We start from the raw sequence: 56,834 nt of genomic DNA, 5'->3' as shown, positions 1-56,834 counted from the left end.
GCGCCGTCTGGATGGACCCGCGTGGGCGCGCGTCGAGACCCGGGATTTTCCCGCCGTGGCGGTAACGACGCCGGACGGCGCCGGCCCGCCGCTGGAAGAGGTCGACGGCGCGCTGTCTCTGGCGCGCATTGCTTACGAGATGGCGCGGATCGGTGGCGAACCCTATTCCGTCCCGACGCGGCAGGGGCGGCCGGTGCTCTGTACGTATGTCAAGGGAGCCAACAAGCCTGTCGTGATTTCCGGCGGCCAGCACGCGAACGAGACTTCGGGCGTGGTGGGGGCGCTGCGCGCCGCGCAGGTGCTGCGCCAACAGCCGGACGCGCACTTCGTGCTGTTCGCGTCGGAGAATCCCGATGGCTACGCCCTGCATCGGGAGCTGTGCGAGCACAACCCGCGCCATATGTCCCATGCCGCGCGCTACTCGGCCCTGGGCGACGACCTCGCGTATCGCGAACGCGCGCCGTGGTATGAGCGGGATGCGCGCCGCAAGGCGTACGAAACGACCGGCGCCCAGTTGCATGTGAACCTGCACGGCTATCCCGCCCACGAATGGACCCGCCCCTTGTCGGGGTATCTGCCACGCGGCTTCGAACTATGGACGGTGCCCAAGGGCTATTTTCTGGTGCTGCGCCATCATCCCGGCTGGGAAGACCAGGCCAATGCCTTGCTGCGGCATGTATCCGCGCGCGTCGCGGCGCGGGTGCCGGGGCTGTTGGAGTACAACGCACGGCAGATGCGCATGTTCGAAACCCACGCCTTGCAGCGTGGGTTCGAGGTGATGAACGGCATCCCCGTGCTGCGAACGGAGGGCGTGGGCGAGGACGTGCCGCTGGCGCTTATCACGGAGTTCCCGGACGAGACCATCTACGGCGATCCCTTCCGCTTCGCGCATACCGTGCAGATGGAGACCGTGCTCGCGGCCGTCGAAGGCTATATGGGGTTGGGCGACTAGCTTGCCGCTAGCGTCCCGCCGGCATCGGGGCGCCGGCCACCGCCGCGGACACCTGGGCAGCCTGCCGGTCGCTGACCACGGGCACGAACAGCACGCCGTCGTTCATCGGGCCGCCTAGGGTGGGGGCGGCGGCCAGCTCGCCGTCGATGCTGAGCAAGAGGAACTTGCCGGGATAGCGCTGCGCGATCGCAGCCAGCCGCGGCGCGGCGGCTGGCGCGAACTGAAAACGCACATAGCTTGCCCCGGCGCGGCTTCTGACCGGCGTGACCGATACGATGTCGGTACGTGTCAGGACCGGCTGCTGCAACATCCACAATTGCCGCTCGCCCAGTTGCAGGGCGTGCAATCCCGGTGCGGCCTCTGTCTGTGCCAGGCGGAATTCGACCGTGGGTGGGCCGGCCTGCAGGGCCGTAGGCACGCCGGGCTTTGTTGCCGCGCCCACGGCGCCTTGCGGGTCGGGTGGCATGGCGGCCGGCTCGGCGCGTCCGGCGGACAGCGGCTGGCACGCGGCGACGGCCATTGCGGCCGTCGCTATCAGGCATACCGACAGCAACCTTTGCATGGCGGTGTCCAACAGGGCCGGTTTGGCCCGAGCCGCGATTCGGGCCGGGATGCGGCGTTGCCCGGCGCAGCGTGCCTTGGCGCGCATCATGTCGGCATTCCGGCGGCCAGCCGCGCATGGGTTCCATCGGCGTGCATGGCGTCGCCCGCCACGGTCGAGATCGCTTTTCTCATTGCCGCTTCACATGAAGGTTCGCGCCAATGGGTGCTGCGCACGGTCCGATCGCGGTCGAACAGGATCTTGTACTGGCATAGTTCGTCGCCGGAGGCCGTGCGGACGTGGAGCAGATAGTCCCATTCGCGCACCATCAGGAAACCTTCGTGGAAATGCGGGCGCCCGAGCAGATCGTAGATCTGGTCCTTGTCCATGCCGGGCCGCACCATGGCGAGATGATGCGGATCGGGATAAATCCCCTTGGATCGCGAGGCCCGCGAGATATCGGGCCAGACCAGCGCCGTCGCTTGCCCGTTCTGGTCTACCTTGCTCACGTTTCCGCAGCCGGCCAGGGCGAAGCTGAACATCAACCCGGCGCACGCCAGGATAGGGGCTTTGTATCTTTGCATGCGTCAAACTCCTGCATCGGCCCGCGCGTCGCGTCGGCCTGTCATTCGATGTGTTGGATCCGAAGCGCCTGGCCTACCATTGGTAGCCGACACCCACGGCGCCGCCGTAGTCGCCGCGCGACGAGGTGGCGCCTGACAGCTTCAATACCCACGAACCGTTATCCGAAACGGTGGAAAGCCCGAGCGCATAGCCGCTTTCCCCGTTCCACGTGGCACCGCCCAGACTGACCATGCTTTTGCTGGGCAAATAGGCCTGCGGCAAAGCGGCCATCGCCATCGCGGCGGCGATACCGCCGTTGGCGCGGCTTTGAACGCCATGGATGCGGTTGTTCAGCCGGGCATACTGGCCGTTGACGCGCTGCGTGACGGTATCGAGTTGATTGATGGTGGCGGCATCGCTGGGGGCGACGCCATCGGCCACCCCGGTGACGCGCCGGTTGCCCGCCGTGCCGGACATGTCCACCGTCGTGCCGCCGGTATTGCCGCCTACCGTGATAGGCGCCGTCGCGTCCTGCTGCTGGACCAGCCCGGCCGTTCCCTGCACCAGGTTGTTGACGATGTGCCGGGACTCGCCGATGGCGTCCGTCAGCGTCGCGTAGCTGTTGCCGTTGATGATGAAGCCGCCGGCCAGCGCGCCTGTGGCCACGTTATACGTGACGCCGCCGCCCAGATAAGTGGCCACGCTATTGCCCTGCGTCGATACGATCGCGTTCTGTGCCGCCAAGGCATCGCCGACGGTGTTGTATGTTTGTCCGCCGATAGGGTAGCCCGGCCCGGTGTACGCGCCCGTGGCCGCATCGTACGAGGCACCCCCGCCCAACGAGCCGGCCGTGTTCTGCGCGATCTGGTTCAGCTGGCTGACGTTGACTGCATCAGTGGGCGCGGCGCCGGCCGCGACATTGGTGATCTGCCGCTGCGCCCCTGGGTTGCCCACGGACACCTCGCCTGCCGAGGTTTGCGGCGCCGCCAGCGCGTAGGCGACGTATGCGGTGCGTGCGCCGACCGCAGTCCGGGCGCCCGGGCCTAGCGCGACACTACCGGACTGCGTGGCGGCGGCATCGTAGCCCAGGGCCAGGGCGTCGGGCGCGCTGGCCTGTGCGCCTACACCCACCGCCGTCGCCCTGTCCGCCGTGGCCGCGGCCGCGCCGCCAACAGCGGTGGACCAGAGGCCTGTCGCGGCGCTGGTCCAGCCCAGCGCCGTGCCGATCTGGCCTGTCGCCGTCGCGGCGTTGCCGATCGCGACGGCCTCGAATGTCGAGCCTCCCGGATCGATGGGATTGGGGGAACCATACACGCCGGTCGCATTGGCGTTCGACCCTATGGCGATGGGCGAACCATTGGCCGTGCCGGTGGAGCGTGCGGCGGCGCCACTGCCCAAAGCCACCGCGTAGCCTCCCTCGGCGATTGTCCGGCTGCCGATGGCAACCCCGCTGCCGGACGGCACCAGGGCAAGATAGCCGATTGCCGTGGACTCGATGCCGGCCGCCGTCGTCTGGGGGCCCACCGCGACCGTATTCGCCGGGCCGGCGTTGGACCAGGGACCCACCGCGACCGCGCTGCTGCCGCTGGCCCGCGCGGTGGTGCCCACGGCGATGGAATTGGTGCCGGTGGCGGTGGTATCGACGCCGATAGCGGTCGGGTTGTTGACATTCGTGCCCGCGACGCCGGCGACGGTACCCACGCCAATGGCGATCGCGCTGTCGCTGTGGGCTTGCGTGCTGCTGCCGATCGCGATGTCGTTGGCCCCGGTCGTGCTGGTACCGTTGCCCACGGCGATACCGCCATTGAGTCCGAGTCCCGGCAGGAAATCCGTTGGATCGGTGATGTTGGCGTTGGCGCCGCAGCCGACGGCGATCGCGCCCCAGGCATTCGAGCCCGTGGTGGTGCTGCAGGATGGATCATCGGCACCGATGCCGATGGTTACCGGCGACGATGTCGTGGCCCCGCCGAGGAACGTGGAGGCTTCGCCGGGTGCCGCCCATAGCGTCAGGGAGGTGATGCCGAGCAGCCGATGGGCACGGCGTAACGCCGGGAAGATGCGTCGGCGCTTCGCGTCCTGGCTTGCGGTGCCGGCTTGTTTCTTTGCGGGGGAACGTTGTTCTCTTGCCATCTCACTCTCCGTCTGGGGTATACGGCGGGGTCGGGGAAACACGGGCGCAAGCGCGCCCCTACGCGGCTAACACGTAATCGGTCCTGTGAAGACAACGAGACCGGCTCGCCCGGTGGATCTGGGGCGGCTCGGCGCTTTCAGTGGCTGGGAGAAGCGGCGCGGCCGGCTGCCGCGCCGCGGCCGGTCAAGACGCCTGCGCGAACATCCAGTGGCAGGGGTGGCCGGCTGATAATCGAGTTATGTGTGTCATTTGCAGCGGGTGTGAGCGGAATATCCCCGGTCTGTTGATTTATCGTTGAAAAGATTCCAGCGGCCGCGCCAATAATTCAAAAAAAGCTGCCGCCGTTGCGGCTCGTAGGGGCGAACGCGGCGATCTATCATTTGTCCAAGCAGGCACGCTTCCCGCGCCGTCAACCGTGTTCGATGCCGTGCGGGATGGGGTGTCCATGGCGGCATCCGTTGCGTTTGAGTCTTCAACAATTCTGGGAAAACACTATGCGGCAACCCTCGTCCATTTTTCTCGTACTGGATATGCAGAACGACCTGGTCCATGCGGACGGCCCGAACGGCAAGACGCCGATGGGCGAGCAGGTTCGCGAACGGAATCTTGTCGCTCGGACGGCCAAGGCGATCGCCAAGGCACGCGCGGCGGGTATTGCGGTGGGGTTCGTGCGGGTCGGCTTTTCCGAGGGCTATCCGGAATGCCCGCCCGGGTCGCCGATATTCGCGGCTGCCGCGCAGCATGGGCTGTTCAAGCTGGGCGGCTGGGGCACCGAGATCCATCCCGACCTTGAACAGAAGCCGGGCGATCTGCAGGTCGTCAAGCATCGCGTGAGCCCGTTCTACTCCACCACGCTGGAAGTCCAGCTGCGTACGCGGAATGTGCAGCGGATCTATTGTTCCGGGGTTTCCACGCAGGCGGTGGTGCAGGCGACCGTGCGGGACGGGCATGATCGCGATTACGAAATGATTGTGCTGGAGGACCTGTGCGCGGCCCATAGCGAGCAGGAACACGCGAATTCCATGCAGAGCATCGCGCGCTTCTGCAAGGTGGAGTCCAGCGAGAGTGTGGTGTTCGCCCAGCCTTGATGGCGGGAGGGATGGTCAATGGACGCGGCGACGTGGGTGGCTGTCCAGAGCCGGTTCTCGCGCGAACGGTTGCCGGGTCCTGGCCGGGCGGCCCGGTTTGGGCGGGCAGGGTGGCCAAGACTGGATACATAAAATTCTGCTAGAATCGCGGATTGCCGTTTGGCGGGCCCGTAGTTGCAATTGGCCCCAATCCGCGCGCCGGGGAGGCATTAAAGCCCCGGGGCAAGCATCGTCTGGCGATGGTTGCGTCGAGCGGTGGACAAGCGGCATGCAAGACAAACGGGCTGGCAAAGCCCGCAGCAGTACCGGATCAGGACAGGTGGCCGAGCGGTTGAAGGCGCACGCCTGGAAAGCGTGTATACGTCAAAAGCGTATCGGGGGTTCGAATCCCCCTCTGTCCGCCAATAAATTCCATAAAAATCTATAACTTAGCGAATTTTTGGCTACCTGGTGTCTTTCTATGCCGCAAGCCGAGAAACGTGCATATCGATATGGATATCCACGTAGAGGGGCATGACAGCGCGCCGGATTCCGAACGTTCGATCAGCCCGAGTTCATCCCCATAACGCGCTTGTGAATGGCCTCGCAGTGCTGGACGAGCCCCGGCTGAGATACGACGTACGCACGTAGCGGCGTGTCGATCGGATAGAACAGGATGTTGGCGACGAAGCCGTAGATGCTCGCGTCTACGCTTGTGGGCGTGGCACCGAAGAAGAAAGGGCTGGTATCCATCATTGCCGCGATGGCGCGCAGGTCGTCCAGGCCGCGGCGGTAGGCTTCTTCGGGTGCGTAGCGTCCTATGCCCTGGTAGCGGTAGCGTTCGAAGTTGTAGGCGCGCGCGGCGTCCATGTCTTCCGCGGTGACGTTCGCATGCGTACGCAGCACGGCATCTCGGAAGTCGGGCCAGTAGCGGTCGTCTTTCCAGCGTGAATAAGACATGGACCAATAGAGATCGTCCAGGATGCGGTTCACGCAGAATGCCTGGGTGTGTTGCGACGAACTTAGCGCGCTGTCGATGGAGAGGCCGTGCCGGTCTATCAAGTGTGCGACGATGGCGCTGCTGTCGCCGACGGTGGTGCCGTCGTCATCGATGTACGGCAGCTGGCCGTGCGGCGCCTGTCGGCTGTCGAAAATGTGTTGATGGTTGAAGGGCAGGCCGGCCAGGCGCAGAAAGGCATATACCTTCAGGCCGAATGGGTTGTTGTCGGCGACGCCGAACAGCTCGGGGTAGGAATAGAGTGTGAGCATGGTGGTCTCCATCCGGATTCGGACCTGCGCCTCGCGGCTATGCTAGCCCAGTAAACGATACACCTCTGGCGCCGCGGCTTCCCTGATCGCCTCGACGATGTGCGCCGTCAATGCCGGTACCAGGGGATGCGGTTCCTGCCCCTGCAGCGTGGCGATGCCGAGCCGGTATTCCATGGCGGGACGGAAGGGCCGGCGCTCGATGCCGGGGTTGTGGTCCAGGCTGGCGAGCAGGCCGTTGACAATGGATACGCCCAGCCCTTGCGCGACGAACCTGCACGCCATCTCCACCGAGTGCACCTCGGCGCGTACGCGTGGGCGCGCACGCGCCTGGCGGAAGACGTGATCGATGTCGTCGCGCAGGGGACGTTGGCGGCCTAGCAGGACCATATCCACGTCGTCCAGGTCGGCGGCCGTGATTTGGGGTAGCGCCAGCAGGCGGTGGCCGCGCGGCAGTATGCATACGGCTTCGGTCGACATCAAGGGCACGGTCGCCAGGCCGCTATGCTGCGCCGGCAGGCGCAGGAACGAGACATCGGCCTCGCGGCCCAGCACCGAGATTTCGCCCTGTTCGTAGGCGCCCGCAAAAACTTCCAGGACGGCATCCGGGTGGTCGGACATGAAGCGGCGGGCGACCTGCGGCATGATCAGGTGGGCGACGGTGGTCGGCAATTGAATGCGCAGCAGCGTGCGGCGCGTGCCGCCCAGTCTCAGCTGATTCACGTGGCGTTGAAATCCCGCCGCGCCGGCCATCATCTGTTCCACGTCCGGCAGCAGGTACTCGGCCTCGGCGGTCGGATGCAGGCGGCCCTTGCGGCGCACGAACAGCGCAATGCCAAGATCGGCCTCGAACTGGCTGAGCAGGCGGCTGACGGCGGATTGTGACAGGCCCATCCTGTCGGCGGCTTCGATGGTCGAACCGGCGGCCATGAAGGCGCGGAAGGCTTCCAGCTGCTTGTAGTTCATCGTCATGGCGTAAGAATGCAAAAGGTCCGGTGCTGTCGCGCGGTCAGGGTAAACACTTAAATTCCCGCAAAGCGCATAGGCGCATGCGGCCTAAGCATAGCGTTGCCGGTGGCGGGGGATGATCGCAAGATGCGCATGCCGCCGGCGGATGCCGCGCGTGAGCGCGCAAGGCGCGCGCCGTAGCGAAGCACAGGGAGATATCGACAAATGCCCAAATCGAGTCCGCTGTCGCGATCAGACGCCTGCGTCGGACCGCCTCGTCGCCCCATCATCCGCAACGCCAGGGGGCGTGCGGCGGTTGTCCTGGCCTTGGCCTTGGGATACTGCGCCGCGGGCCTCCCGGTTTCGGCGTCGGCGCGGCCGTTGACCATTGCCGAGGCGGCCGAACCGTCGTCCATGGATCCGCTGTTCTCCCGCACGGGCAACAACCAGGCGGCGGCGGAAAACATCTACGAACGGTTGGTCTCCACCGACGAGAACATGCAGCTCCGGCCGGGCCTGGCCGTCTCCTGGAAAGCCACGGCGCCGGACATCTGGGAAGTGAAACTGCGCCCGGGGGTGATGTTCCATGACGGCACGCCGCTGACACCGGAGGATGTCGTGTTCTCCATGCAGCGTGCCGGCGATATCCCGAACAGCCCCGCGCCGTTTACGGGCGCGGTGCGCAGCATCGGAAGCATGCACATCGTCGACGGCTCGACCATCCGTTTTCAAACCAAGGGTCCGGTGCCGGATTTCATGGAGCAGATAGGGCTGGTGTACATCGTGGCCAAGCACGCCGCGCAAGGCCACAAGAGCGAGGACTTCAACAACGGCACGGCCGCCATCGGCACGGGGCCGTACAAGTTCCGCTCCTGGCAGCGCGGCGATCGCCTGGAGCTGGAGCGCAACGACCATTACTGGGGCAGGAAGCCGGATTTCGAGCGCCTGACGATCCGCTTTATCAGCAACGGCGCCAGCAGGGTGGCCGCCTTGCTGGCGGGGACCGTCGACCTGATCGATAGCGTGCCTCCGAACGATGCGGCCAAGCTGGCGGCCAATCCGGCCCTGAAGGTGTTTTCTTCTCCGTCGGCCCGCCTGATCTATCTGGCGCTGGATTCGGCGCGCGACCGCAGCCCGTTCATCACCGACAGCGCCGGCAAGCCCATGGATGCCAATCCGCTGAAGGACGTACGCGTACGCCGGGCGATCTCCGCGTTGATCATGCGCGAGCCCATTACTGCCCGCCTGCTTAGCGGGGCGGGGGTGCCGGCCGGGCAGATGGTGCCGGAAGGGTTGGGCGGCTACAGCCCCAAGCTGCCCGCGCCGAAGTACGATCCGGCCGGCGCCAAGGCCTTGCTGGCCGCGGCCGGTTATCCGCAGGGGTTCGGCCTGACCATCCATACCTCGAACGACCGTTTCTTCGGCGATAGCGAGATCGGCCAGACCGTGGGACAGATGCTCGCGCACGGCGGGCTGCGGATCAACGGTGTGGTCACCCAGCCCTATAACGTCTACGCGGGGGCCGCCGCGAAGCAAAGCTACAGCGCTTTCATTTTTTCCTACGGCAACAGCACCAGCGATTCCGCCAACGGTTTGACCAATGTGCTGGCCACTTACGATGCCGCCAAGGGTACAGGGGCTTTCAACCGCTCGCGCTATTCCAACCCCGAGTTCGATCGCCTGCTGGACCAGGCCTCGTCGCAGTTCGATCCCGCGCAACGCAATGCCCTGTTGCGGCAGGCCGCCGAAACGGCCTTCAACGACGTTGCGATTGTCCCGCTCTATTTCCCGGTGGTGCAGTGGGCCGCGCGCAAGGGCATCGTCTTCCATGCCAACAAGCTGGAACGCACGTCGGCCCAATATATCGAAGAGGCAAAGCAATGAGAGCGGACACCGCAGAGCCACGGATACTGCGTGACGTCATGGTGCCGATGCGCGACGGCGTGCGGCTGGCAACCGATATCCATCTGCCTCCGGGATACGAGGTCGGCGTCGACGGGCCACTGCCTGTCATCCTTGAACGCACGCCGTACGGCAAGGCCGAGGTCTCGCGATCGGAACGCATCGGCGGCCGTCAGGGCGTGCCTCGTTCGGAAGTGGCGCGCTATTTCGCCGCGCATGGCTACGCCGTGATTTTCCAGGACTGCCGCGGCCGCTACGGTTCCGAAGGCCATTTCGTCAAATATCTGTCGGATGGCGAGGATGGCTACGACACGTTCAGCTGGATCGTGCGTCAGCCGTGGTGCGACGGCAAGGTGGGCACGATGGGCCTGTCGTATGCGGCCCATACGCAGATGGCCGCCGCGTGCCTGAATCCGCCTGGCCTGGCCTGCATGGTGCTGGACTCGGGGGGATTCTCCAACGGCTACCAATGCGGCATTCGCCAGTCCGGCGCCTTCGAGTTGAAGCAGGCGACCTGGGCATTCAAGCAGGCCAGGCTCAGCCCCGCGGCGCAGCGCGACCCGCTGATCGCCGCCGCGCTGGACCGCCAGGACATCCGGGAATGGTTCAAGCGCATGCCGTGGCGGCCCGGCCACTCGCCGATAAAGTTCGTGCCGGAGTATGAGGATTACCTTTTCGAGCAATGGCGCGCGGATACGTTCGATGAGTCGTGGCGCCGCGTCGGGATTTATGCCCAGGGCTACTACGACGCGATTCCCGATATCCCGATTGTGCTGATGTCCAGCTGGTACGACGCCTATGTGCGGACGACCATGGAGAACTACGAAGGCCTGACGCGTGGCCGGCGCGCGCCGGTTCGGCTGATCATGGGACCCTGGCTGCATGGCGACCGCAACACGCCTTATTCGGGGGACGCCGATTTTGGCGCTGCCGCCATGCTGGATGGCCACATCGCCGAACATTGGCTGGCGTTCCGGCTGGGGTGGTTCGACCGATGGCTGAAGGGTGCGCGGGGCGATGCCGGCACGGCGTCCGCGACCGACCCGGTGGCCCGCCTATTCCTGATGGGCGGCGGCAGCGGACGTCGCCTGGCATCGGGCCGCTTCGACCACGGCGGACGCTGGGTCGTCGCCTCGGGTTGGCCCGTGCCGGAAGCGACCGACACGAGCTTCTATCTGCATGCGGACGGTCGCCTGTCACCGGACGCACCGGCCACGCCCGGTGCGCATATCTCCTACGCCGCGGATCCGCGCCGCCCCGTGCCTACCATCGGCGGCTCGTTGACCTCTGGCGAGCCGGTGTTTTCCGGCGGAGGATTCGACCAGCGCGAGGACGAGCGGTTCTTTGGGTGCACACAACCCGGCATGCCGCTGGCCGCGCGCGATGACGTCGTGGTGTTCCAGACGCCGCCGCTGGAACGGGATTGCGCCGTGATAGGCCCGATCGTCGTACGGCTGGCTGTGTCCTCCGACGCGCCGGATACGGATTTCACCGCGAAGCTGATCGACGTGTATCCGCCCGGCGAGGACTATCCGGAAGGCTATGCGCTGAACATAACGGATGGGATCTTCCGCTGTCGCTTCCATGCTTCCTGGGAGAAGGCCGCACCGTTGCAGGCGGGCAAGGTGTATTCGATCACGATCGAACCCTTCGCGACCTGCAATCTATTCAAGCAAGGGCACCGTATCCGGCTGGATATCGCCAGCAGCAATTTCCCGAAGTACGACGTCAATCCGAATACCGGTGAAAGCGCCGCGGATGGGCGCGTGATGCGCGTGGCGGTGAACACCTTGCATCTGTCACCGGAGTATCCGTCTTCCATTGTGCTGCCGATGGCGGATCCGGAGCGGTTGCGGCCGCTGGCGTAATCTGGGTGGGACGACGGCGACTGTCATCGATCGGGACTTGGCATCGCGCTGTCGGTGGCGGGGCCTTCTACCCTTCCAGCTTGATGCCCCCCGCGGCAATGATGTCCCGCCACTTGGCGATATCCGACGCGATCAGCTCCGAAAACTTCGCCGGTCCGTTCGACACATTGTCCGAACCGAATGACTCGATCACCCGCCGCACATTGGGCCGGGCAGCGGCCTGGATGGTGGCATCGGTCAGGCGCGTGGCGGCCGCCTGAGGAATGCCCGCGGGCGCCAGCAGGCCGTACCAGCCGCGGGCCTCGAATCCCGGGACGGCGCGCTCGGACATTGTCGGGACGTCCGGTAGTTGCGCCGTGCGGCCCGGACTGGTGACGGCCAGAGCCTTCATTCGTCCGGCCTGGATATGAGGCAGCACCAGCGCCAGATTCTCGAACGCGTACAGCACTTCACCGCCGATCACGGCCACGACGGCCGGCGCGCCACCCTTGTAGGCGACGTGCGTCGCCTGCACGTGCGCTTTCTGCTTGAGCATCTCTCCGGCCAGATGCTGCGGTGTTCCGGTGCCCGCGGAGCCGTAAAAGGGCGGCTTCTCGCTGGCGCGCAGCTGAGCCATCAACTGGTCCACGGACGTGATACCCGATTTTGTGCCGGTCACAAGCACAAGCGGCGTCGCGGCGAGCAAGGTGATGGGTGTGAAGTCCTTGCGTGGATCGTAGGGCAGGTTCTTATACAGCGACACGTTGATCGCCAGCGGCCCGCTTGCGCCCAGCAGCAGTGTGTAGGGATCGCCGGCGGCACGCGCCACGTAGGCGGTACCGATGTTGCCGCCGGCGCCCGGCTTGTCTTCCACGATCACCGGCTGCCCGAAATCGCGCGTCAGCTCGGCCCCTATCAGTCGGGCCAGGATATCGACGATACCGCCGGGCGGGTAGGCGTTGATGATCTTGATAGGCTGTGTCGGCCAGCTTTGGCCGCTCGAGTCCACGGCGGCAAGTGCGGCCGGGCTGCTGCCAAAGATTCCCGCCGAAAGGATCCCCAGGCTGCTTCCTGCAAGGAAGTCACGTCGCTTCATGTCTGTCTCCCCGTTCTTGTCGAAACGTTGTTGTGTGTGTAGGCGCGGCGCTATGCAGGCTCCAGCTCGAACTTCAATGTCGTCCCCTTGACGATGATGCCCCCACGGGCACCGGGTGTCAGCGATCCGTACCGCGCCGCGAATGACGGTGGCAGTGTGCGCCCCTCCTCGGGCGCCAGCCACAGGCGAAGCAGGTGCCGCTTCCTTTCCGGTTCAGGCCAATCCTCGTAATCCGTGCGGGAGTGAAGGATCTGATGATTGTGCAGAAACTGCATGTCGCCCGGCAGAAACTCCATCTGCAGGCAGAATCGAGGGTCGTTGGCGAGCTCGTCGAGCAGGGCCAAGGCTTCCAGCTCCTTGTCCGTCAAACGGCGCGCTTCAGGGAAGAGGGCCTGCGCGCTGCGTATGTATTGGCCGACATAGATCGTGGTCAGCTTGCCGTCGCACCAGTTGAAGACCGGAACATCGAACCAGGGCTTGGCACCGTCGGGCACTTCGCCGCGGCGATCGGTCGGGAAGGGGTGGAACAGCTCGGCCGCGAGGTCGGGACGTTGTTCCATCATTGCGTTGTACAGCGACACCGAGCTGACGATGCGGCTCTCACCGCCGGACCGCGACGTCTTCAGGCATAGCAATCCGACGATGTCGCATGAATCCGTGTGGTATTCGAGTTGCCGGTTGGTTTGGTAGTAGCGGGTCTGCGGCTTGTTGATGTCCGCGCCGGTGTCGCGGACATGTCCCAACAGATGGCCGGCGGCGTTCTGGGAGCGAAAGCTGCCGAACCAGGCACCCATGCCCAGGTAGGCAATGGCGGCTTCCTCCGTCGAGTAGCGTTCGACGGGAAATCCGCGGATAAGGACGAAGCCTCGGCCGTCGATGACGTCCCGCAGCATGCGCTTCAGCCTTGGGCCCAGCGTAGGCAGCGAGAAACTCGCGACGTCGATGTCGCCGAATGCGCGCCCCGAAGCCTTGTGCCGGGCGATTGCCTGGTGCACCTCGGCCACTTCCGCTTCCGAAAGGTGTTCGATCCATTGGCCGTCGGAGGCCATTTGGGGACCGAGCCAGGCACTGGCGCCGTCGATACGGCGCGGGGGATCTCCCGCCGGCGTGGGGGTCGTTGCCTGCATTGCTGTCTCCTGTATCCAAGTCTTGTCAGGGCTGGTATTTGTCGATATAAGTCTAAGAACACAGAAGAATAGATGCCATCGAATAATATTTATCGACCTATCGTATCGTTGAATAAATGCATCTCGCCAATATCACGCTCAAGCAGCTGCGCGCCTTTGCAGCGGTAGCGCGCGAAGGCAGCTTCACACGCGCGTCAGAGAAGTTGCATGTGACGCAGTCCACGCTGACTACCTCGGTCAAGGCGTTGGAGAGCGAGATCGGCCTGAGGCTGTTCGACCGCTCCACCCGGGCCGTGCAGCTGACGATGCAAGGGGAGCAGTTCCTTCCCGCCGCAGAACGGATGTTGCGCGATCTGCAGGAGTCGCTCGAAGAGATGCGGATGGCCGCCACCCGGCAGCGGGGCTCCGCGGTCGTGGCCGCGGCGGCTTCCTTCATCAACTACGTCATGTCGCCGGCGGTAATAGAGATGGCCGGCACTTATCCCGGAATTACCGTAAGGATGCGCGAAGAGACGACGGAAGGCGTATGCCGATTGGTCCTTTCGGGCGAGGCCGACTTTGGCGTCACCACACTGTTCCGGCCGGAGCCCCTGCTGGATACGGCGAAGATCCTGACGGACCTGTATGGCGCGGTGTTCGAGCCACGGCACCCCTTGGCGCTCGAACACGGGTCGATACCCTGGTCGCGCCTGGCGGGCCACACGATGGTAGGGCTCCATCCTTCGAACGGCATTCGTGCGCTGATCGATCTCCATCCCAGGATCGCCAGGCGTTTCAAGGAGCCGGGCTACGAGGTGGGCTCGATGTCGTCGCTGTTCCCCTTGCTCAATCGGGGCATGGGCTACGCGGCATTGCCGGCGCTGGCCGCGCAACCATTGGTGTCGGCTGGCCTGTGCTTCAAGCCATTGATCCAGCCGGTCCTGAAGCGAAACCTCTACGTAGTGAAGAAGAAGGGGAGGACGCTATCGCCATCCGCAGCCGCGCTATTGGAATCGATGACCCACGCGGTTGAAAGGATGAAACCCCACGCCCAGGTAGAGATCGCCTTTGGGGTGGAGCAGATGAACGCTTTCTGCGCGCCGTAGCGGCGATCGATCAAGACGCCGACTTTCTTTGACCGTGTTCGCCCACTTGGCGACGCTTCATTGATTCGGCCTATCACGCGGTTTATCGAAGGCATGTCAAACGACGAGTCTTTGACGTGGGTCAAAGTGCTTGCGGGATTGCGATTGCAGCATGGAAGGGGCGTGCGGAATATGACGCATGCGTCGGATGCCTCGACGCGGCAATTCCGCGACGAGAGCCACACCGGCGCCAGCCCCTGGGGCGCTAACCGAGAGCGTCCGTTCTGATCGGAGGAGCCATGGGAAACCGGACAGGTGGTGAGCTCATCCAGGATTTTCTTGAGACCTATAGCATTCCGTTCGTGTTCGGCAATCCCGGCACAACGGAAACGTCCTTCCTCGCGGCCGTGGCGGCATCGAAGGCGACCTACGTCCTGGCCCTCCACGAATCCAGCGCCGTGGGTATTGCCGTCGGCTATGCCCTGATCACGGGTGCGCCGTCCGTTGTCAGCCTGCACACCTATCCGGGTCTCGCCAACGGTATGTTCAACATGCGCAACGCGCTCATGTCCGGCGTCCCGCTTCTGGTTATCAATGGCCAGCAGGATTCCCGTTTTCTCATCCATAATCCCGTACTCGGCGCGCCCAACACCACGCTCGCCGGGACCGCCACCAAGTATGCCTACGAGGTGACGCGCACGGACGACCTTGCCGTCGCCTTGCAGCGCTGCTATTTGCAGGCGCGGCTCCAGCCCGCCGGCCCCGTGTTTCTCTCCATTCCCATGAACTTCATGCTGGAGGAAACCGGCTGCACCACCTTCAAGAGGACCCGGATCATCGAGGATGCGGTGCCGTGCGGCATCGGCGAGCTTGCCGGCGTTCTCAAGGGCGTTCCCGCGGGCAAGCTCGTCATCGTCACCGACTATGCAGTGGGGGCGGCGCATGGCATCGACGCCGTCAGCCGCATCGCCAGTGCGCTCGGGGCGGACATCTACGCTGCTCCCTTCCATGTGCAAGGCACGGTCGATCCGCTGCATCCCAACTTCCGCGGCCAACTTCCTCCGACGACGCGCAGGATCAATGAAGCCTTGAGCCGCTATCACACGATGCTGCTGATCGGCGAGAAGGTCGACAGTTTTACCTATGATGGTCTTTCGGCGCTGCCGCCCGAGCTGCGGGTTATCCAGCTCGCGCCCGCGGCCGGCCAGCTGGGGTTCGACTTCCCGTGCGATATCGCCGTACTTGGCGATATCCATGCAACGCTGAATGCGCTCGCGGCAGCGCTGGGCGGCGAGGCAAAGGCGGCTGCCGTGCGGGCGATCGACGAGGCTGCCCTGGACGCCAAGTATCCCGCTTCCGGAGCGCACGCGAGCAATGCGCTTATTCTCTCGGTGTTGCGCCATCTCGACCGCATGACCCACGTCATCACGGAGGGGTCTTCCGAGGATGCGATCGTGCAGGAGATGGCAACGGCGCTGGGATTCCGCAATGTCCATTTCTCGCCTCGCGGCGGCGGGTTGGGTTGGGCGATGCCGCTCGGCGTTGGGATCGGACTCGCGACGGGAAAGCCCGCCGTATGCTTCGTCGGCGATGGTGGCAGCATGTACTCGATCCACGCCCTTTGGACCGCGGCGAAATACGCCATTCCTTGTGTCTTTGTCTGCTTCGTGAACCACGAATATCGCCTGCTGAAGGATCTGTGGTGCAACGAGATGAGGACGACCTTCGAGACCACGCATTTCGTCGGCCTGGATTTCAGTGACCCGAATGTGGACATGCAAAAAATCGCCGAGGGTTTCGGCGCGCGCACCGAGCGGATCTCGAGCCTTGATGTCGTGGGCGGCGTTCTTTCCCGTGCGCTCGCGCATGCCGGCCCGAGCTTCCTGATCATCGATCGCGAGCCCTGAGCTTGCGGCGGAGCCGCGTCTCCCGCGGCATTTCAATCCGGGCAACATACAGGAGACGGCCATGTCTGGCGATTTTGAGCGAGAGCTGACAAAGCGAGTCTGGACGGACGATCAATTCGCCTACCAGGTGGAGAACGATCCAATCGAGGCGCTCAAAGCCATGGGCGTAGCGGTACCGGCTGGCGTCAAGGTCAAGGTGGTGCTGCAGCGTCGAGACAGGGTCTACTTCACCATTCCGCCCGCTCGCGGGCTCCAATCGCCAGTGCCTTCGACACCGCTTAACCAGATGGATCTCTGGTCCAGCCAGGGCCTTTTCATCTGGCTCGTTCCCGTGGAGGCCAAGTTCAAGCTGCTCGCCCTGCGCAATGCTGCCCGAACGGTGGAGAGTCAGCCATGAGCAATACCGACTTCGTCGAAAAGAATTATGAACGTATCGCCACCGACCCAGACTATCGCGCGCGGTTGCTTGCTGACCCGGTCAGGCTCGTTTGCGAAGCGTTCGGCTACACGCCCGGCCCGGATCTTAAGATCGAGATCATCGAGCAGGTATTGGATACCATCGTCATCATGGTGCCTCCGAGGCCGCAGGCCGACGCGGACCTGGAGCAGGAGTTGAGCCAGGTTACGGAACGAGTCTTCGATCTGCTTTTTTCATCCGGAATCGGCGGCTTCTTCATCCCGGACGATAAACAGAAATGGCTGGTGCGCGAGATGCGGCTGGCGGCGCAGAAGAAGATGGGTCTCGACATCTCGCAAATGTAGGAACGCCCGCGCCACGACCAAGGCAAGGGGCGTGTCTCGGCTTCCGGGCGTTGGCGAACCGTCGCTTCCGGTATCGGCGAAGCGCGGATGAATCCGCCCGTGCATTTCTTCGCTAGCGCAGAGCAATAAATCGAAATATTGCGCGCCCCTGACGAAAACACCGCGTTTTCCGGTGTTTTTGCACAAATTAAAGATCGATGACGCACGGTACCTTCTGCCCTCCCCATGCAGCCTGGGCCCTTGTCCCGCGCGTTGCGCGCACGAGCATTGGCCTGCTGTCCACGCAAAACATGACGTCGCGGGGAGCGCGACGCGGAGTAAAAGGCCGTGAAGAAGAAGCACAAGCAGAAGCAGGGCAAGCAAGGCAATCACTCATTTCGACATGGCGCCATGCCGAAGGCCGGCATGGCCTTGCGGCAGACGGGACCTTTGCAGATTCTGACCGGCTCGCTGCTGGCGGCAAGCCTGCTTCCCGGCATCGCAGCGGCCGTTCCCTGCACCACGGCGGGGACGGGCACCATCGTGAATTCGTCGACGGGATGCTATGAGTGGACTGGCGGCGATTTTTCCGTCATGGCAACGGGAACCATTTCGGGCGCGTCCTTCGCCATCCAGGCTAACAACACCCTATCCGGCCGGGAGCTGTCCAACTTCGGTACCATCGTGGGCGTGGATCTGGGTATCCAGAACCTGGGCAAGATCGACTCGCTGAAGAACAATGGCGCCGTGGTGGGGACTGGGAGTGCCTGGACAACGATGGGCGTCCAGAACACTTCCACCGGTTCGATCCGCTCCATGATCAACTCGGCCAACGGATACATCACGGGTACCGGTGTGGGCGTAAGCAACGCCGGTACTATCGTGCGGTTGAACAATCTGGGGTTTATTGCGGGTACCAGCTCGGCTGGCAGCGGGATCGCGGGGGTGGACAACAATGGCGGCACGATAAGCACCCTGGCCAACAGCGGGACCATCCTGGGTTCCCAGACCAATGTTTCCAACGTCGGATTCGCAGTCGTCTCCCAGAACGGCGGCGGTATAGGAAGCGTCGACAACAGCGGTCTGGTGAACGGCATGTTTGGCGTCCTCGCGCTCAATACGAGTACCGTGGGCAGCCTGACGAATACCGGCACGATCTCGGGCAGCCTCTCCGGCGTGGCCGCGGTGGCCGGTACCATCCAGGCGATCGACAACTCCGGCCTGATCTCTGGCGGCGCGGGCGGCACGATCATCGGCAACCCCTCCGGTCCCTATGCCGGCATCCTGGCCCAGGTGGGCGGTAGCGTCGGTTCCGTCACGAACAGCGGCACCATCACCGGCCTGTACAACGCCATCGAGGTCGATAACATCAGCACGATCGGGCCGATCGCCAACAGCGGTCTTATCGCCGGCGACATCACGTCCGCCAGCACGCAGGACCTGACGATCGCGGGCGGCAGCGGCACGGCCATCGGTACGCTGACCGGCCTGAGCGGCGGCCTGGCCGAAACCGACAAAGGCTTCATCAAGCTCACGGGGGCCAACCTGGTTTTCACCAGCGGCAATCTGCTGTTGAACGACGACATCGGGGTGAATGCCGGCTATGCCGTGATCAACAACGGCGCGACCCTGCAGATCAACAATCCCATCACCGTGCACGGCGACTACACCCAGACCGGCGGCGGCCTGGCGATCAACGCGGCCAACGCCACGACGTACGGGTATCTGGACGTCAGTGGCAGCGCGTCGGTCAGCAACTCGGCCATCAGCCTGAGCGGAAGCAGCCTGGCCGCGGGACAGACCTACTCCGTCGTGCGCGCGGCGGGCAGCGCCGCCTATAGCGGCAACACGGCATTCGTCTCGGTGAACAACGGCCTGCTCGCGCAGCTGAGCACGGTCGGCGGCAACCTGGTCGCCACGCTGGCGCCCGATGCCCAGCATCATTACTGGGACGGCGCCAACACCGCCGCGGACGGCACCATCGCCGGCGGCTCCGGCACCTGGACGGCGACCGGCACGAACTGGACCAGTACCGATGGCACCAGCAATGGCAAGCTCGATACCGCCGATGTGCGCCCGGTATTCGGCGGCACCGCCGGCACCGTCACGGTGGACAACAGCCTGGGCGCGATCAAGGTCAGCGGCATGCAGTTTTCCACCGACGGCTACCGGGTCACGGGCAGTCCGATCAACCTGACCGCCGCCGCCTCGGCCATCGAAGTGGACGACAACGTCAACGCCACCATCGATTCGGTGCTCCAGGGCAACGGCGGGCTGGCCAAGACGGGCAACGGCCTGCTGATCCTGAACGGCGCGAATACCTACTCCGGCGGCACGACGGTCGATGCCGGTACGCTGGAGATCGGCGATGCCGACCACGCCGGCGCCAGCATCCTGGGCGACGTTGCCGTGGGATCGGCCGGGACCCTGCGCGGACACGGCACGATCGGCGGCAGCGTCACCAACAACGGTGTGGTGCGGCCGGGCGGATCCATCGGCACGCTGACCATCGCGGGCAACTATACGCAGTCGCCCTCGGGCACCTTGTTCGTCGATGTCAGCCCCACCGCGGCCTCGCAGCTGAAGGTCGGCGGAACGGCGACGCTGGGCGGGACCTTGAACGTGCTGTACGGGCCGGGCACCTATAGCGCCGCGTCCTACCGCATCATCGATGCGTCCAGCGTGAGCGGCCAGTTCTCCAGCGTGACCAGCAACGCGCCGGCCGAACTCGCGCAAAGCGTGCAGAGGCTGGCCGATGGCAGCACGCTGACGCTGTCGCCGGCGGGCACCGATAACGGCGGTACGGATAACGGTGGCGGCACGGGCGGCGGCACGGTGGTCGTCAAGCCCACCAACGCCACCATCTTCGGGGCCATGGGCTCGGCCGCCATCCGCGAAGGCCAGCGAGTGAACGAAACGCTGCTCTCGCGCCTGGGACAAGCCTGCGCGGACGCCGCGTCGGCGGCCGACTGCGCACGCCCCGGCCGCCAGGCCTGGGCGCAGATCGTCTCGGATACGGCGCATGTGCGCGGCAACGACGACGCGCCCAGCTACAAGGACAGCCACTACGGTTTCCTGACCGGGCTGGATCACCAGGTGGGCGACTGGACGCTGGGTATCGCCGGCGGCTATAGCCACACCGATGTCTCCGAGGACGATGCCAGCGGCAAGATCGACACGGTGCGCGTGGCCGGCTATGGCAGCCGCCGGCTGGGGCCGGTCGACGTGGCTGCCACGGTGGGCGCGGCCTACGACTTCCTGCAATCGCGGCGCTCCTTCGCGGGACTGGGCAGCGCCAAGGGCGATACGGACGGCCAGGAGATCACCGCCGGGCTGCAGGCCAGCCTGCCGCTGGCGACGGGCCGCTTCACGATCACGCCGCGCGTGGGCCTGCGCTACCAGTACTTCCATGCCGACAGCTTCGGCGAAAACGGTTCGACCAGCCAGAACCTGCACGTCGGCTCGCAGGACATCAACAGCCTGCAGCCGTACGCGCAGCTGGCCGTGGGCCTGCCCTTCACCACGGGGGCGGCGCGGCCCGCACTGGTCGAGGCGCGGGTGGGCTATGCCTATGAAACCCTGGACGCCAGCCGCACCGTCGCGGCCGCGGCCAGCGACGGCACGCGCTTCACGCTGCCCGGCGTGGCACCGTCGCGCGGCATGCTGACGGCGGGCGTGGGCCTGACGCTGCCACTGGGCAAGGCGGTCGATATCACGGCGAGTTACGATCGCCTTTTCGATACCGGCAATGTCTCGGCGCAGGCTTTCCAGCTGCAGGGGCGCTACCGGTTCTGACCGCGCCCACCGCCATACCCGAGATGACCCGCAAACGCCCCGCGCCGCCACCCGCCGCCGAACCGCAACCGGACCTGACGCAAGTACTGCAACAGGCCTATGCACACTGGAATGCGGGCCAGGCGGCGCAGGCGGAGATGCTGGCCCGACGGGTGCTGGAGGCATGGCCGGGGCAGGCGGACGCGCTGCATTTGCTGGGGCTGATCGCGCACGCCTACGGCAAACTCGAGCTGGCCGTTGAGTACCTGCGCGGGGCTTGCCAGGCGCCGCGCGCCCCGGCGGTGTACTTCAGCAATCTGGCGGAAATGTGCCGCCAGCAGGGCCTGCTGGCCGAGGCGGAGGCCGCGGGCCGCCAGGCCACCCGGCTCGCGCCCGAGCTTCCCACCGCCTGGAACAATTTGGGCATTGTCTTGCAGGAATGCGGACGCTACGACGAAAGCGCGACGTGCCTGGAGCGCGTCGTTGCGATCCTGCCCGATAGTCCCGAGGCCCACAACAATCTGGGCAATACCTACAAACGCGCCGGCCGGCTGGCCGATGCGCGGGCCGAATACGGCAAGGCCCTGGCGCTGCACCCCGCTTACGCGGAAGCGCACAGCAACCTTGCCTTCCTGCTGAGCGATCTGGGCGAATACGCAGAAGCCGCCGAGGCCGCACAGCTGGCCATCGACTACAACCCCCGCCTGGCCGACGCGTACATCAACATGGCTGGCATCGAAGCCGCGCGGCAACGCCCGGACCAGGCCCTGCATTGGATCGAGGCCTTGCTCGCCTTCGCTCCCTTGCATGCAGGCGGGCTGCTTGCCAAGGCCAGGCTGCTGCTGCAATGCGGCCAGCTCCAGGCGGCGCTGGAGGCAGCCGGCCAGGCCGTGGCTGCCGCGCCGCAGAACGCCGACGCCTACAACATGCTCGGCGAGGCGCAGCAGGCGCAGGATCGCTTCGAAGAAGCATTGGATTCGTTCGATCGGGCGATGTCGCTCCCCGGTATCGCGCGAGAAGCGGCGTGGCTGAATCGGGCGCGGCTGCTGATGATCCTGGGCCGTGCCGGCGAGGCCCGCGCCGTGCTGGATGGGCTGCTCGCGTGCTACCCCGACAATGCGCAGGCGTGGAGCGCGCGCGCCGATATGACGCGCTTCGAGCGCGGCGACCCGGCGATCGACGCCATGGAAACCCTGTTGCGCGAAGACCGCGTGGGGGACGTCCCACGCCGGACCGCCCTGCGCTTCGCACTGGGCAAGGCCTACATGGACTGCGGCGCCACCAAAGAGGCCTGGGCGCATTTGGTGGAGGCCAATCGCGAAAAGCGCGCCAGCTTCGATTTCGACATCGGCGTGGCGACCGGCGGGATGACGCGCATCGCGGATGCCTTCACCGCATTGCCGGCTTCCGCGCAAGCCGGCAATGCCAGTGACCTGCCCGTCTTCATCGTGGGCATGCCGCGATCCGGCACGACGCTGGTGGAGCAGATATTGGCCTCGCACTCACGGGTGCATGGCGCGGGAGAGTTGCCGCTGATGCGCGATCTGGTCTCGCGCATTGCCGGCTTTCCCGAAGGCATGGCGCAAGCAGACCCGTCGGCGCTGGACGCGCTTGGCGATGCCTGCGTGAAAAGGCTTGCCGCCCTGTCCATGGGAAAGGACCGCGTCATCGACAGGACACCGTCGAACTTCCTCTATGCCGGGCTGATCGCGCGCATTCTTCCCCGTGCCCGCATCATCCATTGCCGGCGCGATCCGGTGGATACCTGCCTTTCCTGCTTCAGCAAGCCCTTCGGCGCGGAGCACGCCTACAGCTGCGATCTGGTGGAGTTGGGGCGCTACTACCGGGCCTACGATGCCTTGATGGCATGCTGGCGGCGGATACTGCCGGCGGACCGCTACATCGAAGTCGATTACGAAGCGCTGGTCGATGATCCGGAAGGGCAAAGCCGGCGGCTCGTCGAGTTCCTGGGCCTGCATTGGGAGCCCGCCTGCCTGGCGTATCACCGATCGCCGCGGCCCGTGCGCGGCGCCAGCATGAACGAGGTGCGGCAGCCCATTTATCGGCACGCCAAGGGCCGCTGGCGCGCCTACGCCCATTATCTTGGTCCCCTGTTGTCCGAACTGGGTGTCGAGGCGACGTGATGCGGAATGCCGAGGAGCTGGCGCGCCAGGCCGGCAAGCTGCTGGACGACAGGCAGTATGCGGAGGCCGAAGGCCTGTTGCGGGCCGGAATCGATCCCGCGGGCGCGCCGAGCGAACTGTGGCGCCTGCTGGCGCAGGCCGTCAAGCACCTGGGCCGTGTCGCCGAGGCGGCGGCAATCCAGGAGATGCTGGTCCGCGCCGTGCCCGGCGATCTGTCTGCGCGCTTCGATCTGGCCGAAACGCTGTTGCTGCAAGGCGATTTCGCGCGCGGATGGCGCGAGTATCGCTGGCGCTACAGCCTGGCGCATACCGCCGCGATCGAACGCAAGGTGCCGCTGCCCCGGTGGGACGGCCGCCGTATCGCCGGGCAGACGCTTTTGATCCACGACGAGCAGGGTTATGGCGACACGCTGCAATTCATCCGCATGGTCGCCTGGGCCAAGGCGCGCAGCGCCGCGCGCATCGTCCTGGAAATCCATCCCGACCTGCTCGGCATTGCGCGGCGCGCCGCGGGCCACGACGCGATCTCCACGCGTGGAGATCTTCCGCCACCGTTCGACCAGCATTGCGAGCTGATGTCCCTGCCGATGGCGATGGGGCTGCGTTTGCAGGATCTTCCTGGCGAAACGCCTTATCTGTCGCCGGATCCGGCTCGCGTGTCCAAGTGGCGCGCCCGGCTGGCGGCCCTGCCGCGACCGTGGGTGGCGCTGGTGTGGGCGGGCCGGCCCTCGCATCCGAACGACGCCAACCGCTCGCTGGCCCTGTCCGACCTGGCGCCGCTGGCCTTGCCGGGCATCACATATCTGGCCATCCAGAAGGGGCCGGCCGCCGGGCAGGCCAGGACGCCGCCATCGGGCATGAGTATCGTGCCGTTGGACGACGAGATCCACGACTTCGAGGACACCGCCGCCATCCTGGCGCTGGCCGATCTGCTGATCTCCATCGATTCGTCGCCAGTGCACCTGGCGGGCGGCTTGAATCGTCCCGCATGGGTCATGCTGCCTTTCTTGCCGGACTGGCGCTGGTTGATGGACCGTACCGATACGCCGTGGTATCCGTCGCTGCGCCTGTTCCGGCAGCCGGCGCCCGGCGATTGGACGGCGGTGCTGCGCGATGTCGCCCAGGCGCTCGCGCGGACATTTCCCGGCGGCCGGCCAGCCCGATAGGGGCGTCCAGTCGCGCCGAACTGCTGGACGAAAGGCCGCTCAGGCGGCCGTGAGGAGCCCGTCGCGCAGGACGTTCAAACCCGCGGAGCATTCGGACCAGGTCATCGCGCCACCCAGGCAGACCCGCGCCGCCGACGGCGGATCGCCGTCCGTCGCGAAGGCCGCGCTCGCGACGACCCATACGCCCTTGTCCCTCATGCTTTTGGCGAACCCCACCGACGACAGGTGGGACGGGAGTTCCAGCCAGAGATGAAAGCCGTCCGGGTCGGCGGTGTAGGACATGCCGTCAAGCACGTTGCGCGCGAGGTCCTGGCGGTCCGCGGATTCGGCGCGCACGGCTTCCAGCATGGCTTCGGCCGTGCCGTCGTTCACCCACCGGGTCGCCAGCGCGTTCGTGATGGGCGAAGACATCACCGTAAAGGCACGCATCGTCGCCGCCAGCCGTTCGCGACGCAGGGTGTCTGGCGCTTTGACGTAGGCGGTTCGCATGCCCGCACCCAGGCACTTCGAGAAACCTGTGATGTAGTAGGACAGCTCCGGTGCGAGCAAGGTCAAGGGCTCGGGCATCTGCGCCGGCAGCATGGCGTAGGGATCGTCTTCGATGATGGCCACGTTATAGCGTTGCGCCACGTCGGCCAGTGCTTCGCGGCGCCGCGCCGGAATCGTGATCGCAGTGGGATTCTGCACCGTCGGATTGCAGTAGAGCGCTTTGGGGCGCAGGGATTTACAGACTTCCTCGAAGGCGTCGGCGCGTATGCCGTCGCTGTCCATCGGCAGCGGCAATAGTTTCACGCCGAGTTGTGTCGCGATGGCCTTGATGCCGGGATAGCTCAGCGATTCCACGCAGAGGTATTCGCCGTGCGGCACCAATTGCGAGATCAATGCCAGCAGCACGCTGTGTATGCCGGGACACACCAGGACCAGATCGCCTTTCACGCCGGGCAGCTGACGGCGCAGCCATCGCGCGCCCGCATCGCGATCCGCTGCCATGCCGCCGAATTCCTGATAGCGCAGCAAACCATAGAAATCGTCGGCGTCGAAGATGGAGGAGGCGCTTTTGCGCACCCGCGCCAGCAAGGCGGCCGATCGCGGCTCCGGAGGCAGATTCATGCTCATTTCCGCGCTGATTCCACCGCGCGAAACCAGCGAGGGATTACCCCCTTTGACGTAGGTGCCCGCGCCCGGATGCGATTCGACCAGGCCGCGTTTGCGTGCTTCGGCGTAGCCGCGTGCCACCGTCGTGTAGTCCAGGCTGAGTGCTTCCGCCAGTTCCCGCAAAGGGGGGAGGCGGTCGCCCGATGTCAGGCGGCCTTGCTCCATGTCCTGTTCGATCAGTTCCGGCAGCAGGAGGTAAACGGGGCGTTCGCTGCGAGCGAGTTTCCCTATCCAATGGCGCGTGGAATAGCTCATCTCTTGTTGCTCCGGATCGATGTGAACGGCGGATGGCGCAATGGTGGCACAAGGAAGATGACATGAGTAGCACCCCGGGCGCGAGCCTCGCCGGGCTGTTTTGCACCGTACCGGCGCGCCACGCACCGGCACGGTTCGCGTTAGGCCGCCAGTCGCACATCGTCGGTGCATGCGGGCGCTCCGGCGGCGCGGACGTGGGCCGCGCGGACGGCATCCGACCGGCACCGATGGCGTGCGCAAGCCAAATCCACTCCGCTTGATTGGATGTTGATCGCATTTCATACCACCGTCGATGGCATGGGCGTTGCAAGACTTGCCGTACGCAGCCCCGCGTATTTCGTTCATCTCTCTGGAGAACATCCCATGCCCGCCGTCACCAAACCCGCTCACGAAAAAGGCGACTTCCTGGTCGACTATGAAGAAAAAGTATTCGAGGACGTCAAGGCCGAGCCTGGAGAAAAAGCGCTGGTTACGTTCCATACCGTCGCCTTCGAAGGCTCCATCGGTTTCGTGAACCTGCTCCAGGCCACGCGCCTGCAGCGCAAGGGCTTCGAAACCTCGGTATTGCTCTACGGGCCTGGCGTGACGCTGGGCGTCAAGCGCGGCTTCCCCACATTGGGCGACGAGGCATTCCCCGGGCACCAGAACTTCAATAAACAGATCGAGAAATTCATGCAGGAAGGCGGCAAGGTCTACGCCTGCCGCTTCGCATTGCAGGCGCTGTACGGTCATGGAGAGCCCTCGCTGATCGAAGGCATCCGGCCCATCAATCCGCTGGACGTGCTGGACCTGGTCCTGCTGCACCGGCGCGACAACGCCTTCATCCTCGACACCTGGACGCTATAAGCCACGGGAAACAGCCATGTACGACAAACGTGTCATACGGGTCGCCGCGGTACAGATGTCTCCGGACCTGGAGACGCCGGGCGGTACGCTGCGCAAGGTATGCGAGGCCATCGACGATGCCGCGCGCCAGGGCGCGGGCCTGATCGTGTTTCCCGAAACCTTCGTGCCGTACTACCCGTACTTCTCGTTTGTGAAGCCGCCGGTGCTATCGGGCGCGGAGCATATGCGGCTGTACGAAGGCGCCGTGGTCGTGCCTGGCCCCGACACCCAGGCAGTGTCGGAGCGGGCGCGCGCGAATGGCATCGTCGTGGTGCTGGGCGTGAACGAACGCGATCATGGATCGCTCTACAACACCCAGCTGGTGTTCGATGCCGACGGGCGGCTGTTGCAGCGGCGCCGCAAGATCACGCCGACATTTCACGAGCGCATGATCTGGGGGCAGGGCGACGGCAGCGGGTTGGAGGTCGTGCAGACGGCCGTCGGCCGCGTCGGCGCGCTGGCCTGCTGGGAGCACTACAACCCGCTGGCGCGCTACGCCCTGATGACGCAGCACGAGCAGATCCACTGCAGCCAGTTTCCCGGCTCCATGGTGGGGCCGGTCTTCGCCGAACAGATCGAGGTCACGATCCGGCATCATGCGCTGGAATCGGGCTGCTTCGTGGTCAACGCCACGGGGTGGCTGACGGATCGCCAGATTGCCTCCATCACGCCCGACCCCGCGCTGCAAAAGGCGCTGCGAGGCGGCTGCAATACCGCCATCGTGGGGCCGGAAGGCAACCATCTGGTCGAGCCCCTGCGTGAAGGCGAAGGGCTGCTCGTGGCCGATCTCGATCTTTCTTTGATCATCAAGCGCAAGCGCATGATGGACAGCGTGGGGCATTACGCGCGCCCGGAACTGCTTAGCCTGGCCATCGATCGGCGCGCGGCGCCGCACGCATTTCCCAAGAATCCCGGCGAACGTCCCGCCGACACCGCTACGCCGTTCTCCGAAGAGGCCGATCATGGAAACACCGCTTTCGCCGGTCAGTGCGAACCGCCAGCTGATGACGGAGCTGCAATCGTCAGGGCTCAGGCTGCTTGACCCCAGTGCCGGCGCGGCCAGCCGCCGGGGCGGCGCGGGTCCGTCGGATCATAAGGCGGTCCTTGTGGAGGACCGCGCCTTCATGGTGCCGGTCCATACCTCGACCGCCTGGAACTCGCCGTTCGTGGCGATGCCGCCGGATGCCAATGGCCGCAGCACGCTCATGCGGGACGCCATACCCATCGCCACGATTTCGTTTCCCAAGGCGCCGCGTTTTTATGCGATGCAAACGCTGGACGGCATTCCGTACTCGCATATCGCGACCCTGCATGGTTCCGATGTGCTCGCCACCACGGTGCTGCAAACGTGCATCCGTTATGAAAGCCGCCGCAAGGCCTGCCAGTTCTGCGCGATAGGGCAATCGCTGGCCGCGCGCCGCACCATCGCGCGCAAGACGCCGGAGCAGCTCGCCGAAGTCGCGCGCGCCGCGGTGCTGCTGGACGGCGTCAAGCATATGGTCCTGACCACCGGGACGCCCAACGCCACGGACCGGGGCGCTGCCATCCTGTGCGAAAGCGCCTTCGCCATCAAGGCCGCCGTCGATTTGCCGATACAGGGGCAATGCGAACCTCCGGACGACGACAAATGGTTCGTTCGCATGCGCCAATCCGGCGTCGATGCGCTGGGCATGCACCTGGAGGCCGTTACGCCGGAGGTGCGGGCGCGCATCATGCCCGGCAAGGCCACGGTGCCCGTGGAGCGCTATCTGTCGGCATTCGAGGCGGCGGTGGGCGTCTTCGGGCGGGGGCAGGTCAGTACCTACATCCTGGCGGGGCTGGGCGATACGCCGCAGGCCATCCTGCAGATGTGCGAAAAGCTGGTCGGGCTGGGCGTGTATCCCTTCGTGGTCCCCTTCGTGCCGATAAGCGGCACGCCGCTGGAAGACCATCCCGCTCCCGCGCCTGCCTTCATGCGCGAGATCCTGGAGCCTTTAGGCCGGCTGGTGGGCCAGGCATCGCTGCACTCGCGCGACATCAAGGCGGGCTGCGGCAAGTGCGGCGCCTGTTCCTCGCTCGCGTTGTACGAGGCCTGAGATGAAACATCCCCAAGCGCACGCACCCTTGTCCGCGCCGATGGCATTCGCGAGCACGGTCAGCGACCTGCCCTGCGATTTCCGGCCGGTGGAGTTCCGGATCAAGCACGCAACCCAGGCCTGGGAGCGCGCCGGCGCCTTCCAGTTGCGCCGCGATGTGTTCTGCGAGGAGCAAGGCATCTTCGACGGCGATGACCGCGACGCCATAGATGGCCACGCGCATCTGTTGGTGGCCCTGGCCTGCGTGGGGGGCATGCCCGAGGAAGTGGCCGGCACGGTACGCATCCACCTCGACGATAGGGGGCGGTGGTGGGGATCGCGCCTTGCAGTGCGCGGCGACTTCCGCCGTCATGGCAGCCTGGGCGCCGCGCTGATCCGCCTGGCGGTGTGCAGCGCCAGCGCGATCGGCTGTCACACGTTCCTGGCGCATGTGCAGCGCCAGAACGTGCCCTTGTTCCGGCGCTTGCACTGGCGCGCGCTGGAGGACGTAGCGTTGCGAGGGCGCCCGCATACGCTGATGCGCGCCGACCTGGATGCTTATCCGCCGTTCCACGACATGAGCGTGGGCTTTGTCGTCCGAGGGAGGCACTGATGTCCGAAACGCTCGCGGACCTGGCCGCGCAGTTGCGCGGCAGCCGGGGATTCGCCCACAAGCGAGACATCGCGGCGGTGTCCCGCGCCTTGTCGCGGCACCTGCCCGAAGGGTGGGCGGCTGCCGGCCAGGCCACCGCCCTGGGCGACGATTGCGCGGCCTTGCCGGATGGCGATGGCCATCTGCTGTTCGCGATCGAGGGCTTCGTCGAAGACTTCATCGAAGCCATGCCCTGGTTCGCGGGTTACTGCGGCGTGATGGTCAATGTCAGCGACATCTATGCCATGGGCGGCAGGCCGATCGCGGTCGTCGACGCGCTGTGGAGTGCCGGCGCCACCCCGGGCGACGCGGTGCTGGAAGGCATGGCGGCGGCATCGCGTGCCTACGGCGTACCCATCGTGGGCGGTCACAGCAACTATCGCAGCGCGCGCGGCCAGTTGGCCGTGGCCATCCTGGGCCGCGCGCGCCACCTGATCAGCAGTTTCGCGGCACGGCCCGGCGATGTGCTGGTGGTCGCGACGGACCTGCGCGGCGCGTACCAGGAGCCCTTTCCGTATTGGAATGCGTCGACGGACGCGCCGGGCGAACGCTTGCGCGCGGACCTGGAGCTGCTTCCCCTATTGGCCGAAGACGGCCTGTGCGACGCGGGCAAGGACATCAGCATGGCGGGCCCGGTGGGCACCGCGCTGATGCTGCTGGAATGCTCGGGTTGCGGCGCCCGTATCGACCTCGACTCGCTTCCCCGGCCGCCGGACACGCCACTGTCGCGCTGGCTGGTGTCCTTTCCCAGTTATGGCTTCGTCCTGAGCGTACGGCCCGGCAATGCGCAGGCGGTCCTCGCGCGCTTCGCCAGCCGCGGCATCGAGGCGCGGACGTGCGGGCAGGTGACGAAGGACCGGTCGGTGGTATTGACGATGGGTCGCGAAAGCATGCCGTTCTGGGATCTGGACCGCGAGGGATTCATCCTGGATGGCGATATGCCCGCGCCCGTGGCGGCCGCCGAGGGGCAATCATGAAGATCGGCTTGCTGACCCATTCGGTCAATCCGCGAGGCGGCGTGGTCCATACCCTGGAACTGGCCGACGGCCTGACGGACCTGGGGCATGACGTTACGGTTTTCGCGCCCGCAACGCCCGGGCAGGCGTTCTTTCGTCGGCCTCGGTGCCGGACGTCGTTGGCGGCGTTGGCGCCGCACGGTCCGGGCATGCGCGCCATGGTCCGGGCACGCATCGATGCCTACGTGGCCCACCTGCGTCATCACTTGCCGGGGCAGGGCTATGACATCCTGCATGCCCAGGACAGCATCAGCGGCAATGCGCTGGCGGATCTGGCGGACCTCGGCATCGTCCCGGGCTACGCACGCACGGTGCATCACCTGGACGAGTTCGACGATCCTTGCCTGACGGCCTGGCAGGCTCGTGCTTTCGAGCGCGCCGCGCATGTTTACTGTGTCAGCGATACCTGGGTGGAGTACCTTGCCAGGCACCATGGGATCGAGGCGCGGCGCGTCGCCAACGGCGTGGATCCGCGGCGTTTCCATGCGCGCAGCGACGCCGGCGACGCGTCGGTGGCCGAGCGCCATGGCATCCGGGCGGATGGCCCGGTATTCCTGGCCGTGGGAGGGGTGGAGGCGCGCAAGAATACGCTGGCCATCCTGCATGCCTTCATGGAGGTCCGCCGCACGCATGCCGACGCGCAGCTGGTGGTGGCGGGCGGCGCCAGCCTTCTCGACCACGACCGCTATGCGGACGAGTTCCGCCGCGTGCTGTCCGGCGTGGCGGGGCACGGCGTGACGGCACCGGTCGTGCTGACGGGTGCCGTGCCCGACACCCACATGCCGGCGCTCTACCGGCTGGCCGATGTGCTGGTCATGCCGTCATTGCGCGAAGGCTTCGGCCTGGCCGTGCTGGAGGCGCTTGCGTGCGGTACGCCGGCGGTGGTGTCTAACCGCCGGCCGTTCACGGAATACCTGACGCCCGCCGATTGCCGTTTCGCCGATCCCGAATCCGTCGATTCCATCGCGCGCGCCATGCAGGACGCTTTGGACGACACCCCCGATGCGGCGGCCCTGCTGGCGCGCCATTCATGGCAGGCCAGCGCGTCGCGGCATGCCGAACTCTACGAAGCGGCGCATTGCGTCGCGACGTGAACCGGAGACGCACCATGCCCGCCATGCATTTCCTCGTCCGTTGGCCCGACGGCAGCGAAACCGAGTGCTATTCGCCTTCCCTGGTCATCAAGGACTACTTCGTTCCCGGTACCGCATACGAGGTCGACGACTTCATGTCGCGCGTCCGCATCGCGCTGGAGATCGCCAGCGAACGTGTCCGGCTGAAGTTCGGCTTCGCCTGTTCGCGCGCGGCGGACCAGCTGGAGATCCTGGAAGCGCGCGGCGCGCTTCATACGAACGAACCCGGCCGCGTGACCGTGGTGTCCTTCTCGGACGCCCCCTGACCATCCTTCCCACAGGCAGCCATCATGTCGAATTCCAGCAGCTCCGATCCGCTCGACGCCCACTATCCCGTCGCCATCGTCGGCGGCGGGCAGGCGGGGCTTTCCCTCAGCTATTACCTGACGCGCCAGGGGATCCCGCACGTCGTCCTCGAGAAGCACCGCCTGACGCATACCTGGCGCACGCAGCGCTGGGACGCGTTCAGCCTGGTCACGCCGAACTGGCAGTGCGCGCTGCCCGGGCACCCTTACGATGGCGACGACCCCCACGGTTTCATGACGCGTGACGCGATCAACGACTATCTGGCCGGCTTCGTCGCCAAGGTGGCCGCGCCCGCCCTGGAGGGCGTGGAAGTCACGCTGGCGCGGCCGTCGGGCGAAAGCGGCTTCGAGCTGCGTACCAGCGCGGGCGAGTGCACGGCCGGGCAGGTCGTGGTGGCTTCCGGCGGTTACCACACGCCTATCGTGCCGCGCGCCGCGGAAAGGATCGATAAGGCCATCGTGCAGATCCATTCGAATGCGTATCGCAACCCGGGGCAATTGCCCCCGGGAGGGGTCCTGGTTGTCGGGTCCGGCCAGTCGGGCGCCCAGATCGCCGAGGACCTGCATCTGGCGGGACGCCAAGTGCATTTGGCCACCGGCGACGCGCCCCGCTGCGCGCGCTTCTATCGCGGACGCGACGTGGTCGATTGGCTGGCGGACATGCGGTACTACGACATGCCGGTGGAGAAGCACCCCCTGCGGGAAGGCGTGCGGGACAACACCAATCACTACGTGACCGGCCGCGATGGCGGACGCGACATCGATCTGCGCAGGTTCGCGCTGGAAGGCATGCAGCTCTATGGCCCGCTCACGGACGCGGATGCCGGTGTCGTTCGATTCGCGCCGACCCTGGCGGACAACCTCGACCGGGCCGACCAGGTCTACAACGGCATCAATGCCTCCATCGATAAGCACATCGCGGCGCGCGGCGTTCCCGGGGTGCCACCGCCATCCGTTTATGAACCGGTGTGGCGGCCGGCGGGCGAACGCACCGAACTGGACCTGCATGCGGCGGGGATCGGATCCATCATCTGGTGCATCGGCTTCCGCCCTGACTTTGCCTGGGTCGATGCGCCCGTCTTCAACGGCCGCGGCCAGCCGGTGCATGCGCGCGGCGTGACGGGACAGAAAGGCTTGTATTTCCTGGGACTGCCGTGGTTGCACACCTGGGGATCCGGGCGCTTTTCCGGCATCGCCCGCGATGCGGAATACCTGGCCGGGCATCTGTCCCGGCTGCACGCCCAGGCCGACGGCCGGCAATCTCCCGGGGCGATGGCCGCATAGGCGCTTCGCGAGCATGACGATGGATACCTCGCTTTCACGCTGCTATACCGCCGGCATGCCGCAACTGGCATATTCCGGCCTGTCCGAGAATTGGTTGCTGAAGGAGTGCGGTGACGTGCATTGGGAACGTCTGGCGCAAGCCCATGGGCTGCCGTTGCCGGACTTCCGCGACGCTTCCGGCAAGCGCGCCTATGCCGCCTTTACCCGCGTGCGCGTATCGGAAGGCGCCCTGGATCGCATCGCGGTCAATGATGCGTTTCACATCGATAGCGGCCTGGCGCCGGCGGGTCATGCCCAGTTCTTCAGCCGCCATCTCGCTCGCGGCCCGAGCGGCCGGCTGGCGCGCGTGGAGATGCTGTCGGCGTTCGTCTATCGGCAGGCGCGGGGCGATAACCGGTCGGTGGCGCGCGCGGCGCTGACGGCGGTCGAATCGTGGCGGCCGCGGGCTCACAGTCCCGGCCCGGACGAGGCGCAAGACTATGCGGAGGCGGCTCGCGTGCGCCGGCGCATCGCGCGGGACGATCGCGACGCCCGCACCGCGGCGGCCGGCCCCGCCGGCATCCCCCTGGAATGGCGGTGTTCGCCCTGTCCTGACACCGATTTCAATGGTGCCAGCTTTCTGTACTTCGCCACGTTCGCGGCCCTGGTCGACCGGGCGGAATGGCAGTTTTTCCGGCCCTTCCCCTTGCTGGCGGTCACATCGCGCGACGTGCATTACTACGGCAATGTGAACCTGGGCGAAGACGTGGCGGTGCGCTGCCTGGAGTGGACGCGCGAACCGGACGGTGCGCTGGCGCACCGCTGCGGCGTCTTTCGAGCGACCGACGGTGCATGGATAGCCGAGGTCTTCACGCGCAAGCGGCCCGCGGCGCCCCTGGACAGCGACTAGGCGGCCCGCGCGAACTTTCCCGATTCCGAAGAACCATTCCATGCCCAATCCCTATCCAGGCACCACGGCAATGCCGCCTCGCAAAGACCTGTACACGCCGCGGGACCTGCGGGATATCGATCATCTGGATACGCGGCCTGGCGCCTATCCTTTCGTGCGTGGGCCCTATGAAACCATGTACACGGAGCGTCCCTGGACGATACGCCAGTACGCCGGCTTCGCCGGGGCGCGGGAATCGAATGCCTTCTTCCACGCGCTACTGAGCGGCGGCGCGCAGGCGCTGTCCGTTGCCTTCGACCTGCCCACCCACCGGGGATACGATTCCGACCACCCGATGGCGGCCGCGGACGTGGGCGTGGCCGGCGTCGCGATCGACAGCGTAGAGGACATGGAACGCCTCTTCGACGGTATCGCGCTGGACCGCGTATCGGTATCGATGACGATGAGCGGCGCGGTTCTGCCCGTGCTGGGCAGTTTCATCCTGGCCGCGCGCGAGCGCGGCATTCCGCAAGAGCGGCTTGCGGGCACCATCCAGAACGACATTCTGAAAGAGTTCATGGTGCGCAACACCTATATCCACGCGCCCGGGCCATCGATGCGCATCGCCGGCGATGTCGTCGAGTATGTGGCGCGCCATATGCCGCGCTTCAATGCGATGTCGATTTCCGGCTACCACTTCCAGGAAGCCGGCGCCGACGGTCCTTTGGAGTTGGCGTTGACCCTGGCCAACGCCCGTGCCTATCTGCGCATGCTGGCGGAACGGGGCATGAAGGTGGACGATTTTTGCAGGAACCTGAGCTTTTTCTTCGGCGTCGGCATGGATTTCTTCGGGGAAATCGCCAAGCTGCGCGCGGCCCGCATCCTCTGGTCGGATATCGTGCGGGCCCACGGCGGCAGTACCCCCCGGTCGCAAGCCATGCGGATGCACTGCCAGACGTCGGGCTGGTCCTTGACCGCCGCCGATCCGTTGAACAATGCGGCGCGTACCACCCTGGAGGCCATGGCCGCCGTGTTCGGCGGTACCCAGTCCCTGCATACCAATGCCTGCGACGAAGCATGGGCGTTGCCCTCCGACGCCGCGGCGCGGCTGGCACGCAACACGCAGTTGATCCTGCAACACGAGGCGGGCCTGTGCGGGGTGGTCGATCCTTGGGCGGGATCCTACATGATGGAGCGGCTGACTGCCGACACCGTGCAGACGGTCCGGGTGCTGATGGAGGAGATCGATGCCGCGGGCGGCGTCCTCGCCGCATTGGAATCCGGGTGGCTTACCCGGCGCATCCACATCGCCGCCAGTCGGACGCAGGCGGCGATCGATTCCGGCGAACGCAGGATCGTCGGCGTCAATGCGTTCCAGGACGACGCCGCGCAAGCGTTATCGGGGCTGCGCGGCGATGCGCAGCCGGTGGAGATGCGGCGCATCGACGGCCGGCAGATCCGGGCCGAGCAGGCCGCGCGCCTGGCGGCGCTGCGTGCGCGGCGCGACGGCGGCAAGGTGGAGGCGGCGCTGGATCGCCTGGCCGGTCTCGCGGAACGGGGAAACGGTAACCTGCTGGAAGCCACGATCTCGGCATTGGAAGTCCGCGCCACGGTCGGCGAATGCACGGCGGCCCTGGAGCGTGTCTGGCCGCGTTACCGGGCGCGCCCGGAGTTTTCCGCGGGCGCGTATTCCGGCGCCCGACCGCCCGATGACCCGGCATGGTCCGCCGCGTGCAAGACGGTCGACGCCATGCGCCGTCGCGACGGGCGCGGACCTTCCGTGCTGATCGTCAAGCTGGGACAGGACGGTCACGATCGCGGCGCGAAGGCGGTTGCTGCGGCATTGGCCGACGCGGGCTTTCGGGTTCATTTGGGCGGTCTCTTCGACACGCCGGAATCGGCCGCGGACGAGGCCGCGCGTCTGGGCGTGGAGGCGGTAGGCGTGTCCAGCCTGGCCGGCGCGCATCTGGAGCTTGTGCCCCGTCTGGCGCGGTGCCTGCGCGAGCGCGCGATGGATCATGTGCCGTTGGTCCTGGGCGGTGTGGTGCCGGATGCGGATCGCGCGGCCCTGGTCGAGGCCGGGGTGGCGGCGATCTTTACTCCCGGCACGCCGATGGACGCCGTGGTCCGCGGCCTGGCCCGCGTTATCGAGGCGGCCCGTGCGCGTGGGGAGCACGCGGGCACCCGGCACGGCGTCGACACGGCCATTCCGTTGGCGGATGCGGCCGGCCCGGCGTGGGAGCAGCAATGGCGCGGGCGTTGATGGAAGCCAGGATGCCGCCCGTCGGCGCCGATACGCGCGTCGCGGTGGTGTTGGCCGGCGGCATCGGCAGCCGGCTATGGCCGCTTTCGAACGGCGAGGAACCCAAGCAGTTGGCGCGCGCGCTGGCCAGCCCGTCCCTGTTGCAACGTACCGTCGCGCGGCTTCGGCGCTGTGCCTCGCTGCCGGGACACGACACGCCGATGCTCGTGGTATGCGGTGCGGCGCATGCGCAGCTTACTTCGGAGCAGTTGGACGAGGCGGCACCCGGGCAGTGGGAACTGCTGCTCGAACCGGTACGCCGCAATACGGCGCCGGCACTCACGGCCGCGGCCCTGTGGGCCGCTCGACGGTACGGCGATCCCATTATGATCGTCTCGCCCGCCGATCATCACATCGACGATGAACCGGCGCTCCAGGCCAGCATCGCCCAGTCATGCCGGCTGGCATCGGCGGGCAAGGCAGTGTCCCTGGGGGTCGATCCGCGTCACCCGGAGACCGGGTACGGCTATATCGAGATAGGCGAATCCGCGGACGAACACGGCGCCCGCGTCATGCGCGCATTCCGCGAGAAGCCGGACCGGGCGACGGCGGCGGGCTATGTCGAAGATGGTCGCCACTTTTGGAACACCGGTATCCTGATCCTGCGGGCTTCGCTGTGGCTGTCATTGGTGGGGCAGTATGAGCCCGCCATCCTGGCCGCCTGCGAGGCGGCGTTGCCGTCTTTGCCGAAGGAGTCGGTCCGCCACGCGCTCGACGCACGGGCCTTCGGCGCCAGTCCAACCCGTTCCATCGACCACGGCGTGATGGAACGCCTGCCGGCACGGATGCCGCACCTTCCCGTCGTCGTTCCCTTGCGATCGGCATGGTCGGACCTGGGTTCCTGGGACGCCTTGTGGCGTGTTGCCGGGCACGATGGGCGCGGCAATGCAAGCCGGGGCGAGGTGGCGTTGCGGGACGTCGAGGACAGCCTCGTATACGCTCATACCCGTCAGGTTGTTTGCCTGGGGCTCAAGGATATCGTCGTGGTCGAGACCGCTCAGGCGGTCCTGGTGGCCGAGCGCGGCCGGGCCCAGGAACTGGGCCAGTTCGCGCAGGGCGAGGCGGTGGCGGAGCGCGCCGGGGACACACAGGGCGGCGCCGTGCGTCCCTGGGGCCGTTACGAGGTGCTCTCGGAGAGTACCGGTTACCGGGTCAAGCGTCTGTTTGTGGAGCCGGGGCACAGCCTTTCGCTGCAGCGCCACCGGCATCGCAGCGAACACTGGATGGTGCTGCGCGGACAGGCGCAGGTGACACTGGACGGCCGTATTTTCACGCTGGCGCCTGGGGGATCGGTCTCCATCCCGGAGGGTGCCTTGCACCGGCTGGCGAACGCAGGCAGCGCTTGCCTGGAAGTCCTGGAAACGCAGCTCGGCGACCACTGCGACGAGCGCGACATCGAACGCGTCGCCGACAGGTACGGCCGCGCCTGAGGCGGATGCTCCGAATTTCCGCCTTATCACGCGAATGTCGGCGCTTTATGGTTTTCGCTCCAGGAGTACCGATCCATCCATTCCATCTTCCGTTCACTTCCTGCTCGACCAGATGGACATGGAGCAGGTCGTCCGGAAATCGCATCGCGGGGGCGTGTCGGGATAGGTGCTCAGTGCCGCCCGGCACGCAACACACAGCCGACAGCCAGCGCGGCCAGCGCGCCCATGGCGAACGTCGCCACGGGCATGCCGCGCGCCATGTCGCGGGCGATCTGCGGCGCGCGCGGCCCGGCCAGCCGCAGGCGACGCCGCGTCATCTCGCCGCCGAGTTCCTGCAGGCGCGTTTCGGAAAACAGGCGCTCGGCCGCGGGCAGCAACACGGTCTCCTCATCCGCCACATGGTGGATGACGTCGCGCATCAGCGCCATCACGGTTTCGTCGTAGCGCGGGTCGGTCGGCGCCATGGCGCGCAGCTCGTCGATGAGGCGGCGCATTTCCATGTGCTCGGGGACGCTTTTGCGCAGCACCTCGTCATCCGTAACGGCGCGCAGCGCGGGATAGAAGATTTCTTCCTCCAGCGTGGCGTGGATTTCCAGCGCCGTACAGATCACGCCGACCAGGCCGGCCTTGCGCGAAGGCGGGATGCCGGCACGGTAGCGGTGGAAGGTGGTCAGGACATGCGTGTGATCCAGGCGGATCATGCTGGTGGCGCGGGGGATCAGGCGCTGATACAGGGGCTGGCCGCCGCCTTGGGGGAAGCCGGCGGAGTCGGAGGGGAAGTCGGTCGCGTTCATCGGGATGGCTCCAGGGGCAGGGCGGCCGCAATCCGGCCGGGACCGCCCGTGGCGCAAGCCGCATTCCCATGTCGATGGGTCTTCGCGAATGAAATCAAGCCACGTCGCGAGGCGGCTTTCGTCCGTTAAAGGGTAGCGGATCGCATGCCGGCGGTACCGCCCTGCCTGCCGGGGCGCAGGGACTCCGGGCCCGGAACCTGCTGGTGCGGCACGCGCCCGACCGCCGGCGACACCGGCAACGATTGCATCGCCAGCACCCGCTGGCAGGGCGCCAACGCCAATATCATCACCCGCACGGGAACGACATGGACGGCATCGTTTCGAGACGCAGCGCGGTCACGCGCTATTCGGGTTCCTATTCCTGGGCCGGCTACACGCTGGGATTCGCGATGAGCGGCTTCTTCGACGGGATCCTGCTGCACCAGATCCTGCAGTGGCACCATCTGCTGTCCGGCCTGCAGGATGCGCGCTTTCGCGACTTGCGCATACAGATCCTGGCAGACGGCCTGTTCCATGCCGCGATGTACGTGATCGCGTTGGCCGGGTTCTACATGCTCTACCGCGCCCGCGCGGACCTGTCGCTGCCGCGCGCGGGCCGGCGGCTGATGGCCAATTTCTGGATCGGTTTCGGCGTGTGGCATGTGCTGGATGCCGTGTTGTCGCATTGGATCACGCGCATCCACCGGATACGCATGGACAGCGCCTATCCGCTGGCCTGGGATCTGGCCTGGCTGGCGCTGTTCGGCCTGGTCCCGCTGGCCGTGGGGTGGTGGATGCGGCGGCGTCCCGGCGGCGCGCCGCCGCGGGCGGGCGTGGCGCTGGGGCTGGCCGGCGCCTGCCTTGTCGCCGGTACGATGAACCTGTTGCCGTTGCGCGGCGGCGGGGACACGCTGACGGTGGTCCTGCGCCCCGGGGCTTCGGGGGCCGCGATGTGGCGGGCGCTGGAGGACACGCGCGCGCGCGTTGCCTGGACAGATCCATCCGGCGCCGTATGGGTGCTGCGCGGCGACGACGGGCTGGACGCCTGGCGGTTTTACCGTCATGGCGCGATGTACGTCGGCGGGCAGGGGGCGCTGGCGGGATGCGCGGCGTGGTTGTCGGCCGCCGACGGCCGGGGCGCCGCCCGGACGGCCGGCCTGTTTCGCTAGCGGACGGCGGTTCCCCGCATCCGGTCCACCATCGCGGGCGCGGCCCCCAGGTAATTGGCCGGATCGCACAGCCTGTCGATGGCGGCGCGGTCCAGGTGGGCGGTAACCCGCGCCTCGCGCGCCAGTACCTCCGCTAGGGGCTGCTGCCCGGCCAGCGCCACCCGGCACGCGTCGTAGACCACGTCGTGCGCCGTCTGGCGGCCCAGATGGGGCGCGAGTCCCATCATCACCGCTTCGGCGACGATCAGGCCGCCGGTCAGGTCCAGGTTGCGGCGCATGCGCTGCGTATCCACTTCCAGGCCGCCCAGCATGAATTTGGCCTGGCGCAGTGCGCCAGCGGTCAGCACGAAGGATTCTGGGATGGCGGACCATTCGATGTGCCACGGCCCGGTGGCGCGTTCGAAGTCCTGCACCATGGCATCCAGCGCCAGGCCGGCGTGTTGCCGCACCACCTTGGATGCGCTAAGCATCAGCTCGCAGGAAATCGGATTGCGCTTTTGCGGCATGGTGCTGGACGCCCCGCGGCTTTTGACGAAGGGCTCGAAGGCCTCGGCAAGCTCGTTGGTCATCATCAGCATGACGTCCAGGGCGATCTTGCCCAGCGAGCCCGTCACCAATCCCAGGAACTGGATGGTTTCCGCCAGGCCGTCGCGTGCCACGTGCCAGGTTACCGGCGCGGCATGCAGGCCGAGCTCTTGCATCAGCGCCTCGTGCACCGCGATGCCCTGGTCCCCCAGCGAAGCCAGGGTGCCGGCCGCGCCGCCGAACTGGCCGACCAGCGCGCGCGGACGCAGCTGCGACAGCCGTTCGCGGTGGCGCCGTATCATCAGCAGCCAGACCGCCGCCTTGTAGCCGAAGGTGATGGGCAGAGCGTGCTGCAAATGGGTGCGCCCGGCCATCGGCGTGTCGCGATAGCGTTGGGCCAGCGCATCGAGGATGCCGTCCAGCTCGGCCAGGTCGGTGTCGATCAGGTCCAGTGCCTCGCGCACCTGCAGTACGGTGGCGGTGTCCATGATGTCCTGCGTGGTCGCGCCCCAATGCAGGTACTCGCCTTCCGGGCCGCACATGCGCGCCAGCTGGTGGACCAGCGGCAGGATGGGATAACCGACGATCTCGGTCTCGTGCTTGAGGACCTCCATGTCCAGCCGCGACGCGTCGGCACGGGCCGCGATGGCGTCGGCCGCGGCCCGCGGGATGATGCCCAGGCCGGCCTGTACACGCGCCAGTGCGACTTCCGTTTCGACGTAGCGGCGCAGCGTGGCGGCGTCGTCGAACACCGCGCGCATCGCGGCGGTGCCGAACATGTCTTTGAACACGGTGGATTCGATTACGGAGATAGGCATATGAGGGTGTGTCGCTGGTGATGAAAAGAAAGCCCGGCGGTGGACGCTCGCCGGGCGGCGAGGCTACTGGAGCTTGATGTCGGCGTCCTTGATGACCTTGGCCCAGCGCGCCGTTTCCTGCTGGATGTAGTCCATGAAACCGGATGGCGTGGACGGCGACGGGATATAACCCAGTGCTTCCACGGTCTTGACGAACTTCGGATCGTTCACCGCCTGGGTGACGGCCTTGTTCAGCACCCCGACGACGCTGTCGGGCGTGCCGGCGGGCGCCAGCAAACCATACCAGCCCTGCACCTCGTAACCCTTCAAGCCGGCTTCCTGCACGGTCGGTACGTCCGGCATCAGGCTGATCCGCTGCGGGCTGGTAACCGCGACCTTGTTCAGCCGGCCGGCCTTCGCCAGGTGCAGCGAGTCCGGGCCAGCGAAGACGGCGTCGACCTCACCGCCCATCGCCGCCGTGACCGACGGGCCGCCGCCCTTGTAGGGAACGTGGAGCAGCTTGACGCCCGCCGTGGTCGCGAGCAGTTCGGTGGCAAGGTGGCTGGTATTGCCGTTGCCTGCCGACGCCACCGACAGGCGGCCCGGGTGCTCCTTGGCGTATTGCAGGAACTGCGGCATGGTCTTGGCCGGGAACTTGGGGCTGGTATAGAGCACCAGCGGCAGCTTGGCGACCATGCCGATGGACGCGAAGTCCTTCACCGAGTCGTAGGGCAGGTTCGGATAGAGGCTGGGATTGATGGCGTGGGAGGCCAATACCATCACCAGGGTATAGCCGTCGGGCTTGGCCCGCGCGACGTACTGCGTGGCGATGACACCGCCGGCGCCGGGCTTATACGACACCACGATCGGCACACCCAGCTTTTCCTGCAGCGCGGCGGAGAGCGGTCGCGCCACCGCGTCGGCGGTGCCGCCGGGCGGATACGGAATGATCATCTCCACGGGGCGGTCGGGGAAGGGCGCGGCCTGCGCCGCGGTGGCCAGGGCCAGCGCCGCTGCGCCGACCAGATGTTTGACTGCGTGTTTCATTGCTTGTCTCCGGTTGTCGTGTCCTGGCCGCGCCGTCGCCTTGTTGCTGTCGTGTGCGTTCGTCGTGGCGGTGGTGCTGCGGTAGGTTGTGGTGTCGTTAAAGGAAAACCAGGTCTTCGGCATAGTCCAGCGGCGCATCGGTCGCCGCTTCCAGCGCCGCGCGCGTCAGGCCTTCGGCCATGGCGCGCACGACGAATCCGCGCGCCGGATCGACGTCGATCACGGCCATGTCGGTATAGACGACGTCGACGACGCCCTTGCCGGTCAGCGGGAAAGTGCAGGTGCGCAAAAGCTTGGGGCGGCCATCGCGCGTGGTGTGTTCCATGACGACGATGACTTTGCGGGCGCCCGCGACCAGATCCATGGCGCCGCCGATGCCGGGTACGGCATCGGTATCGTCGGTCGCCCAGCTGGCGATGTCGCCGTCGCAGGAAACCTGGAACGCGCCCAGGATGGTGGCGTCCAGATGGCCGCCGCGCATCATGGCGAAGGACAGCGATTGGTCGCAGATCGATGCGCCGGCGATCAGTTGCAGCCGCGCCTTGCTGGCATTGATCAGGTCTTCGTCTCCCGGGTCGCCGGGCGTGACGTCTTCGATACCGAGGATGCCGTTCTCGCTGTGCAGGATGATTTCCTTGGCGGGGTCCAGGTACTTCGCGACCAGCGTGGGCATGCCCAACCCGATGTTGACGTAGCTGCCGGCGGGGATCTCCGCGGCCACTTGCTGCGCAACGCGGTCGCGGCTGAGCTTTTTCAGGGTGTTCATCATTTGCTGTCCTTGCGCACGACGCGTCCGACGAAGATGCCGGGCGTGACGATGGTTTCGGGATGGATCAGCCCCAGGGGCAGGATGTCGTCGACCTGCACGATCGCCGTACCGGCCGCCATGCACATCACCGGCCCGAAGCCGCGACCGGCAAGCCGGTAGGTCAGGTTGCCCCAGCGGTCGGCCTGGTAGGCCTTGACCAGGGCGAAGTCCGCGGGCAGCGGTTCTTCCAGCACGTAGCCCTTGCCCTGGTAGACGCACTGCGGCTTGCCCTCGGCGATGGGCGTGCCGTAGCCGGTCGGCGTGTAGAAGGGGCCCAGCCCGGCGCCGGCGGCGCGCATGCGCTCCAGCAGCGTGCCCTGCGGGACGAGCTCGAGCTCGATCTTCTTTTCCCGGTACAGCGCCGCGAACACATCCGCGCCGGACGATTTCGGGTATGTGCAGATCATCTTGCGCACGCGTCCAGCGGCCAGCAGCGCCGCCAGTCCGGTGCTTCCGGTGCCGGCGTTGTTGCTGATGATGGTCAGGTCGGTGGCGCCGTGATCGATCAACGCGTGCAGCAGCTCGCGCGGCAGGCCGGAGTCGCCGAAGCCGGTCACCATGACCGATGCCCCGTCGCCGATGCAGGAGACCGCGTCGCGCAGGCTGGGGGATATTTTGTTAATCATGGGTTCCCTCACAGAAATGAAACACGCGCCGGGGTGCCGTTTGTCCGCGTGGCCGCGCGCCACGGTCCATGCGCCACAGGCGCCGGCAACCCGTCTTCACAATGCCGCGGCGCTGCCGAGGATGGCCGTGGACTGGCTCGACAGCGTCGCGCCGTTGCCGTGGACCAGGGCTACATCGCAGCGCTGTTGCCGCTCGCCGGCTTGACCCCGCAGCTGCCGCACAGCCTCGATCACCAGGAACACGCCGTACATGCCCGGATGGCCGAACGACAGGCCGCCGCCGTTGGTGTTGACCGGCAGCCTGCCGCCGGGCGCGATGGCGCCGTCGGCGACGAAGCGTCCGCCTTCGCCCTTGGGGCAAAACCCCAGGTCCTCCAGGAAGAGAATGGTGTTGATGGTGAAGGCGTCGTACAGGCACAGCAGGTCCACATCGGCGGTGGACAGGCCGGCCATGCGCAAGGCGCGCGGCCCGGATTCCGCGGCGGCGGTCACCGTCAGGTCTTCCATGCTGGAGATCTGCCGGTGCCAGACGGCGGTGGCGTTGCCCAGGACGTAGGCCGGCGGATGCGGCAGATCGCGGGCGCGTTCTGCGCGTACCAGCACGAAGGCGCCGGCGCCGTCGGTAAGCAGACAGCAATCGCGCACGGTCAACGGGTCGCACACCATGCGGGCATCTAGTACGTCGCGTACCGAAAGCGGATCGCGCGAGTAGGCTTCGGGATTGAGCCGCGCCCAGGCCCGCGCCGCCACCGCGACTTCGGCGAGTTGTTCGCGCGTGGTGCCGTATTGCGCCATGTGGCGAGCCGCGGCCAGTGCGTAGGCACTGATCGGCTGCATCGGTTCGTAGGGCGTCTCGTAGGGTTGGGGGTCCAGGACCTGGCGCATCTTGCCGACGGCGGCGCGGTTGACCGTTCCCGTGCGCTGCGTGCTGCCATAGCAGACCAGCACGGCGTTGCATACGCCGGCCGCCAGCGCCTGAATGGCGGGGAGCAGATGCGCGACGAAGCTGGATCCGCCCAGCATGGTGCTGTCGATGAAGGCCGGGCGTATGCCCAGGTATTCGGCGACCGGCATGGCCCACATCGTCGCGGAGGCGCTGCAGGTGCAAAGCCCGTCGATATCGGACATCCGCAATCCGGCATCCGCGACGGCGCGGGCGGCGGCCTGCGCCAGGATTTCCATTTCGGTATAGCCGGCGGCGGAACCCATGCCCGCCTGTCCCACGCCCACCACCGCGGCGGCGCCGCGCAATGCGTTCGCGTTCATCGTGCCTGCTCCGTCAGCGTGAAGACCACCAGGTTCTGTTCGCCCTCGCGGCGCACCTGCGCGCGCACCCTGTCGCCGATGCGCGGGACCGACGGGTCGACGTCCTCGACGCGGCTCATCATGCGCACGCCCTCGTCGAGATCGACCAGGCACAGGTTGCGGTCGCCGCCGGCCTGCGGCGGGCGGCGCATGACCGTGGTGGAGTACACCGTGCCCAGGCCCGAGGGCGGGCGCCAGTCGAATTCCTGTCCGTCGCAGGCCGGGCAGGCGACGCGAGGGTAGAACACGGCCTTGCCGCAGCCCCGGCAGTGCGGGATACGCCAGTCGCCATCGCCCAGATAGCGGAAATAGGTCTGTTCGGGGCCGAGCGGGCCCGGGGACGCGTCGCCGCGTCCGCTGGATGCATTCGACATACGGGGTACCTCGCGAAAGTCAGATGGGATCCCAGCTCACCACGTCGGGCGACCGTTCCAGCGCATGGAAGCTGGAACGCATCGCCGGTATGGCGATCCGCGCGATGGCCTGCGGCGTCCAGCCTTCGCTCATATGGACGGAACGCACCGGACGCGGCTGGCTGAACAGCAGGATTTCATTGGCGCGCACGCCGAATATCTGGCCGGTGACGTCGCCGGCGGCGTCGCTGGCCAGGAACACCGCCATGGGCGCGATCTTGCCGGCTTCCATCTTCTTGAGTTTTTCGACGCGCGCCGCTTCTTCCGGCGTGTCGGCCGGAATCGAGTCCGTCATGCGGCTCCAGGCGAAGGGTGCGATGCAGTTGGAGCGGACGCCGTACTTTTGCATGTCCAGCGCGATGGATTTCGATAGCGCGACGATCCCCAGTTTGGCCGCGGAATAATTCGCCTGGCCGAAGTTCCCTATCAGCCCCGATGTGGAGGTCATGTGCACGTAGGCACCGCCGCGCTGGGCGCGGAAGTGCGGCGCGGCCGCGCGGCTGACGAAGAAGGTGCCATGCAGGTGCACGTCGATGACCGAGCGCCACTCGTCTTCGTCCATGTTGTGGAAAAAGCGGTCGCGCAGATTGCCGGCGTTGTTGATGACCGCGTCGACGCGGCCATAGGTATCGAGCGCGCAGGCGACGATGCGCTGGGCGCTGTCCCAATCCGCGACGCTTTCGGCGCAGGCGACCGCGGTGCCGCCGCCGGCCCGCAGTTCCTCGGCCAGCGACTGCGCCACGCCGCTATCGCCGCCCTGGCCGGACAGCGATACGCCGACGTCGTTGACCACAACGCGCGCACCGGCCCGGGCCAATGCGTGCGCGATGCCGCGTCCGATGCCGCCGCCGGCACCGGTGAGTATGACTACCTTGTCTTCCATGTCGCCCGTCCACCGCTCAGGGGATGCGCGGCGCGTCGGGATTGTGTCCGGGCCGCTCATCTCTAATATGTATGTACATAATATTAAGTACAGTACATATTCCCTGTCAACTGGCGGGTGCCCCCCGCGCGGGGCGGAGGGGCGGCCGGTGCGTGGCCGATGTATGCCTTATCGGGCGTCGACCCGTCTAGCTCCAGGCTTTCGGCGCCGGGACAGCACAGGGCCCGCTGACCGGGATGCTGGTGAAGTCCGCCGGGCCCACGATCTCCAGGTATTCCATGTCCCTGGAATAGTCGAACAGATAGTGGCGGATTCCGGGGCGCTGGTGCACGCAATCGCCTGCGCTGACCAGCGTTTCGCGCTCTTCGTACATGAAGCGCGCCCAGCCCTTTAGCATATAGACGATGTGGAACTGCGCCTCGTGGATATGCCAGCCGGTCCCGGCTTCCGGCGCCTCGTTGGCCCTGACGAGCTGGGCGATCACCTTGCCACGCGTGGCCTTGGCGATGCCCAGGTCCCGGTATACGAAGAAATCCCGCAAGCCTCCGGACCGGAATTCCGTATCGCCCGGACGGACATGTGAGAATAAAGTTTCCGAATCCGCGTCCGCTTTGTCGTTGTCCATGGCCCTGTCTCCAAGAAGAAAGATGCGAGCGTCAAGCTCGAATCGACTGTAGGAGTCCGCCAGGCCAGCGGCAATACCGTAAAACTACTTTGGCGGGCGCGGATGATGTCCCTTCCCGGTCCGGAGATCGAACGATGAGCCCGCCCGACATAGACTACAAGGAAGTCCTGATGCGCGCGCCGGTGGGGATGTGCGTGTCCCGCAACCGTGTCATTCAGTTCGCCAATCCGGCGCTCGAAAAAATGTTCGGTTATGGCGAGGGCGCATTGAACGGCATTTCCTTCGAGTTCCTGTACCCCAGCGTCGCGGAATTCACGCGCACGGGCCGGCGCCTGCTGCGCCTGCTGGGCCAGTCGGATGCCTACTCCGATGAACGCATCATGAAGCGCCTGGGAGGCGAGCTTTTCTGGTGCCATACGAACGGGCGCTCGCTGGTGTCGCGCAACCCGCACGCGTCCGTCATCTGGGTATTCGAAGACCTGAGCGCCAAGCGGCCGGTGGCGTCGGGGCTGACCGCGCGCGAGCGCGAAATCGCGGCCCTGATCGCCGAAGGCAAGACCAGCAAGGTCATCGCGCGGCAGCTGGACCTGAGTCCGCGTACCGTCGAAATGTACCGTGCCAGGCTCATGACGAAATTCGCGGCCAAGACCTCGGCCGGCCTGATCCACAAGCTGATGAGTTTTTCCGCGGCATAGGCGCCGGCCCCGAAACCGCGCGCGCGGGTGTCCGGCATCAGGTCACGGAAGGCGAGCCGACCTGCGTGGCCGCCAGCGAGGCGTTCAGCGTGTAGATCGCGGTCAGGGATGCTTCTTGCAGCACCTGCCCCCGTATCGCGTCCAGTACGTCGCCGGCCCGGAATACCGGCGGCAGCGCGAGCGTCGGGACGGCCAGCGCATACACCGTAAAGCGGTAGCGATGCGGCCGGGCGTCGTTCCATGGGGGCGCGGGCCCGCCATAACCCTGGCCAGCCGCGCGGCCCAGCCCAGGCATATCGGCATAGTCGTTCAGGCCCTGGCGGCAGGGCGGCGTGGCGCGGACGGCCGCCGCGCCATGTTCCCGGATCGGGACAAATGCCCCCTCGTCGATTTCACGCAGGGACGCGGGAAGATCCACGACGACCCAATGGTAAAAGGCGCGGCGGGGCGCGTCGGCGTCCAGCGTCGCGCCTGCGTCGTTCAGCCGCGAGCGATCGACGGGCGCGTCGAGGTCGGCGCACAGCAAGGCGAACGAGGCCGTGCCGGCCGGCACGTCGTCCCAGGCCAGATGCGGATTCAGGTTCTCCGAAGGTTCCAGCGTGGTAGGGCTGGTGTTGCGGGACAGGGCATACCGGTCCGGAATGGCCTCGCCATCGAGGAACGAAAGACTGTTGAGTTTCACTATCGCGCCGCCTTGTCATACCGTGGACGGATGTCCACCCGGTTGCGCGACGCGCGATCGCGCGCCACGTCGGGGCGTCGCGTGCAAGCCCCGTTCCTAGCGCGGTTGGCGCGGTATGCCTTCAACAGGAGGCCAATCGCGCCAAGCGCGCCGAAGTAACCGGCCTATGCGCCGCCACTGCCCCTGGTCTGGCGCGGCTTCGCGGCGACAGGAACAGCCGTTACGCCGGCGTCCACGCGAAGGTTTCTTCCCGGGACGGCCGGATGGAATAGTATGTCGGACCGCTATCCAGCAGTTTTTCCGGCTCGCGCGCGGCGGCGTCGAGCAGCGTCACCATGTCGAGCACCTTCTTGTTCGCCGGTGTCGTGCCCGTATCGCGGGCGTCGCGATGGACGGATGACCGGGCCTGCGACCGCGGTACGTGCGCCGAAGCAAACGTGGAGTCTGTGTAAAGAAGAGAGTTCGGGGGCGAAGATGTGATGTTGGGCATGGTGCCTCGATAGGATGCAAGGGCTGAAAAAAGTGCCCAGCCGCAAGGGCTGGCCACCGGGCCTGCTCCGTGGCCGTCCGGCGCCGTGCATTCCTTCCTCGATGCCTTCCCAGGCCGGTCCGCGCCCAAATGCCGGCAAAGTCCGAGGCGGCGGCGAACGTGGTACAAGCATAGGCGCCGGCGCCCATGCGCCGGCAAGCCGCCATTTCCGGACCCCCGATGAAGAAAACCGATCTCGAAAAAAACAAAGCTCTGAAACTGATGGGCAAGCTCAATGCGGCTGTCCCGCCGGGCCGCTATGCGGGCACCGAATCCGTGCCGGACCGCCGCGAACAGCGGCGGCTGGACCAGGCGGCGGGCCTGGTTCCCTTTCCGGTCAAGCTGCGGCAGCCGCTGGCCGACGCCCTGCGCGCCAGGGCGCAGGCGGAAGGAATCAGCACGAACGATCTGATCAATGCGCTGCTGGCCGAAGCGCTGAAAGACTGACGCGTATGCATATCTGGGTCGATGCCGATGCCTGTCCCGCGGTCATCAAGGACATCCTGTACCGTGCGGCGCAACGCGCGCAGCGGCATCTGACGCTGGTGGCCAACCAAATGCTGCGCACGCCGCCGTCGCCATGGCTGCACGCCGTCCAGGTGCCGCGCGGCTTCGACGTGGCGGACGACTATATCGTGCTGCACGCCAACGCGGGTGACCTGGTCGTCACCGGCGATATCCCCCTGGCGGCGCAAGTGCTGGAAAAAGGCGCGCTGGTGCTCAATCCGCGCGGCGAACGCTATAGCGTGGATACGATACGCGAGCGCCTGTCGATGCGCGACATGATGGAGGAACTGCGCAGCGCCGGTGTGGACACGGGCGGCCCGTCGGCGTTCAGCCAGGCCGACCGGCGCGCGTTCGGCAATGCGCTGGACAGCCTCATCGCGGCCCGGCTGCGCGCCGACCGCCTGGCCGGGCCGTAATGCATCGTTGACGAAGTCCCCTGGCGTGGCGATAGCCCGGCCGGTCAAGCGTCCGGTTCGGGGCTTCCTCCCAATTGGAAACGCTCGAAAGGGCCCAGGGCTTCTTCGATCGCCGCCTTGTCGCCCGCGCGTCGTTTCTTCAGCCAGGTCCACTGCTTGACGATCAGCTTGCCCGCCTGCCGGTCCGCCTTCAGGTCGATGGCGGCGACGACCTCGTCGCCCATGAGCACGGGCAGCGCGAAATAGCCCAGCACGCGCCTGGCGGGCGGCACATAGGCTTCGAAACGGTGCTCGTAGCCGAAGAAGTGTTGCAGCCGCTTGCGTTGGATCACCAGGGGGTCGAAGGGCGACAGGATGTGGACGAGCGGCGCGCCTTCGCGCGCCGGCGGCGTCTCCAGCGCCGCAGGCTCGGCCCAGTGCTGAAGGCCGTCATGGCCGTCGATATGGACGGGCACCAGCTGCTTGCGACGGATCCGGGCGGCGATCAGTTCGGCCACTGGGGCCTTCATCGCCGCATTGCCGTAGCAGATCGAGTCCAGGCTGGCCATGCCCTGCGCGCGGATCGCGCGGTCCAGCAGATACTGTGCGAACTGCGCCTGCGTGGCCGCCCGGGGGCGCGGAGGCCAGCCGAAATGGCGGGGCGCCAGCTCGTAGGTCTTGACCATGCCGGCGCGCCGGCTGATGGCCAGGTCGCCGATCAAAAAGCCCAGGCGCAGGGCCCGCTTGGACGGCTTGCGGCTGTCCCAGGGATGGGTCTTTTCGACGAGCGCTTCATCGATATCGCGGATGGAGAGCGCGCCTTCCTTGCGTATCCGCTTCAGCAGGGCGGCATAGTCGGCGTCGGCGACGGTCGTGAACGCGGTGCGCGGACCGGCGCGATGCTGCGCCATGGCCGGCATGAAATAGCGATAGTCCGCCGTCGGCACATACGACAGCGCATGCGTCCAGTATTCGAAGACCGATTTATCGACGGACTGCGCCCGTTCCAGGTCGGCACGCGCGTAATCCGGTATACGGGTGTGGAGGATGTGATGATGGCTGCGCTCGATCACATGGATGGTATCGATCTGCACATAGCCCAGGTGCTCGACCGCCTTGCGGGTAGCGTCCGGGCCGGCGCCGAAGGGCGCCACCCGGTCCAGGCACTGGGCGCGCAGCCATATCGCCCGTGCATGGGCGGGCGCGACAGCGAAGGACGGTTTGCTCAAGGGGACTCCGGTCATGCTGTTGACGGCGTGGGCCATGCGCGTCCCCGGGTGCCGCGATTGCGCGTTTCATCCCGCGCAACCGCGTCCCGGCCGATGCCGCCGCCTATTTCGCCGGCGCGGAAGTCGCGACCAATTGCGCGAAATCCTTGTCCAGGCGGCCCAGCGCATCATCGATATGCGCACGGTGTTCCTTGATCCAGTCGGCCTGGGCGGACAGCCGTTCATGCGCTTCCTTAAGCATGCGCTCCATTTCCGCCGGTTGCGGTCCGCCCGACGTCGCGCGATTCCTGACGATGGCGACGGGATCCAGCGATGAACGGAACTCCGCCTCGCTCATGGGAAGCTCCTGCGGATACTTGCTGCCCTTCACGACGTCGGCGTAGATACGCTTGGCGTCCGCGTACGGAAAGTCCAGCGGCTTGATATCTTTCTGCCGGGCATACTCCACCACTTCGGATGCGAAATGGTGGCCTTCGCGGAAAGGCAGCTTGTACTTGCGCATCAACAGATCGGCCAGCTCCTGCGAAGCCGTCCAGTCGCTGTTCAGCTCTTCCAGCGCGCGGTCCGGGTTGATGACCAGCGCTTTCATCACGCGATCCCATTTCTTCAGGACCTTGATGGCACTGTCCACCATGGCGGAGTTCTGCGCCACGTCCTTGGGGTCCGGCATGCCCGGCGTGATGTTGTGGGTCTGGATGATGGGGCCCATGGCCAGCGTGATGGCCGTCGATGCGTCGCTGCGCGTCGAGTTCAGCAGGCCGGGATTGCGCTTTTGCGGCATGGCGCTGGACACGTAGGTATTGCCGCCGCCTTCCTGCAGCAGGATCCACGGCCGCGATTGCGCGTACTGCGTCATGATGTCTTCGATGAAGTTGCCCGTGTGCAGCGCGATGCTGGTCACGATGGAGGACACTTCCACCGGCTCGTCCATGGAGGAAATCTGCGAAGCGTCATAGGCGTTATCCACCAGTTTGGCGAAGCCCAGGTAGTCCGCCATGCGCTTGCGGTCCAGCGGCCAGCTGGTGCCGTTCAATACCGTGGTGCCCATCGGCGAGCGGTCCACGCGGGCGTAGGTTTCGCGGATGCGTTGCGCATCGCGATCCAGGGCAGCGGCGTAGCCCAGCAGGTAGTGGCCATAGCTGTTGGGCTGTGCGGCCACGCCGTTCGTATAGTTGGGAACGATGGTATCGACGTGCCTGGAGGCCAGGTTCACCAGCGTGGTCGATGTCGCGTTCAGCTGTTCGGCGAGTTCCAGCAGTTTGTCGCGCAGGATGGCCGCGCGATAGGTGGCGTGCATGTCCTGGCTGGAGCGTCCCGCGTGCAACAGCGTCACATCCAGGCCGCCGGCCTTGATCAGCAAGGGTTCGAACGTAATGACGGTGGAAGGACGCTTGCCGCCGGGCTGGTTGCCGTCCTGGATGACCTTGGCGACGGCGGCCGCCAGGCGCGGTGCCATGGATTTGTCCAGCAGGCCTTCGTCGGTGTTGATGACGGCGGTCGCCTTGTTGATTTCGCCCAGCCAGAAGAACTCGTCGCGCCCGGGGGCCTTGGTCAGTTTCCCGCTGGCGGCCGGCTGTGCCGGCGCGCTGCCTTGGGCGGTGGTGGCCGGTTGCGCCGGCGCGCCGGCTTGGGGCGACGCGGAAGCGCCAGGCTGAGGGGAAGGCGCCGCGCCGGCCGGCGCGGTGGCGGTGGCCGGTGTGCCCTGGGCGGCGGCTATCGCGCTGCAGCAGGCAAGCGCGATGGCAAGACAGGTCGGGGCATAGCGTTGCCTCATGGGGAGTCTCCTTTTTGATCGGGCTTCATTCTAGCGAAGTCCCTTCTTATTGCTACACCCCGATGCGCGGGGATTGCCGCCCCGGTGTCCGGCAGTACCGGGGCCTACAGTATCCCTTCCTCGGCATACGGCTGGTTGGCCTCGATGCGTTCGTATCCCAGGCGGGAGAGATCGATGGCCAGGAAGCGCCCGTGGACGACCAGTTCCGCGATACCGCGGCCGGCAGCCGGCGCGTGCATCATGCCGTGCCCGGAGAAGCCGGCGACGGTCAGCAGGTTGGGCATGCGGCTCCAGCGTCCGATGACCGGATTGCCGTCGAATTCGTTCTGTTCGTAAAGACCCGACCACGTGCGATGGCACCTGGCGGCTTCGAAGGGCGGGAAGCGGTGGGCGACCGCGGGCCAGACGACGGATTCGAAATAATCGTGATCGACGTCGAAGTTGTAGCCGCGCGCCGCGTCGCCGGCCACGAGTCCCCCGGAGAATCCCTTGCCTTCCGAACGGAATGCCAGCCGGGCGACATCCTTGACATAGGGTAGCGGTTCGACGGGACTGCCCGCGGTGAAATAGTGTTCGAAGCGCCGCAAGGGCGAAATCGGAAGGTCCATGCCGAAGAAGCGGGCGACGTCCCCGCTCCAGGCTCCGGCGGCATTGACGAAGGTGTCCGCCCGCAGGACCGCGCCGCTTTGCAGGCGTAGGGATGTGGCCTTGACGCGGTCGGCATCGGCGCCGATGACGCGGTCCTGAATGTACTGGACACCCAGCTCCGCCGCCTTGCGGCGGAATCCCCACAGCAGGCCATGGGGATCGCACCAGCCATCCAGGGGGGTGAGCGCGCCGACGCCGAGATCGTCGACGTTCATGGAGGGATAGCGCCGCTTCAGTTCGGTTGGTGTCAGCAGGTCCACCGTGCAACCGTGCGCCTGCTGGCGCCTGACATTGCGTTCCAGCGCGGCGGCATGCCCGGGCGGGACGATGAACAGGTACCCACCCTGGACCCAATCGACGTTCGCCGGCTGCGTGGCGGTGGCCATGGTGCGTTCGAACGACTTGATGAAGTCGATGCTGAAAAGCGACATGGCGATGTTTTCCGGGCAGGTGAACTGCACGCGGCAGCCCCCGGAGGCCCTGAGTGCCGACGCGAACTCGTAGGTCGGGTCGGGCTCGATCACGCAGACGGAGAGGCCGGGAGCGGCCTGCTTGAGGAAATAGGCGGTACTGGAACCGACGATGCCACCACCGATGATGGCAACGTCATAGCGGGAGTGTTCGGCGGGCGTCATCTTTTCATCCTGTGACGGAGACCCGCCTATCATGCCACCGCCGCCGGGATCCTGGCAGCCGGAGCTTGCCCTGCGCCAGCCGGCGACCGCGGTGTCAGGGCATGGCGTGCGCCCGCGAAGCGCTACGCGCCGGTACCGAAAGAATCGCCTCGATGGTCAACCCGATGGCGAGCAACTGGCGGTCGGCATGCGGAGGGCCGTCGATTTCGATCCCGACCGCCTGGCCCTGCGCCGTATATCCCGCCGGCATGGCCAGGCCCGGCAGACCGGCATTGCTGGCGGGCAGCGTATTGCGCAGGTAGGCGTAGTTGGCGGATACCGGCTGGTCGTTCAACGCGACAATGCCATGGGCCGACGCCAACCGGCCCGCCACCGTGATGGTGGTGGGCAGCAGGATGCCGTCCAGCTTGTGCTGGCAGAACTGCTCCAGGAACATGCGGCGCAGCGCGGGCCTGTGCGTGCGGATGGCGGCTTCGTACAGGCCGGCGGACACCCGGTGCGGCGATCGCGGGCCGATGAAGTCGTCAATCAGGGCGCGGACATCGTCGCCGGCGGCAGCGCGCGTCAGTTGGGGCATGGTCACGCCCGTTTCGTGGATGCGCAGGTAGCGCTCCATGGCCGGCCAGAACTCCGCGAAGCCGATGGCCGTGCCGGTGGCCTCGCTGAGCGCACCCAGCCCCGGCATGCGCAGTTCGATCAGCTGCACGCCGCTTTCGTCCAGTCGCCGCAGCGCGGCATGCACCAACTGCCGGACTTCCGTGTCGAGTCCTTCGAAGTAGAAGCCCGGGACCACCCCCAGGCGTATGCGTTCCGGCCTGGCCGCCACGACGGGACGCTGGGAACCGGTGATGACCTGATCCAGCAAGGCCACGTCCGCCACGGTGCGCGCCATCGGGCCCGCCGTGTCGCGCGTGGGACTGACGGGCGTCACGCCCTCACCGGGATATCGCCCGACGGTGGGGCGCAGTCCCACGATGCCGTTCAAGGCCGCGGGAATGCGGATCGATCCCGCCGTATCGGTGCCGATGGCCGCGTAGGCCAGCCCCAGCGCCACCGCGACCGCGCTGCCGCCGCTGGAACCACCGGCCAGCCGCGACGGATCGCGCGCATTGCGTACATCGCCGAAGTGCGCGTTGTGCGAGGTGACGCCCAAGGAGAGTTCATGCATATTCGTTTTGCCGACGAACAGCGCGCCTGCCTGGCGCAAACGATGAATCACCGCCGCATCGCGCGTGGGCCGGAAGTGTTTCAGCCCCGGCGTGCCCGCGGTATTGGCGAAGCCCGCCACATGGACATTGTCCTTCACCGCGATGGGCAGGCCCTGCAACGATACGGGCGCCAGCGTGCCGGCCGCCGCGCCGGCGCCCGCCTGTTCCAGCACGTCGTCGTACGCGGAGGCAATGAACGCGCCGAAGCCCTGGCATTGCGCGTGGCGCCGGCGTGCCGCATCGATCAGGTCGTGGGTGCGTATGGTGCGGCGGCGCAGGGCGGCGACCGCCTGGGTAAGCGTGAAGTCGGCGACATCCGCGGGCAGCGATGCGGAACGGAACGGCAATAGCACGATGTTTTTCCTTCAAGCAAGGCGTTTGCGAAGCGCGAGATAAAGCGCGAAATTGGCCACGCCGAAACCCAGCATGACGTAGCCGAACGCGGCGGGCCGATGCCCGGTCAGCGGACCGATCGCCTGGGCGGCCAGCGCCGCGCAGGAAAGCTGCAGGAAGCCCGCCAGGCCGGACGCGCTGGCCGCATGCCCCGGCACGGCCCCGACGGCGGCGGCCGTGCCCAGCGGCAGCAGGAAACCATTGGCGAAGGTCAGTGCGGATATGCCGGCCAGCAACAGGGCGGTGGACGCCGGCAGCAAGGCCAGCCCCGCGCCCAGCGCCAGCCCTGCTCCCAGGAACAGGCAGCAGCCGTAACGGTAGAGCGCCGCGCTGCCGACACGCGAGGCGTATGCCCGCGCGACGGTATTGCCGACGACATACGCGATGGACAGGCTGATGTAGGCGTAGCCCAGCCCGCTTGCCGGCACGCCCTGCGCCAGCAACAGGAAGGCCGACTCCGACAAGTACGCGAAATAGGCAGCCTGCGATACCGCGATGATGGCGGTATTCAAGCGAAAGGCCGGAGCCCGCAGCAGGCCGAGATAGCCTTCGAGCGTGCGCCGTGCCCAGCCGCCGGATGCCGCCGGCCGCGGCGGGCTTTCGGGTAGCGTCGCGTGCGCCAGGAGCGCCAGTCCCGCCCCGAATGCCGCGGTGAACAGAAAGCATGACTGCCAGCCCAGCGACGCATACAGCAGCTGGCCCAGCACGGGCGCCAGCGCGGGCGACATGCCCACCGCGATGGAAACGCCCAGGAAGAAATTGCGCAGGCTGTCGCCTTGGAGGAAATCCGCCGCGATGGCGCGGCCGACCACGATGGCGCCGCAGGCGCCGGCGGCCTGCAGGGCCCGCCAGGCCAGCACGGTGTCGAAGTCGTCGGTATAGGGAATCGCCAGCGACGCGATGGCATACGCGGCCAGCGACGCCAGCAGCGGGACGCGCCGGCCGATCGCGTCCGACAGCGGGCCGTGGACCAGTTGGCCGGCGGCCATGGCGTACAGGAACACGCTGAACATTGCCTGGATGTCCGTGGCGCTGCGTTCGTAGACCCGCGACAGGGCGGGAACGGCGGGCAGGAAGATGTCCGTGGCGACGAAGCCGCACACGGACGTCAGTGCGACCAGCAGAGACAGATGGCGTGGGGGCGCCACGGCGGTCCCGCTACGCCATGGCATGAACCTTCCTCTGCATCGAACGCTGAATCGCCGCCTCGATCAAGGCGGCCACTGCCGCTGCGGTCGGTGTCTGGTACACGGTGTAGTGATCCGCCGCGACGTCCTGAACGTGCAGCCACTTCAACAGCGAGGGCCACCCTTGCAGGCTGTCGCGGGTATTTCCCGTACATCGGATGAACAGCGACGGGCCTTCGAAGATTTCCGTGGGCTCGTGCGTTTCGGCCGCCTGGTTATTGGCGATCCACATCGCCAGTCCCTGCTCGACATCGCGCAGCGTGGCGCCCGCCGGCAAATGGCCGCCGTGGATGCCCATGTCCAGCAGCAGCAGATTGCGCCTGCCCACGGGCATGGCGCCGAGCTCGCCGCGGGAAGGCGCCTGCGGGCCGCCGTTGACGAGCTTGCGCGCATAGCTGGCGATGA

General features: G+C 66.5%; 51 protein-coding genes and 1 tRNA gene (2 of these 52 cut by a window edge). 27 read left to right on the top strand and 25 right to left on the bottom strand.

The annotated features are described in order from the left end of the window. Positions 1-952 carry the 3' portion of a peptidase M14 gene (locus CAL28_RS25085; protein ID WP_094843843.1) on the top strand. 794 nt of this gene lie to the left of the window's left edge, so the window shows 952 of its 1,746 coding nt (coding positions 795-1,746); its start codon lies beyond the left edge, outside the window; the stop codon is at positions 950-952. A 7-nt stretch (positions 953-959) separates the two neighbouring features. Here CAL28_RS25085 and CAL28_RS25080 read toward each other — a convergent pair whose 3' ends face one another. The 3 genes from CAL28_RS25080 to CAL28_RS25070 form a co-directional block, all read right to left on the bottom strand. Continuing rightward, the gene (locus CAL28_RS25080; RefSeq protein WP_141218247.1) at positions 960-1,514 is read right to left on the bottom strand and encodes a hypothetical protein; all 555 of its coding nucleotides are present in this window, start codon (positions 1,512-1,514) and stop codon (positions 960-962) included. 86 nt (positions 1,515-1,600) lie between these two features. Further along, entirely contained in the window at positions 1,601-2,077 is a 477-nt protein-coding gene (locus tag CAL28_RS25075) for an outer membrane protein assembly factor BamE (protein WP_094843841.1), read from the bottom strand. Positions 2,078-2,150: 73 nt separating this feature from the next. Next, a complete protein-coding gene (locus CAL28_RS25070) occupies positions 2,151-4,187 on the bottom strand; it encodes a YadA family autotransporter adhesin (RefSeq protein WP_094843840.1) in 2,037 nt (678 codons plus the stop codon). Positions 4,188-4,682: 495 nt separating this feature from the next. Here CAL28_RS25070 and CAL28_RS25065 point away from each other — a divergent pair, with 495 nt between their 5' ends. Next, positions 4,683-5,276 carry a cysteine hydrolase family protein gene (locus CAL28_RS25065; protein WP_094843839.1) on the top strand — a complete coding sequence of 198 codons (594 nt, stop codon included), beginning with the start codon at positions 4,683-4,685 and terminating at the stop codon, positions 5,274-5,276. 313 nt (positions 5,277-5,589) lie between these two features. Beyond that, a tRNA-Ser gene (locus tag CAL28_RS25060) sits at positions 5,590-5,680 on the top strand. Positions 5,681-5,819: 139 nt separating this feature from the next. Here the strand turns inward: CAL28_RS25060 and CAL28_RS25055 are convergent. Continuing rightward, positions 5,820-6,524 (bottom strand): glutathione S-transferase family protein, encoded by a 705-nt coding sequence (locus CAL28_RS25055; RefSeq protein WP_094843838.1) that lies wholly within the window; start codon positions 6,522-6,524, stop codon positions 5,820-5,822. 42 nt (positions 6,525-6,566) lie between these two features. After that, on the bottom strand, positions 6,567-7,493 hold the full coding sequence (locus CAL28_RS25050) for a LysR family transcriptional regulator (protein WP_254926225.1): 927 nt from the start codon (positions 7,491-7,493) through the stop codon (positions 6,567-6,569). 357 nt (positions 7,494-7,850) lie between these two features. On the opposite strand from CAL28_RS25050, the gene CAL28_RS25045 reads away from it, so the two are divergent. Further along, complete coding sequence (locus CAL28_RS25045) at positions 7,851-9,353, top strand: ABC transporter substrate-binding protein (protein WP_254926224.1); 1,503 nt, start codon at positions 7,851-7,853, stop codon at positions 9,351-9,353. Continuing rightward, positions 9,350-11,239: a CocE/NonD family hydrolase gene (locus CAL28_RS25040; RefSeq protein ID WP_094843836.1), complete on the top strand. Its 1,890-nt coding sequence runs from the start codon at positions 9,350-9,352 to the stop codon at positions 11,237-11,239. Before CAL28_RS25045 ends, CAL28_RS25040 begins: the two co-directional genes overlap by 4 nt. Before the next feature lie 67 nt (positions 11,240-11,306). On the opposite strand, the gene CAL28_RS25035 is transcribed toward CAL28_RS25040, so the two are convergent. Then, on the bottom strand, positions 11,307-12,314 hold the full coding sequence (locus CAL28_RS25035) for a Bug family tripartite tricarboxylate transporter substrate binding protein (protein ID WP_094843835.1): 1,008 nt from the start codon (positions 12,312-12,314) through the stop codon (positions 11,307-11,309). Positions 12,315-12,364: 50 nt separating this feature from the next. After that, positions 12,365-13,441, bottom strand: a complete 1,077-nt coding sequence (locus tag CAL28_RS25030; RefSeq protein ID WP_094843834.1) for a TauD/TfdA family dioxygenase — start codon at positions 13,439-13,441, stop codon at positions 12,365-12,367. A 116-nt stretch (positions 13,442-13,557) separates the two neighbouring features. Between CAL28_RS25030 and CAL28_RS25025 the strand changes: the two genes are divergently transcribed. The 7 genes from CAL28_RS25025 (at position 13,558) to CAL28_RS24995 (ending at position 24,237) form a co-directional block, all read left to right on the top strand. Next, positions 13,558-14,526, top strand: a complete 969-nt coding sequence (locus CAL28_RS25025; RefSeq protein WP_094843833.1) for a LysR family transcriptional regulator — start codon at positions 13,558-13,560, stop codon at positions 14,524-14,526. A gap of 278 nt (positions 14,527-14,804) precedes the next feature. Beyond that, positions 14,805-16,412 carry a thiamine pyrophosphate-binding protein gene (locus tag CAL28_RS25020; protein ID WP_094843832.1) on the top strand — a complete coding sequence of 536 codons (1,608 nt, stop codon included), beginning with the start codon at positions 14,805-14,807 and terminating at the stop codon, positions 16,410-16,412. A gap of 61 nt (positions 16,413-16,473) precedes the next feature. Then, on the top strand, positions 16,474-16,809 hold the full coding sequence (locus tag CAL28_RS25015; protein WP_094843831.1) for a hypothetical protein: 336 nt from the start codon (positions 16,474-16,476) through the stop codon (positions 16,807-16,809). Continuing rightward, positions 16,806-17,174 carry a hypothetical protein gene (locus CAL28_RS25010; RefSeq protein WP_094843830.1) on the top strand — a complete coding sequence of 123 codons (369 nt, stop codon included), beginning with the start codon at positions 16,806-16,808 and terminating at the stop codon, positions 17,172-17,174. Before CAL28_RS25015 ends, CAL28_RS25010 begins: the two co-directional genes overlap by 4 nt. 327 nt (positions 17,175-17,501) lie before the next feature. Further along, complete coding sequence (locus CAL28_RS25005; RefSeq protein ID WP_094843829.1) at positions 17,502-20,948, top strand: autotransporter outer membrane beta-barrel domain-containing protein; 3,447 nt, start codon at positions 17,502-17,504, stop codon at positions 20,946-20,948. A gap of 23 nt (positions 20,949-20,971) precedes the next feature. Then, positions 20,972-23,071 (top strand): tetratricopeptide repeat-containing sulfotransferase family protein, encoded by a 2,100-nt coding sequence (locus CAL28_RS25000; RefSeq protein ID WP_094843828.1) that lies wholly within the window; start codon positions 20,972-20,974, stop codon positions 23,069-23,071. Beyond that, the gene (locus CAL28_RS24995) at positions 23,071-24,237 is read left to right on the top strand and encodes a tetratricopeptide repeat protein (RefSeq protein WP_094843827.1); all 1,167 of its coding nucleotides are present in this window, start codon (positions 23,071-23,073) and stop codon (positions 24,235-24,237) included. The genes CAL28_RS25000 and CAL28_RS24995 overlap by 1 nt, the downstream gene beginning before the upstream one ends. 39 nt (positions 24,238-24,276) lie before the next feature. On the opposite strand, the gene CAL28_RS24990 is transcribed toward CAL28_RS24995, so the two are convergent. Then, the gene (locus CAL28_RS24990; RefSeq protein ID WP_094843826.1) at positions 24,277-25,647 is read right to left on the bottom strand and encodes an aminotransferase-like domain-containing protein; all 1,371 of its coding nucleotides are present in this window, start codon (positions 25,645-25,647) and stop codon (positions 24,277-24,279) included. 363 nt (positions 25,648-26,010) lie between these two features. Here CAL28_RS24990 and CAL28_RS24985 point away from each other — a divergent pair, with 363 nt between their 5' ends. Genes CAL28_RS24985 through CAL28_RS24935 form a run of 11 tightly spaced genes read left to right on the top strand, consistent with a single transcriptional unit; the run spans position 26,011 to position 37,576 of the window. Further along, positions 26,011-26,493: an MSMEG_0572/Sll0783 family nitrogen starvation response protein gene (locus tag CAL28_RS24985; protein ID WP_094843825.1), complete on the top strand. Its 483-nt coding sequence runs from the start codon at positions 26,011-26,013 to the stop codon at positions 26,491-26,493. 16 nt (positions 26,494-26,509) lie between these two features. After that, the gene (locus CAL28_RS24980; RefSeq protein WP_094843824.1) at positions 26,510-27,574 is read left to right on the top strand and encodes a Nit6803 family nitrilase; all 1,065 of its coding nucleotides are present in this window, start codon (positions 26,510-26,512) and stop codon (positions 27,572-27,574) included. Beyond that, a complete protein-coding gene (locus CAL28_RS24975) occupies positions 27,537-28,607 on the top strand; it encodes an MSMEG_0568 family radical SAM protein (protein ID WP_094843823.1) in 1,071 nt (356 codons plus the stop codon). The genes CAL28_RS24980 and CAL28_RS24975 overlap by 38 nt, the downstream gene beginning before the upstream one ends. A gap of 40 nt (positions 28,608-28,647) precedes the next feature. Continuing rightward, entirely contained in the window at positions 28,648-29,199 is a 552-nt protein-coding gene (locus tag CAL28_RS24970; RefSeq protein WP_094844844.1) for an MSMEG_0567/Sll0786 family nitrogen starvation N-acetyltransferase, read from the top strand. Continuing rightward, the gene (locus tag CAL28_RS24965) at positions 29,199-30,215 is read left to right on the top strand and encodes a sll0787 family AIR synthase-like protein (protein ID WP_094843822.1); all 1,017 of its coding nucleotides are present in this window, start codon (positions 29,199-29,201) and stop codon (positions 30,213-30,215) included. Before CAL28_RS24970 ends, CAL28_RS24965 begins: the two co-directional genes overlap by 1 nt. After that, the gene (locus CAL28_RS24960) at positions 30,212-31,348 is read left to right on the top strand and encodes an MSMEG_0565 family glycosyltransferase (RefSeq protein ID WP_094843821.1); all 1,137 of its coding nucleotides are present in this window, start codon (positions 30,212-30,214) and stop codon (positions 31,346-31,348) included. The genes CAL28_RS24965 and CAL28_RS24960 overlap by 4 nt, the downstream gene beginning before the upstream one ends. A 14-nt stretch (positions 31,349-31,362) precedes the next feature. Continuing rightward, positions 31,363-31,653: an MSMEG_0570 family nitrogen starvation response protein gene (locus CAL28_RS24955; RefSeq protein ID WP_094843820.1), complete on the top strand. Its 291-nt coding sequence runs from the start codon at positions 31,363-31,365 to the stop codon at positions 31,651-31,653. Between the two features lie 24 nt (positions 31,654-31,677). Next, positions 31,678-32,976, top strand: a complete 1,299-nt coding sequence (locus CAL28_RS24950; RefSeq protein WP_094843819.1) for an MSMEG_0569 family flavin-dependent oxidoreductase — start codon at positions 31,678-31,680, stop codon at positions 32,974-32,976. A 13-nt stretch (positions 32,977-32,989) separates the two neighbouring features. Continuing rightward, a complete protein-coding gene (locus tag CAL28_RS24945) occupies positions 32,990-33,865 on the top strand; it encodes a Pnap_2097 family protein (RefSeq protein ID WP_254926223.1) in 876 nt (291 codons plus the stop codon). 40 nt (positions 33,866-33,905) lie between these two features. Continuing rightward, positions 33,906-36,107, top strand: a complete 2,202-nt coding sequence (gene scpA, locus CAL28_RS24940; RefSeq protein WP_094843818.1) for a methylmalonyl-CoA mutase — start codon at positions 33,906-33,908, stop codon at positions 36,105-36,107. Between the two features lie 11 nt (positions 36,108-36,118). Continuing rightward, on the top strand, positions 36,119-37,576 hold the full coding sequence (locus tag CAL28_RS24935; protein WP_176464108.1) for a mannose-1-phosphate guanylyltransferase/mannose-6-phosphate isomerase: 1,458 nt from the start codon (positions 36,119-36,121) through the stop codon (positions 37,574-37,576). Positions 37,577-37,746: 170 nt separating this feature from the next. On the opposite strand, the gene CAL28_RS24930 is transcribed toward CAL28_RS24935, so the two are convergent. Beyond that, positions 37,747-38,277, bottom strand: coding sequence for a hemerythrin domain-containing protein (locus CAL28_RS24930; protein WP_254926330.1), 531 nt, complete (start codon positions 38,275-38,277; stop codon positions 37,747-37,749). A 398-nt stretch (positions 38,278-38,675) separates the two neighbouring features. On the opposite strand from CAL28_RS24930, the gene CAL28_RS24925 reads away from it, so the two are divergent. After that, positions 38,676-39,518, top strand: coding sequence for a DUF2243 domain-containing protein (locus tag CAL28_RS24925; protein WP_094843815.1), 843 nt, complete (start codon positions 38,676-38,678; stop codon positions 39,516-39,518). Here CAL28_RS24925 and CAL28_RS24920 read toward each other — a convergent pair. From CAL28_RS24920 to CAL28_RS24885, 8 genes are all read right to left on the bottom strand, one after another. Continuing rightward, positions 39,515-40,861 (bottom strand): class-II fumarase/aspartase family protein, encoded by a 1,347-nt coding sequence (locus CAL28_RS24920; RefSeq protein WP_094843814.1) that lies wholly within the window; start codon positions 40,859-40,861, stop codon positions 39,515-39,517. The two genes, CAL28_RS24925 and CAL28_RS24920, sit on opposite strands and share 4 nt — an antisense overlap. A gap of 63 nt (positions 40,862-40,924) precedes the next feature. Continuing rightward, positions 40,925-41,887 carry a tripartite tricarboxylate transporter substrate binding protein gene (locus CAL28_RS24915; protein ID WP_094843813.1) on the bottom strand — a complete coding sequence of 321 codons (963 nt, stop codon included), beginning with the start codon at positions 41,885-41,887 and terminating at the stop codon, positions 40,925-40,927. 97 nt (positions 41,888-41,984) lie between these two features. Further along, complete coding sequence (locus CAL28_RS24910; protein ID WP_369597688.1) at positions 41,985-42,656, bottom strand: 3-oxoacid CoA-transferase subunit B; 672 nt, start codon at positions 42,654-42,656, stop codon at positions 41,985-41,987. After that, positions 42,653-43,321, bottom strand: a complete 669-nt coding sequence (locus CAL28_RS24905; RefSeq protein ID WP_094843812.1) for a 3-oxoacid CoA-transferase subunit A — start codon at positions 43,319-43,321, stop codon at positions 42,653-42,655. The genes CAL28_RS24910 and CAL28_RS24905 overlap by 4 nt, the downstream gene beginning before the upstream one ends. A 96-nt stretch (positions 43,322-43,417) precedes the next feature. Next, positions 43,418-44,587 (bottom strand): acetyl-CoA acetyltransferase, encoded by a 1,170-nt coding sequence (locus CAL28_RS24900; protein WP_094843811.1) that lies wholly within the window; start codon positions 44,585-44,587, stop codon positions 43,418-43,420. Then, positions 44,584-45,000, bottom strand: a complete 417-nt coding sequence (locus CAL28_RS24895) for a Zn-ribbon domain-containing OB-fold protein (RefSeq protein ID WP_094843810.1) — start codon at positions 44,998-45,000, stop codon at positions 44,584-44,586. The genes CAL28_RS24900 and CAL28_RS24895 overlap by 4 nt, the downstream gene beginning before the upstream one ends. 19 nt (positions 45,001-45,019) lie before the next feature. Continuing rightward, entirely contained in the window at positions 45,020-45,922 is a 903-nt protein-coding gene (locus CAL28_RS24890) for an SDR family NAD(P)-dependent oxidoreductase (RefSeq protein ID WP_094843809.1), read from the bottom strand. A gap of 187 nt (positions 45,923-46,109) precedes the next feature. Beyond that, the gene (locus CAL28_RS24885; protein ID WP_094843808.1) at positions 46,110-46,547 is read right to left on the bottom strand and encodes a cupin domain-containing protein; all 438 of its coding nucleotides are present in this window, start codon (positions 46,545-46,547) and stop codon (positions 46,110-46,112) included. A gap of 134 nt (positions 46,548-46,681) precedes the next feature. On the opposite strand from CAL28_RS24885, the gene CAL28_RS24880 reads away from it, so the two are divergent. Next, the gene (locus tag CAL28_RS24880; RefSeq protein WP_094843807.1) at positions 46,682-47,242 is read left to right on the top strand and encodes a PAS and helix-turn-helix domain-containing protein; all 561 of its coding nucleotides are present in this window, start codon (positions 46,682-46,684) and stop codon (positions 47,240-47,242) included. A gap of 37 nt (positions 47,243-47,279) precedes the next feature. On the opposite strand, the gene CAL28_RS24875 is transcribed toward CAL28_RS24880, so the two are convergent. Together CAL28_RS24875 and CAL28_RS29630 are read right to left on the bottom strand one after the other, a co-directional pair. Then, entirely contained in the window at positions 47,280-47,924 is a 645-nt protein-coding gene (locus CAL28_RS24875) for a YbhB/YbcL family Raf kinase inhibitor-like protein (protein WP_094843806.1), read from the bottom strand. Positions 47,925-48,144: 220 nt separating this feature from the next. Then, positions 48,145-48,414 (bottom strand): hypothetical protein, encoded by a 270-nt coding sequence (locus CAL28_RS29630; RefSeq protein WP_141218246.1) that lies wholly within the window; start codon positions 48,412-48,414, stop codon positions 48,145-48,147. Between the two features lie 219 nt (positions 48,415-48,633). Between CAL28_RS29630 and CAL28_RS24870 the strand changes: the two genes are divergently transcribed. After that, positions 48,634-48,900, top strand: coding sequence for a hypothetical protein (locus tag CAL28_RS24870; RefSeq protein ID WP_094844841.1), 267 nt, complete (start codon positions 48,634-48,636; stop codon positions 48,898-48,900). A 5-nt stretch (positions 48,901-48,905) separates the two neighbouring features. Beyond that, positions 48,906-49,376 carry a YaiI/YqxD family protein gene (locus CAL28_RS24865; protein WP_094843805.1) on the top strand — a complete coding sequence of 157 codons (471 nt, stop codon included), beginning with the start codon at positions 48,906-48,908 and terminating at the stop codon, positions 49,374-49,376. A 44-nt stretch (positions 49,377-49,420) separates the two neighbouring features. Here CAL28_RS24865 and CAL28_RS24860 read toward each other — a convergent pair whose 3' ends face one another. The 6 genes from CAL28_RS24860 to CAL28_RS24835 form a co-directional block, all read right to left on the bottom strand. Beyond that, positions 49,421-50,584 (bottom strand): winged helix-turn-helix domain-containing protein, encoded by a 1,164-nt coding sequence (locus CAL28_RS24860; RefSeq protein WP_217906599.1) that lies wholly within the window; start codon positions 50,582-50,584, stop codon positions 49,421-49,423. Between the two features lie 103 nt (positions 50,585-50,687). Continuing rightward, positions 50,688-52,358, bottom strand: a complete 1,671-nt coding sequence (locus CAL28_RS24855; protein WP_254926222.1) for an argininosuccinate lyase — start codon at positions 52,356-52,358, stop codon at positions 50,688-50,690. A gap of 104 nt (positions 52,359-52,462) precedes the next feature. Continuing rightward, positions 52,463-53,641: an NAD(P)/FAD-dependent oxidoreductase gene (locus CAL28_RS24850; protein ID WP_094843804.1), complete on the bottom strand. Its 1,179-nt coding sequence runs from the start codon at positions 53,639-53,641 to the stop codon at positions 52,463-52,465. 94 nt (positions 53,642-53,735) lie between these two features. Beyond that, a complete protein-coding gene (locus CAL28_RS24845) occupies positions 53,736-55,202 on the bottom strand; it encodes an amidase family protein (RefSeq protein WP_176464107.1) in 1,467 nt (488 codons plus the stop codon). A 12-nt stretch (positions 55,203-55,214) separates the two neighbouring features. Beyond that, complete coding sequence (locus CAL28_RS24840; protein WP_094843802.1) at positions 55,215-56,414, bottom strand: MFS transporter; 1,200 nt, start codon at positions 56,412-56,414, stop codon at positions 55,215-55,217. Next, positions 56,401-56,834, bottom strand: the 3' end of a protein-coding gene (locus tag CAL28_RS24835) for an amino acid adenylation domain-containing protein (protein WP_176464106.1). 2,158 nt of this gene lie beyond the right edge of the window; 434 of the gene's 2,592 nt are visible here — the last part of the coding sequence; its start codon lies beyond the right edge, outside the window — the gene reads right to left on this strand; its stop codon occupies positions 56,401-56,403. The genes CAL28_RS24840 and CAL28_RS24835 overlap by 14 nt, the downstream gene beginning before the upstream one ends.

The sequence above is a fragment of the Bordetella genomosp. 11 genome, from assembly GCF_002261215.1.
In the GTDB taxonomy this organism is placed as follows: domain Bacteria; phylum Pseudomonadota; class Gammaproteobacteria; order Burkholderiales; family Burkholderiaceae_B; genus Bordetella_C.
This window is presented reverse-complemented; position numbering and strand designations above follow the sequence as displayed.

Excerpts from the sequence above, each read along its gene's own strand:
- CAL28_RS25080 (WP_141218247.1), bottom strand. The coding sequence starts at position 1,514 with ATGCAAAGGTTGCTGTCGGTATGCCTGATAGCGACGGCCGCAATGGCC.
- CAL28_RS25075 (WP_094843841.1), bottom strand. The coding sequence starts at position 2,077 with ATGCAAAGATACAAAGCCCCTATCCTGGCGTGCGCCGGGTTGATGTTC.
- CAL28_RS25070 (WP_094843840.1), bottom strand. The coding sequence starts at position 4,187 with ATGGCAAGAGAACAACGTTCCCCCGCAAAGAAACAAGCCGGCACCGCA.
- CAL28_RS25065 (WP_094843839.1), top strand. The coding sequence starts at position 4,683 with ATGCGGCAACCCTCGTCCATTTTTCTCGTACTGGATATGCAGAACGAC.
- CAL28_RS25055 (WP_094843838.1), bottom strand. The coding sequence starts at position 6,524 with ATGCTCACACTCTATTCCTACCCCGAGCTGTTCGGCGTCGCCGACAAC.
- CAL28_RS25050 (WP_254926225.1), bottom strand. The coding sequence starts at position 7,493 with ATGACGATGAACTACAAGCAGCTGGAAGCCTTCCGCGCCTTCATGGCC.
- CAL28_RS25040 (WP_094843836.1), top strand. The coding sequence starts at position 9,350 with ATGAGAGCGGACACCGCAGAGCCACGGATACTGCGTGACGTCATGGTG.
- CAL28_RS25035 (WP_094843835.1), bottom strand. The coding sequence starts at position 12,314 with ATGAAGCGACGTGACTTCCTTGCAGGAAGCAGCCTGGGGATCCTTTCG.
- CAL28_RS25030 (WP_094843834.1), bottom strand. The coding sequence starts at position 13,441 with ATGCAGGCAACGACCCCCACGCCGGCGGGAGATCCCCCGCGCCGTATC.
- CAL28_RS25025 (WP_094843833.1), top strand. The coding sequence starts at position 13,558 with ATGCATCTCGCCAATATCACGCTCAAGCAGCTGCGCGCCTTTGCAGCG.
- CAL28_RS25020 (WP_094843832.1), top strand. The coding sequence starts at position 14,805 with ATGGGAAACCGGACAGGTGGTGAGCTCATCCAGGATTTTCTTGAGACC.
- CAL28_RS25015 (WP_094843831.1), top strand. The coding sequence starts at position 16,474 with ATGTCTGGCGATTTTGAGCGAGAGCTGACAAAGCGAGTCTGGACGGAC.
- CAL28_RS25010 (WP_094843830.1), top strand. The coding sequence starts at position 16,806 with ATGAGCAATACCGACTTCGTCGAAAAGAATTATGAACGTATCGCCACC.
- CAL28_RS25000 (WP_094843828.1), top strand. The coding sequence starts at position 20,972 with ATGACCCGCAAACGCCCCGCGCCGCCACCCGCCGCCGAACCGCAACCG.
- CAL28_RS24995 (WP_094843827.1), top strand. The coding sequence starts at position 23,071 with ATGCGGAATGCCGAGGAGCTGGCGCGCCAGGCCGGCAAGCTGCTGGAC.
- CAL28_RS24990 (WP_094843826.1), bottom strand. The coding sequence starts at position 25,647 with ATGAGCTATTCCACGCGCCATTGGATAGGGAAACTCGCTCGCAGCGAA.
- CAL28_RS24985 (WP_094843825.1), top strand. The coding sequence starts at position 26,011 with ATGCCCGCCGTCACCAAACCCGCTCACGAAAAAGGCGACTTCCTGGTC.
- CAL28_RS24980 (WP_094843824.1), top strand. The coding sequence starts at position 26,510 with ATGTACGACAAACGTGTCATACGGGTCGCCGCGGTACAGATGTCTCCG.
- CAL28_RS24975 (WP_094843823.1), top strand. The coding sequence starts at position 27,537 with ATGACGGAGCTGCAATCGTCAGGGCTCAGGCTGCTTGACCCCAGTGCC.
- CAL28_RS24970 (WP_094844844.1), top strand. The coding sequence starts at position 28,648 with ATGGCATTCGCGAGCACGGTCAGCGACCTGCCCTGCGATTTCCGGCCG.
- CAL28_RS24965 (WP_094843822.1), top strand. The coding sequence starts at position 29,199 with ATGTCCGAAACGCTCGCGGACCTGGCCGCGCAGTTGCGCGGCAGCCGG.
- CAL28_RS24960 (WP_094843821.1), top strand. The coding sequence starts at position 30,212 with ATGAAGATCGGCTTGCTGACCCATTCGGTCAATCCGCGAGGCGGCGTG.
- CAL28_RS24955 (WP_094843820.1), top strand. The coding sequence starts at position 31,363 with ATGCCCGCCATGCATTTCCTCGTCCGTTGGCCCGACGGCAGCGAAACC.
- CAL28_RS24950 (WP_094843819.1), top strand. The coding sequence starts at position 31,678 with ATGTCGAATTCCAGCAGCTCCGATCCGCTCGACGCCCACTATCCCGTC.
- CAL28_RS24945 (WP_254926223.1), top strand. The coding sequence starts at position 32,990 with ATGACGATGGATACCTCGCTTTCACGCTGCTATACCGCCGGCATGCCG.
- scpA (WP_094843818.1), top strand. The coding sequence starts at position 33,906 with ATGCCCAATCCCTATCCAGGCACCACGGCAATGCCGCCTCGCAAAGAC.
- CAL28_RS24935 (WP_176464108.1), top strand. The coding sequence starts at position 36,119 with ATGCCGCCCGTCGGCGCCGATACGCGCGTCGCGGTGGTGTTGGCCGGC.
- CAL28_RS24930 (WP_254926330.1), bottom strand. The coding sequence starts at position 38,277 with ATGATCCGCCTGGATCACACGCATGTCCTGACCACCTTCCACCGCTAC.
- CAL28_RS24925 (WP_094843815.1), top strand. The coding sequence starts at position 38,676 with ATGGACGGCATCGTTTCGAGACGCAGCGCGGTCACGCGCTATTCGGGT.
- CAL28_RS24920 (WP_094843814.1), bottom strand. The coding sequence starts at position 40,861 with ATGCCTATCTCCGTAATCGAATCCACCGTGTTCAAAGACATGTTCGGC.
- CAL28_RS24915 (WP_094843813.1), bottom strand. The coding sequence starts at position 41,887 with ATGAAACACGCAGTCAAACATCTGGTCGGCGCAGCGGCGCTGGCCCTG.
- CAL28_RS24910 (WP_369597688.1), bottom strand. The coding sequence starts at position 42,656 with ATGATGAACACCCTGAAAAAGCTCAGCCGCGACCGCGTTGCGCAGCAA.
- CAL28_RS24905 (WP_094843812.1), bottom strand. The coding sequence starts at position 43,321 with ATGATTAACAAAATATCCCCCAGCCTGCGCGACGCGGTCTCCTGCATC.
- CAL28_RS24900 (WP_094843811.1), bottom strand. The coding sequence starts at position 44,587 with ATGAACGCGAACGCATTGCGCGGCGCCGCCGCGGTGGTGGGCGTGGGA.
- CAL28_RS24895 (WP_094843810.1), bottom strand. The coding sequence starts at position 45,000 with ATGTCGAATGCATCCAGCGGACGCGGCGACGCGTCCCCGGGCCCGCTC.
- CAL28_RS24890 (WP_094843809.1), bottom strand. The coding sequence starts at position 45,922 with ATGGAAGACAAGGTAGTCATACTCACCGGTGCCGGCGGCGGCATCGGA.
- CAL28_RS24885 (WP_094843808.1), bottom strand. The coding sequence starts at position 46,547 with ATGGACAACGACAAAGCGGACGCGGATTCGGAAACTTTATTCTCACAT.
- CAL28_RS24880 (WP_094843807.1), top strand. The coding sequence starts at position 46,682 with ATGAGCCCGCCCGACATAGACTACAAGGAAGTCCTGATGCGCGCGCCG.
- CAL28_RS29630 (WP_141218246.1), bottom strand. The coding sequence starts at position 48,414 with ATGCCCAACATCACATCTTCGCCCCCGAACTCTCTTCTTTACACAGAC.
- CAL28_RS24870 (WP_094844841.1), top strand. The coding sequence starts at position 48,634 with ATGAAGAAAACCGATCTCGAAAAAAACAAAGCTCTGAAACTGATGGGC.
- CAL28_RS24865 (WP_094843805.1), top strand. The coding sequence starts at position 48,906 with ATGCATATCTGGGTCGATGCCGATGCCTGTCCCGCGGTCATCAAGGAC.
- CAL28_RS24855 (WP_254926222.1), bottom strand. The coding sequence starts at position 52,358 with ATGAGGCAACGCTATGCCCCGACCTGTCTTGCCATCGCGCTTGCCTGC.
- CAL28_RS24850 (WP_094843804.1), bottom strand. The coding sequence starts at position 53,641 with ATGACGCCCGCCGAACACTCCCGCTATGACGTTGCCATCATCGGTGGT.
- CAL28_RS24840 (WP_094843802.1), bottom strand. The coding sequence starts at position 56,414 with ATGCCATGGCGTAGCGGGACCGCCGTGGCGCCCCCACGCCATCTGTCT.